General features: G+C 67.5%; 46 protein-coding genes and 2 pseudogenes (2 of these 48 cut by a window edge). 19 read left to right on the forward strand and 29 right to left on the reverse strand.

The features are described 5' to 3' along the window. The 3 genes from G1H11_RS22055 to G1H11_RS22065 all read left to right on the forward strand — a co-directional run. Window positions 1–949, forward strand: the 3' portion of a protein-coding gene (locus G1H11_RS22055; RefSeq protein WP_174257874.1) for a dipeptide/oligopeptide/nickel ABC transporter permease/ATP-binding protein. Its footprint begins 917 nt before the window's first position; the window shows 949 of its 1866 coding nt (coding positions 918–1866); its start codon lies off the left edge, out of view; the stop codon is at window positions 947–949. Then, entirely contained in the window at window positions 946–1758 is an 813-nt protein-coding gene (locus G1H11_RS22060) for an ABC transporter ATP-binding protein (protein WP_163820773.1), read from the forward strand. The genes G1H11_RS22055 and G1H11_RS22060 overlap by 4 nt, the downstream gene beginning before the upstream one ends. Before the next feature lie 335 nt (window positions 1759–2093). Next, the gene (locus tag G1H11_RS22065) at window positions 2094–2453 is read left to right on the forward strand and encodes a cupin domain-containing protein (protein WP_216844024.1); all 360 of its coding nucleotides are present in this window, start codon (window positions 2094–2096) and stop codon (window positions 2451–2453) included. 15 nt (window positions 2454–2468) lie between these two features. On the opposite strand, the gene G1H11_RS22070 is transcribed toward G1H11_RS22065, so the two are convergent. The 4 genes from G1H11_RS22070 to G1H11_RS22085 form a co-directional block, all read right to left on the reverse strand. Continuing rightward, complete coding sequence (locus tag G1H11_RS22070; RefSeq protein WP_163820774.1) at window positions 2469–4463, reverse strand: ABC transporter ATP-binding protein; 1995 nt, start codon at window positions 4461–4463, stop codon at window positions 2469–2471. Then, complete coding sequence (locus G1H11_RS22075) at window positions 4460–6193, reverse strand: ABC transporter ATP-binding protein (protein ID WP_163820775.1); 1734 nt, start codon at window positions 6191–6193, stop codon at window positions 4460–4462. Before G1H11_RS22075 ends, G1H11_RS22070 begins: the two co-directional genes overlap by 4 nt. A gap of 84 nt (window positions 6194–6277) precedes the next feature. After that, window positions 6278–7060 (reverse strand): TetR family transcriptional regulator, encoded by a 783-nt coding sequence (locus G1H11_RS22080; RefSeq protein WP_163820776.1) that lies wholly within the window; start codon window positions 7058–7060, stop codon window positions 6278–6280. A gap of 62 nt (window positions 7061–7122) precedes the next feature. Then, window positions 7123–7878: a TetR/AcrR family transcriptional regulator gene (locus G1H11_RS22085; RefSeq protein WP_216844025.1), complete on the reverse strand. Its 756-nt coding sequence runs from the start codon at window positions 7876–7878 to the stop codon at window positions 7123–7125. 99 nt (window positions 7879–7977) lie between these two features. Here G1H11_RS22085 and G1H11_RS22090 point away from each other — a divergent pair, with 99 nt between their 5' ends. After that, the gene (locus G1H11_RS22090; protein ID WP_163820777.1) at window positions 7978–8778 is read left to right on the forward strand and encodes an alpha/beta fold hydrolase; all 801 of its coding nucleotides are present in this window, start codon (window positions 7978–7980) and stop codon (window positions 8776–8778) included. A 234-nt stretch (window positions 8779–9012) separates the two neighbouring features. Beyond that, window positions 9013–10911: a chorismate-binding protein gene (locus G1H11_RS22095; protein WP_163820778.1), complete on the forward strand. Its 1899-nt coding sequence runs from the start codon at window positions 9013–9015 to the stop codon at window positions 10909–10911. 145 nt (window positions 10912–11056) lie between these two features. Here G1H11_RS22095 and G1H11_RS22100 read toward each other — a convergent pair whose 3' ends face one another. From G1H11_RS22100 to G1H11_RS22155, 12 genes and pseudogenes are all read right to left on the reverse strand, one after another. Beyond that, entirely contained in the window at window positions 11057–11692 is a 636-nt protein-coding gene (locus G1H11_RS22100; protein ID WP_163820779.1) for an alpha-ketoglutarate-dependent dioxygenase AlkB family protein, read from the reverse strand. 1536 nt (window positions 11693–13228) lie between these two features. Beyond that, window positions 13229–13588, reverse strand: a complete 360-nt coding sequence (locus G1H11_RS26115; RefSeq protein ID WP_246211702.1) for a hypothetical protein — start codon at window positions 13586–13588, stop codon at window positions 13229–13231. Window positions 13589–13835: 247 nt separating this feature from the next. Beyond that, a pseudogene (locus tag G1H11_RS27540) lies at window positions 13836–14639 on the reverse strand (DUF222 domain-containing protein); the annotation flags it as partial. 367 nt (window positions 14640–15006) lie between these two features. After that, complete coding sequence (locus G1H11_RS27265; RefSeq protein ID WP_216844026.1) at window positions 15007–16164, reverse strand: alpha/beta hydrolase family protein; 1158 nt, start codon at window positions 16162–16164, stop codon at window positions 15007–15009. A gap of 217 nt (window positions 16165–16381) precedes the next feature. Then, complete coding sequence (locus G1H11_RS25355) at window positions 16382–16888, reverse strand: DUF1707 domain-containing protein (protein ID WP_216844027.1); 507 nt, start codon at window positions 16886–16888, stop codon at window positions 16382–16384. 134 nt (window positions 16889–17022) lie between these two features. After that, a complete protein-coding gene (locus G1H11_RS22125; protein ID WP_163820781.1) occupies window positions 17023–17979 on the reverse strand; it encodes an inorganic phosphate transporter in 957 nt (318 codons plus the stop codon). Window positions 17980–18088: 109 nt separating this feature from the next. Further along, window positions 18089–18766: a DUF47 domain-containing protein gene (locus tag G1H11_RS22130; RefSeq protein WP_216844028.1), complete on the reverse strand. Its 678-nt coding sequence runs from the start codon at window positions 18764–18766 to the stop codon at window positions 18089–18091. A gap of 92 nt (window positions 18767–18858) precedes the next feature. Continuing rightward, the gene (locus G1H11_RS22135; RefSeq protein ID WP_163820782.1) at window positions 18859–19896 is read right to left on the reverse strand and encodes a 2-hydroxyacid dehydrogenase; all 1038 of its coding nucleotides are present in this window, start codon (window positions 19894–19896) and stop codon (window positions 18859–18861) included. Between the two features lie 19 nt (window positions 19897–19915). Further along, window positions 19916–21388, reverse strand: a complete 1473-nt coding sequence (locus G1H11_RS22140) for an FGGY-family carbohydrate kinase (RefSeq protein WP_163820783.1) — start codon at window positions 21386–21388, stop codon at window positions 19916–19918. A 91-nt stretch (window positions 21389–21479) separates the two neighbouring features. Further along, a complete protein-coding gene (locus G1H11_RS22145; protein WP_163820784.1) occupies window positions 21480–22298 on the reverse strand; it encodes a DeoR/GlpR family DNA-binding transcription regulator in 819 nt (272 codons plus the stop codon). After that, on the reverse strand, window positions 22282–22965 hold the full coding sequence (locus tag G1H11_RS22150) for a histidine phosphatase family protein (RefSeq protein WP_163820785.1): 684 nt from the start codon (window positions 22963–22965) through the stop codon (window positions 22282–22284). Before G1H11_RS22150 ends, G1H11_RS22145 begins: the two co-directional genes overlap by 17 nt. Continuing rightward, complete coding sequence (locus tag G1H11_RS22155; protein WP_163820786.1) at window positions 22962–24479, reverse strand: FGGY-family carbohydrate kinase; 1518 nt, start codon at window positions 24477–24479, stop codon at window positions 22962–22964. Before G1H11_RS22155 ends, G1H11_RS22150 begins: the two co-directional genes overlap by 4 nt. A 174-nt stretch (window positions 24480–24653) precedes the next feature. On the opposite strand from G1H11_RS22155, the gene G1H11_RS22160 reads away from it, so the two are divergent. The 11 genes from G1H11_RS22160 (at window position 24654) to G1H11_RS22210 (ending at window position 36960) form a co-directional block, all read left to right on the forward strand. Next, entirely contained in the window at window positions 24654–25460 is an 807-nt protein-coding gene (locus G1H11_RS22160) for a DeoR/GlpR family DNA-binding transcription regulator (RefSeq protein WP_163820787.1), read from the forward strand. A 351-nt stretch (window positions 25461–25811) separates the two neighbouring features. Continuing rightward, on the forward strand, window positions 25812–27161 hold the full coding sequence (locus tag G1H11_RS22165) for an ABC transporter substrate-binding protein (RefSeq protein ID WP_163820788.1): 1350 nt from the start codon (window positions 25812–25814) through the stop codon (window positions 27159–27161). A gap of 16 nt (window positions 27162–27177) precedes the next feature. Beyond that, window positions 27178–27849, forward strand: a complete 672-nt coding sequence (locus G1H11_RS22170; protein ID WP_163820789.1) for a glycerophosphodiester phosphodiesterase family protein — start codon at window positions 27178–27180, stop codon at window positions 27847–27849. Next, window positions 27846–28697 carry an inositol monophosphatase family protein gene (locus G1H11_RS22175; protein ID WP_163820790.1) on the forward strand — a complete coding sequence of 284 codons (852 nt, stop codon included), beginning with the start codon at window positions 27846–27848 and terminating at the stop codon, window positions 28695–28697. Before G1H11_RS22170 ends, G1H11_RS22175 begins: the two co-directional genes overlap by 4 nt. Continuing rightward, on the forward strand, window positions 28694–29650 hold the full coding sequence (locus G1H11_RS22180) for a carbohydrate ABC transporter permease (RefSeq protein WP_163820791.1): 957 nt from the start codon (window positions 28694–28696) through the stop codon (window positions 29648–29650). Before G1H11_RS22175 ends, G1H11_RS22180 begins: the two co-directional genes overlap by 4 nt. Next, window positions 29647–30489 (forward strand): carbohydrate ABC transporter permease, encoded by an 843-nt coding sequence (locus G1H11_RS22185; RefSeq protein WP_163820792.1) that lies wholly within the window; start codon window positions 29647–29649, stop codon window positions 30487–30489. Before G1H11_RS22180 ends, G1H11_RS22185 begins: the two co-directional genes overlap by 4 nt. A gap of 123 nt (window positions 30490–30612) precedes the next feature. Beyond that, window positions 30613–32277, forward strand: coding sequence for a right-handed parallel beta-helix repeat-containing protein (locus tag G1H11_RS22190; RefSeq protein ID WP_163820793.1), 1665 nt, complete (start codon window positions 30613–30615; stop codon window positions 32275–32277). Window positions 32278–32585: 308 nt separating this feature from the next. Continuing rightward, window positions 32586–33611, forward strand: coding sequence for a carbohydrate ABC transporter permease (locus tag G1H11_RS22195; protein WP_163820794.1), 1026 nt, complete (start codon window positions 32586–32588; stop codon window positions 33609–33611). Window positions 33612–33817: 206 nt separating this feature from the next. Next, on the forward strand, window positions 33818–34711 hold the full coding sequence (locus G1H11_RS26130; protein ID WP_216844029.1) for a carbohydrate ABC transporter permease: 894 nt from the start codon (window positions 33818–33820) through the stop codon (window positions 34709–34711). Between the two features lie 48 nt (window positions 34712–34759). After that, window positions 34760–36154, forward strand: a complete 1395-nt coding sequence (locus G1H11_RS22205) for an ABC transporter substrate-binding protein (protein WP_163820796.1) — start codon at window positions 34760–34762, stop codon at window positions 36152–36154. 95 nt (window positions 36155–36249) lie between these two features. Then, on the forward strand, window positions 36250–36960 hold the full coding sequence (locus tag G1H11_RS22210; RefSeq protein ID WP_163820797.1) for a glycerophosphodiester phosphodiesterase: 711 nt from the start codon (window positions 36250–36252) through the stop codon (window positions 36958–36960). Here the strand turns inward: G1H11_RS22210 and G1H11_RS22215 are convergent. After that, entirely contained in the window at window positions 36950–38515 is a 1566-nt protein-coding gene (locus G1H11_RS22215) for a metallophosphoesterase family protein (RefSeq protein ID WP_163820798.1), read from the reverse strand. The genes G1H11_RS22210 and G1H11_RS22215 overlap by 11 nt on opposite strands. A gap of 405 nt (window positions 38516–38920) precedes the next feature. Next, complete coding sequence (locus tag G1H11_RS22220) at window positions 38921–41104, reverse strand: alpha-galactosidase (protein WP_163820799.1); 2184 nt, start codon at window positions 41102–41104, stop codon at window positions 38921–38923. A gap of 193 nt (window positions 41105–41297) precedes the next feature. Here G1H11_RS22220 and G1H11_RS22225 point away from each other — a divergent pair, with 193 nt between their 5' ends. Then, entirely contained in the window at window positions 41298–42449 is a 1152-nt protein-coding gene (locus tag G1H11_RS22225; protein WP_163820800.1) for an ROK family transcriptional regulator, read from the forward strand. Between the two features lie 94 nt (window positions 42450–42543). On the opposite strand, the gene G1H11_RS22230 is transcribed toward G1H11_RS22225, so the two are convergent. From G1H11_RS22230 to G1H11_RS22250, 5 genes are all read right to left on the reverse strand, one after another. Next, a complete protein-coding gene (locus tag G1H11_RS22230; RefSeq protein ID WP_163820801.1) occupies window positions 42544–43686 on the reverse strand; it encodes a phage baseplate protein in 1143 nt (380 codons plus the stop codon). A gap of 176 nt (window positions 43687–43862) precedes the next feature. Beyond that, on the reverse strand, window positions 43863–44966 hold the full coding sequence (locus G1H11_RS22235) for a Gfo/Idh/MocA family protein (RefSeq protein WP_163820802.1): 1104 nt from the start codon (window positions 44964–44966) through the stop codon (window positions 43863–43865). Then, window positions 44966–45724: a sugar phosphate isomerase/epimerase family protein gene (locus G1H11_RS22240; RefSeq protein WP_163820803.1), complete on the reverse strand. Its 759-nt coding sequence runs from the start codon at window positions 45722–45724 to the stop codon at window positions 44966–44968. The genes G1H11_RS22235 and G1H11_RS22240 overlap by 1 nt, the downstream gene beginning before the upstream one ends. A gap of 66 nt (window positions 45725–45790) precedes the next feature. Next, a complete protein-coding gene (locus G1H11_RS22245) occupies window positions 45791–46798 on the reverse strand; it encodes a sugar phosphate isomerase/epimerase family protein (RefSeq protein WP_163820804.1) in 1008 nt (335 codons plus the stop codon). A 75-nt stretch (window positions 46799–46873) separates the two neighbouring features. After that, complete coding sequence (locus tag G1H11_RS22250; RefSeq protein WP_216844030.1) at window positions 46874–47965, reverse strand: Gfo/Idh/MocA family protein; 1092 nt, start codon at window positions 47963–47965, stop codon at window positions 46874–46876. Between the two features lie 219 nt (window positions 47966–48184). On the opposite strand from G1H11_RS22250, the gene G1H11_RS22255 reads away from it, so the two are divergent. Then, window positions 48185–49459: an ROK family transcriptional regulator gene (locus tag G1H11_RS22255; protein ID WP_163820805.1), complete on the forward strand. Its 1275-nt coding sequence runs from the start codon at window positions 48185–48187 to the stop codon at window positions 49457–49459. Window positions 49460–49540: 81 nt separating this feature from the next. On the opposite strand, the gene G1H11_RS22260 is transcribed toward G1H11_RS22255, so the two are convergent. From G1H11_RS22260 to G1H11_RS22285, 6 genes and pseudogenes are all read right to left on the reverse strand, one after another. Further along, window positions 49541–50332, reverse strand: coding sequence for a methyltransferase domain-containing protein (locus G1H11_RS22260; RefSeq protein WP_163820806.1), 792 nt, complete (start codon window positions 50330–50332; stop codon window positions 49541–49543). 128 nt (window positions 50333–50460) lie between these two features. Next, window positions 50461–50892, reverse strand: a complete 432-nt coding sequence (locus G1H11_RS22265; RefSeq protein ID WP_163820807.1) for a VOC family protein — start codon at window positions 50890–50892, stop codon at window positions 50461–50463. A 75-nt stretch (window positions 50893–50967) separates the two neighbouring features. Continuing rightward, the gene (locus tag G1H11_RS22270) at window positions 50968–51798 is read right to left on the reverse strand and encodes a helix-turn-helix domain-containing protein (RefSeq protein WP_163820808.1); all 831 of its coding nucleotides are present in this window, start codon (window positions 51796–51798) and stop codon (window positions 50968–50970) included. A 40-nt stretch (window positions 51799–51838) separates the two neighbouring features. Next, window positions 51839–52855 carry a ketol-acid reductoisomerase gene (gene ilvC / locus G1H11_RS22275; protein ID WP_163820843.1) on the reverse strand — a complete coding sequence of 339 codons (1017 nt, stop codon included), beginning with the start codon at window positions 52853–52855 and terminating at the stop codon, window positions 51839–51841. 143 nt (window positions 52856–52998) lie between these two features. After that, window positions 52999–53532, reverse strand: a complete 534-nt coding sequence (gene ilvN / locus G1H11_RS22280; protein WP_163820809.1) for an acetolactate synthase small subunit — start codon at window positions 53530–53532, stop codon at window positions 52999–53001. Between the two features lie 288 nt (window positions 53533–53820). After that, a pseudogene (locus G1H11_RS22285) lies at window positions 53821–55629 on the reverse strand (acetolactate synthase large subunit); the annotation flags it as partial. A gap of 324 nt (window positions 55630–55953) precedes the next feature. On the opposite strand from G1H11_RS22285, the gene G1H11_RS22290 reads away from it, so the two are divergent. Next, window positions 55954–57671, forward strand: partial view of a protein kinase domain-containing protein gene (locus G1H11_RS22290; protein WP_163820811.1) — the 5' portion only. 82 nt of this gene lie beyond the right edge of the window; 1718 of the gene's 1800 nt are visible here — the first part of the coding sequence; it begins with the start codon at window positions 55954–55956; its stop codon lies off the right edge, out of view.

Raw genomic sequence — 57671 nt, forward strand, 5'->3', positions numbered from 1 at the left:
TGCCGGCTCCGGCAGCGCAGAGGAGGTCGCCGGCGCGAGTACCTCAGCAGGCGGCCGCATCGGTGAGTCGGCTCTGACCGATTCAGGCGACGATCTCGACACCGCTCCAGCGGCGATCCGGCACAACCCCGTGGCCGGCGAACCGGTGATCGAGGTGCGCGACCTGAACGTGGAATATCCGACCGAGCACGGCGTCGTCCATGCCGTACAGGATGTCTCGGTCACCCTGCACCGCGGCGAGATCCTCGGCTTGGCCGGCGAGTCGGGAAGCGGCAAGAGCACGCTCACCAACACGATCACCCGGTTGCTGCGCAGCCCGGCTCGGGTGACCGGCGGTTCGGTGCTGTACCACCGCCATGCCGGACGTGAGCCGATCGACGTGCTCACGCTTTCGGCGCCGGCCCTGCGGGCGTTCCGCTGGGCGGAGATCTCCGTGGTCTTCCAGAGCGCCATGAATGCCCTCAACCCGGTGCTCACGGTCTATGCCCAGTTCGACGACGTCCTGCGGGTGCACCGGCCACGCATGTCCGCCCGCGAGCGGATGGCGCTGGCCCGCACCATGCTGGAGAAGGTCGGCATCGACCCGGACCGGGTCCGCTCCTACCCGCACGAGCTCTCCGGCGGGATGAAACAGCGGGTGGCCATCGCCATCGCCCTCGTGCTCGATCCGGACATCATCATCATGGACGAGCCCACCACCGCCCTCGACCTGCTGGTCCAGCGTGAGGTGCTCGACCAGATCATGTCGCTGCGGGACGAGTTCGGGTTCGCGATCATCTTCACCACACACGACCTCGCTTTACTGCTGGAGATCGCCGATTCCGTCGCGGTGATGAGATCCGGGCGCCTGGTCGAGTACGGACCCGCGCTCGACGTCTACCGGGCTCCAGGCCACCCGTACACGCGGATGCTCCTGCAGTCGCTGGCGGACTTGGGAGCGAAGCTATGAACGACGACGTGATCCTCGAGGCCAGGAACCTCGTGAAGGAGTTCCGCACGGGCACCGGCGTCGGGCCACGCGGGGCGGCCAGGACCTTCCGAGCCGTGGACGACGTATCACTCGAGCTGCGACCAGGCAAGGTCACCGCGCTGGTAGGGCAGAGCGGCTCCGGGAAGAGCACCGTGGCCAGACTGATGGCGCAGCTATACCCGCTCACGTCCGGGGAGATCCGCCTGGACGGGCAGCCCACGGCAGCGACCCGCGGCCGGGCCTTCACCCGGTACTGCGGATCGGTGCAGATGATCCTGCAGGATCCGTTCTCTTCCCTGAACCCGTTGCACCGCGTGAGCCACGTTCTCGGGCGGGCGCTGCGCATCCACGGGAACGCGGGCGCCGACGTCACAGAGGCCAGCCTGCGGCTGCTGGAACGGGTCAACCTCACCCCGCCCGAGCGCTATCTCGACCGGTTCCCGCACGAGCTGTCCGGCGGTGAGCGCCAGCGGGTGTCGTTCGCCCGGGCACTGGCCGCCACTCCGCGGGTGCTGCTCGCCGACGAGCCGGTGTCCATGCTCGACGTCACCATCCGCAAGGAGATGCTGGACCTGCTGGACCGGCTCCGGCGCGAGTCCCAGCTGGCCGTCCTGTACATCACCCATGACCTGGGCAGCGCCGAGGCGTACTCGGACGAGACACTCGTGATGTACCGCGGCAAGGTGGTGGAGCGCGGATCGTCCCGGGCCCTGATCTCCGACCCGCAGCACGAGTACACCCAGCGGCTCCTCGCCGCTGCTCCCGACCCCCGCCGCCGCCTCCCCTGACCACCTTTGGCCACCTGGTCCCTTGGTCACCTGATCGTCGATATGTCGTCTGATCGCCCGCTCGGGGATGATCAGATGGACAAACTGGGGCCAGGGGTGCAGGTTTGCCCTCTGGTCGCATCCCACGATGTGGGCGCTTCTGGATCAGATGGCATACCTGCAGCTGACACTGCGGTTGCGTCATCTGATCCGTACGCGTCCGCATGCTGTGACGACGTGATCAGATGACACATCGACGATCAGGTGGCAAACATGCGCGGCGGCCGCGTGCCTATTCCATCCCGGGCCGCGGAGGCCTATGCTGAAACGAGAGATTCAGCCTAGCTTGGGGGGCAATGATGGCAAATCTCGAGAGGAAGTCATTCGACCAGCCCGATGAGTCGCGCACTCCGGAGAAGACCAAGGTCGACGTGATTCGCCTCGGCGGCACGAGCGTCGCCCGAATCACCTTCCAGCCGGGCTGGAGATGGGACGAGTGCATCAAACCGGTCGCAGGCACCGACTCCTGTGAGGCCCGGCATGTGGGTGCGCTCATCTCCGGCCAGCTACACGTGGTCCACGACGACGGCTCCGAAGCCGATCTTGGACCCGGAGAAGCCTACGTGATCGAGCCGGGACACAACGCCTGGGTCGTCGGAGACCAGGAGGCCGTCGGTCTCGAGTTCGAGAGCGCCGAATCCTACGCCCGGGACTGAGCCTTTTCCCAGGGCTCATGATTCGGATTCCTCCACAGCGGGTGCGGTGAACTGGCTGGCGTACAGCTCGTAGTACGCCCCGCGCGCGCTGAGGAGTTCGCTGTGCGTGCCCTGCTCCACGATGCTGCCCTCCTGCATCACGAGGATCACGTCAGCGTCGCGGATGGTGGACAGCCGGTGCGCGATCACGAAGCTGGTCCGGTTGCTGCGCAACGCCGACATGGCCTTCTGCACGAGGAGCTCGGTGCGGGTGTCGACGGAGCTGGTCGCCTCGTCGAGAATGAGGATCTCCCGGTCCGCTAGGAACGCCCGCGCGATGGTGATCAGCTGTTTCTCGCCCGCGCTGACGTTGTCGCCCTCCTCGTCGATCACCGTGTCGTAGCCGTCGGGCAGCGAATGCACGAACCGGTCGACGTACGACGCCCGGGCGGCGGCGAGGATCTCCTCCTCAGAGGCGGCCGGGTCGCCGTAGGCGATGTTGTCCCGGATGGTGCCTCCGAACAGCCAACTGTCCTGCAGGACCATGCCGATGCGGGATCGCAGGTCGGCTCGGCTCAGGGCGGTGACGTCCACTCCGTCCAGCGTGATCCGCCCGCCCTGCAGTTCGTAGAAGCGCATGATCAGGTTGACCAGTGTGGTCTTGCCGGCGCCGGTGGGTCCCACGATCGCCACCGTGGTGCCGGGCTCGGCCACCAGCGACAGGCCCTCGATCAACGACTTCTCCGGGTCGTAGCTGAAGGAGACGTCCTCGAACTCGACGCGGCCGCGCGGCACGGTGATCTCGGCCGCATCCGCTGGGTCGGGCACCTCCTCCGGTGCGTCCAGCAGCTCGAACACACGCTCCGCCGACGCCACACCGGACTGCAGCAGGTTCGCCATCGCCGCGAGCTGCGTCAGCGGCTGAGTGAACTGCTGGGAATACTGGATGAACGCCTGCACCTCGCCGAGGCTCATCGAACCGGACGCCACGCGCAGGCCGCCCACCACGGCGATCGCCACGTAGTTGAGGCTGCCGAGGAACATCATGACCGGGCGGATCAACCCGGAGATGAACTGCGCTTTGAAGCTGGCCTCGTACAGCTCGTCGTTCTTGTCCCGGAACGCGGCCTCGGCCTCGTCCTGCCGGCCGAACACCTTGACCAGGGCATGACCGGTGTAGGCCTCCTCGACCTGGGCGTTGAGCCCGCCGGTGTGCGTCCACTGGGCGACGAACTGCTTCTGCGAACGCTTCGCGATCACCGCGGTGACGAGGACTGACACCGGCACCGTCACCAGCGCGATCACGGCGAGAATCGGGGAGATGACCACCATCATGGTCAGCACACCCACCACTGTCAGGAGCGAGGTGAGCATCTGGCTCATCGTCTGCGTCATCGTCTGCGAGACGTTGTCGATGTCATTGGTGACCCGGCTGAGCACGTCACCACGTGGACTGGCGTCGAAATGCCGCAGCGGCAACCGGTTGAGCTTGGTCTCCACGTCGGCACGCAACCGCAGCATGGTGCGCTGCACGATCTCGTTGAGCACGTACGCCTGAAGCCACGCGAACAGCGACGCCCCCACGTACAGCGCCAGCACCCCGAGCAACACCCATTTCAGCGCTTCGAGGTCGACGCCCTGACCAGGGGTGAGATCCATGCTGGCGACCATGTCCGCGAACGTGCCCTGGCCGGCGTCGCGCAGCTGCTCGACCGCCTCCGATTTGGAGGCTCCCTCGGGCAGCTGACGTCCGATCACACCGGAGAAGATCAGGTCAGTCCCGTACCCCAGAATCCGGGGCCCGAGGACGTTCAGCGCGACACTCACGACGCCCACCACGACGACGAGCAGCACTCCGCGACGCTCGGGGCGCAGCCGTCCCAGAAGCCGCTTCGCGGACGGCCCGAAATTCATCGGCTTCCGCGGCGGAGCACCCATGCCACCGAACCCCGGCCCGCCCGGTCCGCGTCCGCCGGGCATCGGGCTCGCAGGCCGCGCCGTCGCGGCTGCCGTGCTGGACCCGGTGCTCATGCGGCCTCCTCGGCGGTGAGTTGCGACTCGACGATCTCGGCATAGGCCGCGCAACTCGCGAGCAGCTCGTCGTGCGAACCACGGCCGACGACGGCACCGTCGTCGAGCACCAGGATCTGGTCCGCGTCGATGATCGTGGCGATCCGCTGGGCGACGATCACCACCGCGGCGTTCGACGTGTGCGGGCGCAGTGCGGCCCGCAGCCGCGCGTCGGTCGCCACGTCCAGTGCGGAGAACGAGTCGTCGAACAGATAGACGTCGGGTTTGCGGACCAGGGCGCGGGCGATCGCGAGCCGTTGCCGCTGCCCGCCCGAGACGTTGGTACCGCCCTGCGAGATCGGCGAGTTCAGCCCGTCGGGCATCGCTTCCACGAAGTCACGAGCCTGAGCGATCTCCAGCGCACGCCAGAGCTCGTCGTCGGTGGCTTCGGGGTTGCCGTAGCGCAGGTTGGTGGCGACGGTGCCGGAGAACAGATACGCCTTCTGCGGCACCAGTCCCATCCTGCGGCGCATCAGAGCGGGCTCGATGTCCCGGACGTCGACGCCGCCGAACCGGACCACACCGGATGTCGTATCGATGAGCCGGGGAATGAGACTGATCAGGGTGGTCTTGCCGGCGCCGGTGCTGCCGACGACGGCGAGGGTCTGCCCCGGCTCCACCCGCAGGTTCACGTCCCTGAGCACGGGCTCCTCGGCCCCGGGAAAGGCGAAACTCGCGCCGTCGAACTCCAACACCGCGTGGGCTGGCAGCTCCGTCACCGGATCGGCCGGGCTCACGACCGACGACTCGGTATCGAGGACGCCCGCGATGCGCTCTGCCGACACCGCCGCCCGCGGCACCATGACGACCATGAACATCGCCATCATCACCGACATCAAGATCTGCATGAGGTAGGTGAGGAAGGCGGTCAGCGCACCGACCTGCATGGAGCCGTTGTCGACGCGCATACCGCCGAACCACAGGACCGCGACGCTGGACGCGTTGAGCACCAGCATCACGAACGGGAACATCAGCGCCATCAACCGGCCCGCGCGAAGCGCTGTGTCCGTCAACGCCGTGTTGGCGCCGGCGAACCGCTCCGTCTCGAACGGTTCGCGCACGAACGCGCGCACCACCCTGATGCCCGTGATCTGCTCGCGCAACACCCGGTTCACCCCGTCGATGCGGTCCTGCATGGCGCGGAACTGCGGCACCATCCGCCGGGCGATCAGCAACACGCCGACCAGCAGGACCGGCACGCTGACGGCCATCAGCCAAGACAGCTCCACATCCTGGCGGAGCGCCATGATCACGCCGCCCACGCCCATGATCGGCGCCATCACCAGCATGGTGGTGGACATCATCACAAGCATCTGGACCTGCTGGACGTCGTTGGTGCTGCGGGTGATCAGCGACGGAGCACCGATCTGACCGACCTCCCGGGCCGAGAACATGCCCACCTGGTGGAAGACGGCGCCGCGCACGTCCCGGCCGAACGCCATCGCCGCGCGGGCGCCGTAATAGACGGCCGCGACGATGGTCACCACCTGGACGAGGGTCACGACGAGCATCCGCGCGCCCGTGGACATGATGTACGACGTGTTCCCCTGGGCGATGCCGTGATCGATGATGTCGGCATTCAAGCTCGGCAGGTACAAGGCCGCCAACGTGCCAATGAGCTGCAAGACCACCACAGTTACAAGCCATGGCCGATACGGGCGGAGATAGGTCCGCAGAAGACGGATCAACATGAATGGCTCCTGTGAGCGATGCGGATCGAGCTGTGCCGAAGATGCAGTGGCGAGCCTGGTGATACCACCGGCGCCCGATCGGGGTCAGGGTGACGGGTCGTCGCTGTGCTGGGATGGATCACCGGCCAGGCGGCGCAGAACGTCGTCGACGACGTGTGTGGTGCCGGTGCCCTTCGGCGTGTCGGCGCTTTCTGGGGTATTGGGGTCCTCCGGAGTGCCGGAGCGCTGCGTGCGGCCCTCCCACCCCGGTGCGTCGTCGTGGATTCGGATCCCGTTCAGCAGAAGGTCGACGATCTCCGCGGGCGTCAGGAGTGGACCGTCGGCGAGCCGCGGATGCGAACCGCCGAAGGCGATGATGCGCAATAGGCGAGCCGCATGGTCCGGCTCGACGCGAAGCTTGTCCCGATCCGGTTCGAAGATCTTGACGAGGAGCTGGTGGAGACGCTCGTGCTGCTCCCGCTGTTCGGCGGACTGTCCTCTGGGGAAGCTCGCCGGACCGACCACCGAGGCGAGCTCGACGAGGCCGGCCATCCGCCTCTGGAGCAGCTTCGCGGCCCATTCCAGCCGGGTGGGCAACGGTGACGTGAGATCGATGACCAGCAGCTTCTGCTCCATGTCACCGGGGTCCAGGGCGGCCTGCACGGCCTGAGTGAGCAACTCTTCCTTGGTGTCGAACGCGCGGAAGATGGTGCCCTCGGCGATGCCCGCCGCGTCGGCGATCTGCCGGGTGCTGACATCGAAGCCATGGCTGCGGACGAGCGGGACGGTGGCGGCGATGATCGCCCGCCGCCGCTCCTCAGGAGACATCGGCGACGCACGTCGACGCCGGTCGCCGCTGCCCGTACGGCGGTCGGGTATCGGGGTCACGACGACCACTCTAAATGAGTGAGGGCTCACTCACAAGCTCGCCCGGTCAACCCACAGCACAGCTACGCGCCGTAGGCCGCCAGGAAGACGCGCACCGCCTCGTCGGCGTAGCGCTCGAGCTCGTCGGTGCTGAACTGCACGTCCGGGCGGAACATCGTCCGGTTCATCGGGATCGACAAGATCAACCAGTTGAAGAGCTCGGCCGCGAGCAGCGGCTCGGGCACCACCAGAAGCCCACGGGCAGCAAGTCTCTCGAACCGCCGGGCCAGCGTCGCGTGAGCACGCTCCGGGCCGCGCGCATACCAGTGCCGGGCCAACTCCGGAAATCGGTCTGCCTCGCCGATGATGATGCGCCGCATCTGGACCAGGTGCGGCTGCATGACGACGACGACGTGCTGACGGGCGAACTGCCGGAGGTCGTTCTCCAGGTCCTCGGCGTCGGGCAACGCATCGACGAGCTCTTCGGAACGCTCCTCCGCTTCGGTGATCGAGCCGGCGATGATCTCGGCGAACAGGCGTTCCTTGTCGGCGAAGTTCTTGTAGACGGTCTGCTTCGACACCTTGGCTAGAGCCGCGATCTGATCCATGCTGGCGCCCCCGTAGCCTTCGCGCATGAACACGGTTCGGGCGGCCTCGATGATCGCTTGACGCTTACGCGCTGATCGGGCCGGCGCCGCGGCTTGTCCGTCCTGGGCCGGCCCGCCGCGTCGATCGCCGTGCTCGCGGCTCCCCACGCCGCGCTCGAGGCTCCCAAGGCCACGCTCCGGATTGCCATCGCCACGTCCGTGCATCTCGTGCTCAGTAGACATCTCGTCCATCCACACTCCCTCGAGTTCGCCTCGATAGTACTAGACGGTTCAGTACCAGAATGAGTACTGTACCGTCTAGTACTAGTCGCCGAGAGAAGGACACCCTCCATGAACAACACATCGCAGGTGACGTCGAGAGACGGTACGGCTGTCGAGTTCTACCGGTCAGGCAACGGGCCGGCGGTCATCCTTGTGGACGGCGCACTATGCCATCGGGGCTTCGGCCCGGCGGCCGAACTGGCGCAAGAGCTCTCGCCGTACTTCACCGTCTACGCGTACGACCGTCGCGGACGCGGCCGGAGCGGAGACACGACCCCCTACGCCGTGGACCGCGAAATCGAGGACATCGACGCACTCATGACCGAGGCAGGCGGATCGGCACACGTCTACGGGATCTCGTCGGGCGCGATTCTCGCGCTGCGCGCAGCGGCCAGCGGGCTGGCGATCACCAGGCTCGCGCTCTTCGAGCCGCCGTGCACCGCTGAGTTCGGCGATCCGCAGGAGGTGAAGGACGAGCACTCCCGGATCGATGAGCTGCTCGCCGCCGGTCGCCGAGGTGACGTGGTGGAGATCTTCCTCTCCTATGTCATGCCTCCAGACGTGATCGCCGGGATGAAGGGCTCACCGGCGTGGCCGGCGCTCGAGGCTGTCGCACCGACCATCGCTTACGACAACGCCGTGATGGGCGACGGCACCGTGCCGCGGGACGTGGCCGGCAAGGTGAAGGTGCCGACCCTGGTCCTCGCCGGAACCGAGAGTCCCGAGATCCTGCGCCAGTCAGCCCGCGCTCTCGCCGACGCGACCCCCCGCGCGGTCTACCGGACGCTGGACAACCAGACCCACACCAGTGCTCCGCAACCGCATGCTCCGATCTTGCGCGAATTCTTCTCCGCCCCTGACCTGAGGTGATCAGGAGCGCGGGCGAAACACGCGCGGACCGCGCCCCGCGCTGCTGGCGCTAGGGCAGGCGAGCCGCTATGGTTGCCGCCATGTACGCATCCGCTCTGGGTTCCTGGTGGCACGCCATATAGGCGGCGCCCCCTCTCGCGTACTTCCACACCTAGCGACCGCCTCGTCCCGGGCGGTCGTCGTCGTGTTGCGGCTCCCCAGGTCGAGGCTCTCTCTGACCTGAAAGGGACCACCGTGGCACACCGCCTCGTCAGCCTCCTCACCGATCCCGCACCCCCTCCGTTCGCCATCCTCAAGCGCGCCGGAGGGCCCGGAATCGAGCTCCTGCTGGGCGACGTCGTCGACGTCGAAACACTCTCCGACCTGCCGCTGCCGGCACCCACTGGAGACGGCACCCGGCCGCACCTGCTCGCATTGGTCCCGTACCGGCAGATGCGCGAACGAGGTTTCGCGTGCCACGACGACGACACACCTCTGCGCAGTCTCGTGGTCCGGGAACAGGTGGTACTCACCGACGACGACGCCCTCGCCAGCCTTCCGGATGATCCATTGGAGGTGAAGGGTACCGGTTTCGATGTCGACGACGACACGTACGCGGACATCGTCGGCACGGTCATCCGGGACGAGATCGGCCGTGGGGAAGGTGCGAACTTCGTCATCCGCCGCGACTATCTGGCTCATACCGATGAGAACCCCGCCCATGCGGCGCTGCTGCTGTTCCGCCGCCTGCTGCGCAACGAGCCGAACGCGTACTGGACCTTCGCCGTTCACGCCGGAGATGTCACGATGGTCGGCGCCACACCGGAGCGACATGTAAGCGCCACCGGCGGCAACGTCGTCATGAATCCGATAAGCGGCACCTACCGGTACCCGGCCGAAGGAGTCTCCCGAGCGGGCGTGCTCCGGTTCCTCGCTGATCCCAAGGAGACAGAAGAGCTGTACATGGTGGTCGACGAAGAGCTCAAGATGATGAGCGCGGTCTGTGAGCACGGTGGGCGGGTGCTCGGTCCCTACCTAAAGGAGTTGGGTCACCTCGCGCACACGGAGTACCTGCTGGACGGCCATAGCACCCTCGACGTGCGAGATGTGCTGCGGGAAACGATGTTCGCCCCGACCGTGACCGGCTCCCCCGTCGAGAACGCCGCCCGGGTGATCACCCGGTACGAAGGGTCTGGCCGCGGCTACTACGCGGGCGTCGCAGCCCTGATCGGTCAGGATGACGACGGCCGGCGCACGCTGGATGCACCGATCCTGATCCGCACCGCCTACATCGACGCCTCCGGCCGGATCCGGGTACCCGTCGGAGCAACGCTCGTGCGTCACTCGGTCTCCACGTCAGAAGTCGCCGAGACGTACGCCAAAGCCGCGGGGATCATGGGCGCTCTTGGACTCGATACGGATTCGAGCCGGCCGGTTCGCGCGTCCGGGGAGGCGCTTGCCGACCATCCAGAGGTGGCCGACGCGCTCAGCGCGCGCAACGTGACGCTGGCCCCGTTCTGGTTACGTGACCAGAGCGGACATGAACGCGGCCAGCTGGCCGGGCGTTCCGCGGTCATCGTGGATGCGGAAGATGCCTGGACGACAATGCTGGCGCACCTGTTGCGCCGGCTCGGCATGACCGCGGTGGTGGTGCCGTGGACGACGTCGAGTCATGACGCCCGTCTCCGGGATCCCGACCTGGTGATCGCAGGCCCCGGGCCTGGCGATCCGCGCGATTCCACCGATCCCAGGATCCGGAGTCTTCGGCGGCTGGTGACCAAGCGACTCGTGGACGGCCGGCCACTGCTGGCCGTCTGCCTGAGTCATCAAGCTCTCGCTGATCTCCTCGGCTTTCCCGTGACGCCACTGAGCCACCCATACCAGGGCACCCAGCGTGAGATCGACTTTTACGGGCGGCGGACCAGGGCCGGGTTCTACAACACGTTCACCGCCCGGATGCCGCGAGGATCGCGTGCTACGTACCCTGACGTGGAGGTCGCCGCGGACTCCGCCACCGGCGAGATCCATGCACTGCGAGGACCTGGGTTCGCCTCCGTCCAGTTCCACCTGGAGTCGATCCTGACCACCGACGGCATCGAACTGCTGGCCGACCTCGTGTGCGAACTGCTCGTCCCCGCGCGCGCCACGCGCTGAGCCTTGTCTACGACCAGTGCCCTGCGTCGGAACCGGCCGTCTGCCGACAACGAGGCCAGAGTGTCGAGACGGGGGCCGCGCGCGCCTTGCCGACGCCACGGGCGAAGGCCGCGCGGCCCGCGCACGACGGCTCAAACACGCTTGCTCAGGCGACCCCGCGTGGCCGGAATTGGACGCTGATCCGGGGGCCGACCGCACGTGCCGTCTTCGGCACGGCGTGTTCCCAGGTGCGTTGACAGGAGCCGCCCATCACCAACAGATCGCCGTGACCCAGCTGGAAACGCCGCGACGCCTCCCCACCGCCGCGGGGCCTGAGCAACAGATTCCGCGGCTCACCGAGCGACAGAATAGCCACCATCGTGTCTTCGGTCTTGCTGCGTCCAATAGTGTCCCCGTGCCACGCGACGCTGTCCTTGCCGTCCCGGTAAAAGCACAAGCCGGCGGTCCGGAAAGGCTCGCCGAGCTCAGCCCGATAATGGGCGCTCAATGCGTCTCTCGCCTCCTCGAGGATGCGATCGGGCAACGGTGAATTCTCCCCGTACCAGCACACCAGCCGTGGGACGTCGACCATACGCTCATACATCTGACGCTGCTCGGCGCGCCACGGAACGTCGGTGGCGAGCGTGGAGAACAGCGCGTCGGAGCCGGCGACCCATCCCGGACGCACGTCTACCCATGCGCCCTCCGACAACAGTGTCCGCTCGACCGTCTCCCCGAGCTCCCCCAGAGCCGGCGCCACGGCAGGACTGTCGAACAAGGAGGGCTGCATCGCGATCGACATAGCTCTACCATACACGGAAGCCGAACATACGTTCCATAACTTTCACCCGCCCACCGGACCAGCTCGCTGCCTACGTGGACAAGTACGGCCATGCCATGGCCCGGCTCAGCGGTAGTGTCGAGGCGTTCGCATCGACGTATTCCGCGCCGATCCGGATCCACATCACTCGAGTGCGTGGCTTCTAGCGGGTGGCATCGGGAACCCTGCGTCTGCTCTTGGCAACGATGTGCGATACAGGAAGCTAGGGGCGCGTGGCCGCCACTCAGAACGGCGGCACGTCTTCCTGGAAGTCAGCATCCTGAACGTCGCCCTGCCGATTCTCGCTGTAGTGACGATCGCCATTCTGCACGTCACCACGCGTACGGCCGCCACGGCACAAGTCGGCCAACCTCGTCCTCATGTCTTCGGGTGCGCGCATGCCGTGACGCGGGGCGGATGGCATGGTGGGCATACGGCATCGGCACGTCCCCAGGCACCCGCATTGCCTCGTCTTCGGTGAGACAGGGCGTAGCCGATTCGTGGCCGACATCCAGGCGTCGTTCCCGGCCACCGACTCACTCCGGTCGTGTGCCTCTGCCCGCGGCCGCGGCTGGACATGGGGAGGCATGACAGGTGGCGCCCGGTTGATGTACCTGTGACCCAGGGGGCTAATCCACGCCGTGGTGTCCGGCCCAAGCCTGTATACGCGCCACCCGCCCTCGTGCTTGAGCCGATGATCGTGACGACAGCAACACGCCAAGTTTCCGTCGACAGTAAGACCACCCTGAGCATGGTCACGGATGTGGTCCAGATCGGTGCGTGTAGCCGGGCGCCGGCATGCCGGGTGCGTGCAGCACCGGTCCCGCACCTGTACCGCCCGCCGCAGCCGGGTACCCGCGAAACGCCGCAGCACGTCCACATCGTCTTCACCGGCGAACATGTCGCCATCGAGCCCGGCGCCGTCGATACGACGAGAGTCGGCACCATGGGAGTCGACACCATGGGAGTCGGCACCATGGGAGTCGAGACGATGGAAATGGCGCGCGGCGTGAAACTTGTAGGCGATGTCGGCGACCACTCGATCCCAGCCCCGGCTCTTACCACTGAGCGCGGCACGAGCCAGCCGGTCCAGGTCCGCGGTCCGGACTTGCAACTCGACGACCCCACCCCGACATGCAGCGGGCTGCCTACGGTGCTGCATGCGCACGGCCGGACCATCGGAAGGCAGAATGGGGCGCCGGCTGGTGATACCACATTCGAGCGGACGGCCATGTCGATCACACATCACCCATCGCCATTCGGCGGATCGCATCGTGTCGATCACTTGGCGCGCGACCGAGGCGGTAACGAAGCCCCATCCCACGATCTCGCCCGGATGTTCGTCCATGTGAAGCAGCGTCGACACCTGCACACGCAGCTCTCGCACGGACCAGGCGGTGCCGGCGTGTCCCACACTCGGAGAGGGGTCCCCTGAGGTGGCGCCCCCGGGGGAGAAACTGTCTCCCGGGCGCGGGTCGATTGCTGGGTCGCGGTCGACTGCTGAGCCGCGGTCGCCTCCTACTGTGGCCGCGTCAGACGCGCCCGCACTACCGGCGTTTCCTCCCCCGGCGGAAGCAGCCGGCCGCCCCGACACCGCGGCGCCGTGATCATCTTGGCGAAATCCACCGTGGAAACTCGCAGATCCACCACCTGCAGGCCCACCATCACCATTCGCAAGCCCGTCGCTGCCTGAGGGACCACCGCCGCCCGAGGGACCACCGCCGTCAGTTCCTCCACCACCTGCAGGCCCACCATCACCATCAGCGAGCCCATCGCCGCCCGAACCACCGTCACCCGAGGAGCCACCGTCGCCCGAGGGAGCACCGCCGTCAGTTCCTCCACCACCTGCAGGTCCGTCGTGGACAACCATGCCGGCACTGTTGTGATCGTGGCTCGCACCGGCTCCGGCGGAAGTGGCCTGTGCTTCATCCTCGTGGGCGAGAAAGGGATGCGCGACGACGTACTCCACGATCTGCTTGTCATTGAGCCCTACCAGGGCGCCGTCCAGCAGACCCAGATAGATGTCGGCACGGATGTGATCGATACGCCGCCTGTCTCCAGCCCGCTTGCAGCACATCGCGAGGGTGTCGATGCGATCACACCCCGCTGCCGCACGCTCCACCGGCAAGTCCAAACCGTTGATGTTTGCCGTACCGTCGTCGTTTCGTGTGCCGACAACGCGCCGGCCCTTGACAGCCCTCTTGTACCGCTTTTCCGCCCACTGCGGGTCGATTCCCAACGCCGCGCGCTTGATCGCGTCGATCAGTTCGCCGACCAGCATCCCGGGCGCACGGGGAAGAAGGTCGGCACATACCTGCGCGGCTTGATCATCGGTGAGATCCGTGGTCCATTGGCACAACGCCGCAGCCCGCGGCTCATCCAGGTTCCCGGCATACAGGGCTTCGGCCACCATCGGTAACCGCATGTGTATGTCCCACGAGAACTCGAACGCCGTCTCCGCCCTACGCCGAGACCAGATCAACTCCGCGCGGACGTGCTCAGCGGCGAACTCGCCCGGCTGCTCGACCCGGGAAACCGAGTCCCATGACTGCGGCTGTCGCATTCCGGACTCGAGCACGGCACGCAGGAACACGGTGCGATAGTGATTGGACAGCCGGTACGCCGCTTTCATGACGTCGATCACGTCGTGGCCGGAAACCTGGCCTACCGAGATCTCAGCCAGCTGCGCCGCCAGCTCTGCTCCAGGAGGCATCTGCGCCAACCCGTCGGGGATCGGCTCCGTTGCCACGCCAGTGGCGTCGCGGCCCTCATTACCGAACCGGTGGTTACGGCCGGACCCATACCGGCCACCAGCGCCGTTGTTTCCGCCCGAGCCGCCGTGGCGTCCGCCCGAATCACCCTGGCGTCCGGAGCGCGTGAGCTCGGCACGCGGACCGCCACGCCCGGGATCCTTACGCCTGGGACGCATCACGGCACCTCCTTCGCGACCACGGAGCGGACAGCAACGAACCGACGACCTCAGCACGGGGAAGACCGCCAGCAGGGCTCTGGCATGACGAATGCTCCGTATCCACGAGCCGTCACGGCCACAAGCGACGTGGCGCCAATCCTTTCCGACTTAAGATCATCATAGATCAAACACACGTTCGGATCAAGCTCTTCTATCTGCCCGAAGAAGTTTCAACTCCATCGGTGACGATCGCCGACGATGGTACGGCCCCACGGTCCGCACTACGTGATGACTCAGGTCACCGCACTGCTGCCAGCCCAGACGCCCCCACCCGGTCGTCGTCAGCCCAGGTGCCGGTCGTCATCAGCCCAGGTGCCGGTCGTCATCAGCCCAGGTGCCGGTCGAAGAACTCCGCGGTCGTCTCGATGGACGCCTGCCACTGTGGCTCGAACGCGTGCTGTTCCCCTTCGTACACCTCAAGGGTCACATCCGCTCCCGCATCCGCCAGCGCGTCTCTGGTGTCATGAGCCCATTCGATCGGGCAAGTGTCGTCTGCCGTCCCGTGGTGCATCAGGACCGGCTCCGTCACCTGGTCGAAAAACGTGACCGGGGAAACGTCCTGCCAGAACCCCGGCGCGTCCTCGGGCGGACCGTAGGCATCGATGATCTCCTCGGTCAGCTCGGCCGCCTCGGGGTTTCCTCTCGTCCACCGGTCGAAGTTGTCCACCGCGTCAGAGCTGACCGACGCGTACACGACGGCCGCATCCACCAGGCCCGGCTGGACGACGAGGGCGTTGAGCGTTACCCCGCCTCCCATCGACCGGCCGAGCAAGCCGACCCGGTCGCCGTCGAGGAACGGCAGCGACGAATCGCGGATCGCGAGCACGGCGTTCACCACATCTTCGGTGTATCCCAGGCGCAGTCGCACCTCGTTCTCCGGGTCGTCGTCGGACTGGGCGTGGTTGCGGTAGTCGGTATGCAGGACGGCGTACCCCTCCCGGGCAAGATAGTCCTGCTCACGCGCGAGGCCGCGCCCGGTCGTGTAGATCTCCGGATCGATGTAGCCATGGGCGAGCACGAGTACGGGATGTGGACCGTCGCCCTCGGGGACGTTCATGATCCCCGAGACCGTCAGATCCCCGCTTCGGTACGTGACCGCGTATCGGATGTAACTGCCGGCATCTTCAAGGACATCCCCGAGCTCCAGATCACCGCCATCGAACTCCTGCTCCATGAGTGCGGGTAGGGAGACCGGGTGCGGTGGCTCCGTCACCGGCGCCGAGGGTGAGGACGCCGTGTCCTCGCCCGCCGCGGGCGCTTCCGTCGGGGCGTCGGCCTCGGCGGGATCGGTCTCTGTCGAGTCCGTTTCGATGGGCTCGGGCGTACTCGGCGCGGGTCCCGTAGCGGGCTGCGTGGCGGACCCGGCCGCACCGTCGGCGCGACCGTCCGGGGCGCCGTCGTCGCCAGCAGAGCACGCCACCACACCGGTCATCGTCACGGCGACGAGCATCGCGGCCCACGAGTGCACTCGATCGGCTCTCACACGCTCCATCATGCAGCCAGAACGGCGCCGAACGCGAGGCACAGCCTCACCAGCCGGCGCAATCTCACCAGCCCGCGCGACCTCACCAGCCTCGCGCCGCATCAGCGCACAGCGCCGCATCAGCCTTCTGCCGACACCCAGCCCCTCGCCGCCGCATCAGGCCTTGTCGAGACATGGGTGTTCGTCGACGTGCCAAGGAGAAACACAAACGACGACGTCACGTCCAGTCGCGCAACGTCCTGCCCTGCTCGTCGCGGAACGAGCCGGTGGCGAGCACGATGAGGTCGATGAAGGCCCACACGCCGGACGCGACTCCGAACGTGCAGATGGCGAGCACGATCATGGCCGCGCCCGAGCCGTTCTTGCCCACGTAGAACCGGTGCGCGCCGAAGACACCGAGGAACAGGCACAGCAGGAAGCCCGGCATGATGGTTCGCGGGCTGGTATCGGGCGCCCGGTCCGGCAGCGGCGCAGGGCGAACCGGAGCCGGCGGCGCAGGGCGCATTGGCACGATGTCGGCCACGATCTTGGCGAGGTCTCCGTGAGTCTTCGCGGCGTACACGTGGCCCAGCCGGTCGTCGAGTTCGACAAGGTCCAGCCGGCCGTCTCCAGCGGCTGCCCTCACCATGGCCGCCACCTCGTCCCGCTGAGCATCCGTACTGCGAATGTGGCTGGGGTGTTCTTGCGGGTGATATGGCGGTACAGGTGCACCCGTGGTACTCACAGCATCATGATATGTCGTGATCAACCAGCGCCCAACGGCATGTGACCCCACGGCCAGCGGCGACACGGCCGGCATGGCACACCCGGCCAGGCGCGCGATACGTCCGGCGTGGCACGCCCATCGGAGCGGAACGCTCACGACAACGCCGCGGCCACCAGACCGGCCACCGCGGCGGCGCCGAAGCTGACCGGGAGGGTCACCACCCACGCCAGGGCAAGATTGCGGACGACGCGCCAGCGCACCCGCCGATAGCTCTCGTGAACCCCAGCGCCGAGCAGTCCACCGGCGATCGACTGGGTCATGCTGACCGGCGCGCCTACCGCGGCACTGCCGAGAACGGCCGCGGCCGCGGAGAATTCGGCCGTCACCGCGTGCGTGGGACGGGTGCTGAGGATGCCGTTGCCCACCGTGCGCGCGATCTTGGGCAATCCGAGCACCGCACCCACGCCGAACCCTGCGACGATGACCAGGTACGCCCACCACGGCACAGCCCGCCCGCCGTTGCCCGCGGCCGTCGCGGCCATGAAAAGCACCAGCATCTTCTGACCGTCGTTCGCCCCGTATGCCACGCATTGGGCGACGAAGGCCGCCATGTGCGAACGCCGGACGGTGGAAAGGTACGAGGCATCGCGCGCGGCACGCCAAATCCAGGAACCCGCCAGCGCCAGCAGCATTCCGACGATGGGTGCGGCCATCCCGATGCTCAGCACCCGGATCACCGAGTTCCAACCTACGGCGAGATCCATGCCAAGTCCCGCGCCGGCGATCGCCCCGATCACGGCCAGCGTCAAGCTTGTCGGCAAGCCGGCCCACGCGAGGCTCATCACCACGACGATCGCCACCAGGAAGCCGATGGCCAGAGCCGTGGGCGCGTCGTCGTCGTTCGAAACGATCGCACCGGCCATCGTGTCGGCGACAGCGGTGCTCACCAGGAGGGGAAGGGCGACGACGGCGGTGGTGAGGATGGCTAGACTGACCGGTACCGACAGCGCCGGTACCCGCAGCCCCGGCGCGATCAGCGCACCCCCGTCGTTCATACCGGTCACCACCACGAACGCGACCGCTAGAGCGATCAGCAACTCCGGTGCCACAGTCCTCCCTTGTCATACCGGCACCGTCGTGGCCGGTCCTCGGTCAGGTCCGACGTCGCAGCCCCCTTGACGGCCTGCCTGGAACCTGGGTTCCTGCACCGCAGGACCACTAGTAACCGCGCTTGAGCGCTCCGTCGGTGAGGACGTCGGCGGCATCATTGATCCGGACGCCGACCCAGTCAAGTCGTTTGATCAGCTCGCGGTGCTTGAGGGCATGCGGAGAGAGCTCGCCGCCGACGATCTTGGCGAACTCCTCTTGGTACGCGCGGTTGACCGCGCGTGCGGCCTTCTTCGCGTCGAGAGACTTCATCGGCACCCGCTGCGGTTTGCTCCACAGCGACTCGACCGCCTCCTCCAGCGACTCGATCGCGGCGACGACGGCGTCGACAAAGGGCCGGTATGTCTTGCGGTTCTCGATCTGATAGAGGTCGGCTTCCCGGACGAAGTCGCGGATGGTGTCGAGAACGTCGTCGATGGAACGGGAGAGCCGGAACAGGTCTTCGCGGTCCAGCGGAGCCACAAGGGTCTTGGACAGCCGCTCGACCAGTTCGGCGCGCATCTCGTCACCGCGGTGCTCGACGTCGGCGATCTGCTCCCGCGCCTCGGCTGGAGTGACCTTCTTGTTGACCATGGCCTGGGCCAAAGCGGCGCCCTCCAGTGCGGCATGCACCTGGCCGGTCAGGGCTCGGGACAGGTCAGCATCACTGCCCCCGCGCCACGACGACCTCCATCGTCGTAGTCGTCGCCAGGGCGACTTCACCGTCGGCATCTCCTCTTGGGTTTTCATTCATCTCCCGTTCAACTTCCGTTCACGTAATGTTCAGTATCGCATGAGTCGTAGTTGAACCCTTTGCCTGTCATTACCCAATCGGGGCGAGTTCAGGGTTTGACGACCCCTGGCAACGCCCTGCCGTCGAGATATGCGGCCACCACGCCCGCGCCCAGCTCCGCAGCGCGATGTGCGGTCTGCCGGGTAGCTCCGGCCAGGTGAGGAGTCATGACGACCTTCTCCGAGCGCAGAAGCGGCCACCCGTCCGCAATGGGCTCGGACGGGTACACGTCCAGGCCCGCGCCCGCGAGATGACCGGCGTCGAGCGCTTCGGTGAGGGCGTCGTAGTCGACCAGGCCACCTCGCGCCGTGTTCACCAGATAGCTTCCCGGCCGCATCGCGGCCAGCGTCTCCCGATTGATCATACCGGCGGTCTCCGGCGTCATGCGAGCATGCAAGCTCACCACGTCGCTGCGGTTCAGGAGCTCGTCCAAATCCACCAGCTCGACACCCGGCAGGACGTCGGCGGGGCCGATGAACGGATCGTGGACCAGAACGTCGGCCTCGAATGCCAGAAGGATCTTCGCCACTCGCCGCCCGATCGCTCCGTACCCGACCAGACCGACCGTGGAGCCACCGAGCTCGAGCCCGCACTCGTCGTACGCGTAGAGGTCGCTGCGCCACTGACCGGCCGCTACACCGGCGTGGATGCGCGGGATCGACCGCAGCGTGCTCAGCATCAGGGTCACGGCATGCTCGGCCGCGGCCACCGCGTTCCGGCCGGGAGTGTTGCAGACGACGACGCCACGCTCGGCCGCCGCGGGGACGTTGACGTTGACCGGTCCGCCTCGGGTGCACACGATGAGCTTGAGCTGCGGCGCGGCGTCGAGCACGCGGGCGGTGAACGGAGCCATCTGGGTCACGGCGATCTCCGCGCCGGCGATGAGCTCGACCATCTCGTCCTCGACGTCGGAGGCCTCGTCGACCTCGCCGACCGAACCGAAGGGGATGAGAGGCCACGGAAGATCCAGGCGCGTGACGTCGAGAACGTGCCGCGGATGCTCCACGACCCGGCGCAGGCGGTCCTCCAGTAGATCATTGCCGACGAAGTGGTCTCCCGCCAGAAGCACCCGGCGTGCGGTGTTCATCAGTCTCTCTTCCTCTCGGTCACAGAGCCCGCCACGATTCGCGGGCACTCGTCACGCGGTTCAGGTAGTCGGCGAATGCGTCGTCGTACAGCTGCCGATTGCCTTCGCCCGGTTCCACGACGTGCCGCGGGACCGGCCAGTCCGGCGCCTGGCCCTGCGCCTCCAGCGCCGAGAGCACGGCGCCGTAGGCTCCGGCCTGGGCGATGTCGACCACCTCCAGGGGGCGGCCGAGCACGTCGGCGAAGAGCTGGGTCCACTCGGCGCTCTGTGCACCGCCGCCGCAGACAGCGAGCCGCCCCGTCAGCCCGGCGGCGTCGAAGCAGTGCCGCGCGGCGAAGGCTAGCCCTTCGCACAGCCCGCGGACCAGGTCGGATCGCGATGTGCCCAGGTGTAGCCCGTCGAAGCGCCCGCGCGCCGACGAGTCCACGAAAGGCGCCCGTTCCCCCGACGCCGACCAGTACGGCAGTACCCGCACCCCGCGCGCGCCGGGCGGCGAGGCGTCGAGGAACCCCCCGAGCTCGTCCACCGACGACCCGATGGCATCCAGCAGCCATCCCAGCGAGGCCGTACCCACCATGGCCGGCATCGCGCGCATCCACAGCGCGTCGTCCCACATCCCGAGCAGCAGCCCGGCGCGTAACAGCGCGTTCTCCTCCACACTGGGATCCGTGTCCACGATGGGCGAGGGATCGTCCGTGATCACCTGACAGCTCAGCGTCGTGCCGACGATCAGCAGGCCGTCCCCGGGGGCGACGACGCCACTACCCCGTGCCGAGGCCAAGAGGTCGTACGGCCCCGCGGACACCGGGGTACCGGCCGGGACGCCCAGCGACTCCGCCGCACCGGCCGTCAGTTCTGCCACCGGGCCGCCCGCTGCCGTGACCGGGGGCAGGAGGTCGCGGCGATGCTCCAGACCGCAGGCCCGAACGATCGCCTCGTCGTAGTCGCGACGACGAGGATCGAGGAACGGGTACGACGCGTCGGACACGTCGATCTCACGCGCACCAGTCAGCCTATGGAACACCACACCGAGGCAGTGCGTCGCCGTGGATGCCCGGTCCAGCACCGCGGGTTCGTCCCGGTCGAGGGCGGCGAGAATGGCGGCGGACGCTCCGGGGAAGACCATGCCTCCGTTGCGGCTCAGGATGAGATCGGCCGTGCCGTCGTCGTCCCACCTCCGCACGATGTCCGAGGCCCGCGCGTCCAGCCAGGACACCGCGGGCCGGACCGCTCGTCCTTGCTCGTCGTGCAGCCAGCAGCCGTCTCCCTGCCCGGTCAGGGCCAGCAGCGCGGGCGGTGAGGGCAGTTCTGCCGACACGGCCCGGACCACGTCGGCGACGGACTCGACGACGGCGTCGATGTCCTGTTCGACCTGGCCCTCGGCGGGATACGCCAGCTGCGTGGGCACACTGTGCACCGCCACCTGATCTCCCCCGGGGCCATAGGCGACCGCCTTGGTCAGCGACGTCCCGATATCGACTCCGATATACATACCGGCCTCCCTTGGGCTTCAGGACTACTACTCGTATTGGTCCCGGACACGACTCCCTTTCGGCGCTTGAGCGAGGGACGCTCGCTCAAGATCAACCGGCGGCCGGGTTCGGATCGACCTCCGCGATATGCACGTTCACGCGCCGGTCGCGCAGCGCGCGGACCACGTCGGACGGCGCTCCGCCGTCCACCACGACGTCGTCGAAGTCGGTCAGTGGCGCCAGCTGGTGCAGCGCCGTCCCACTCAGCTTGGTGTGGTCGATCAGCAGCACTTTCCTCGCGGCGGACCTCATCATCGCCCGCTTCACCAGGACGATCTCTTGCTCCTGATGGAACGCATGCGTGGGCGACACGGCCGAGGTAGAGGTGAACAGAACGTCCGCGCGCAGCGATTCGATCGCCTCGATGCAGGGCACACCCAGAAATGAGTCGTGCGTCGGGTAGTACTCCCCGCCCAGCGAGATCAGCCGGATGCCCGGCATCTGACTCACTGTCTTGATCACTTCCAGGAAGTTCGTGATCACCGTGAGCGGTGCCGCGTCGTCGAGGAGGTACGCCACCTGCAGCGTGGTGGTGGAATCGTCGAGCATGACCGCCATGCCCGGCTCCACGAGCGTCCGGGCGTGCTGGGCGATGGCGGCCTTCTCCGCCTGGGCCGAGCGCAGCCGATATGCGACGTTGCTTTCGAAAACGCTGGACGGCTGGGCGCTGACTCCGCCGCGGAACTTGCGGACGACGCCCTGCCGCTCCAGCTCATCGAGGTCCCGGTGCACGGTCATCAGACTGACGTCGAACAGGTCAGCCAGCTGGCTGGCGGACACCGAGCCCTCCCGCAGGACGTACTCGGCGATCTTGTTCTGCCGGTCCCCACGGGAGTTCCGGCTCACCGCGGGTTCAAAGGACCTGGCCATGTGGCGCCCCTCCGGCGTGTTCCTGTGCTTGCGTATGCGATTCGACGTGGTCAGACGGCGTGCGGTTGTAATATTCGAGCGTCACGGTGCCGCCGGCGCGCACCGACAGCTGTGTCGTGGCCGTGGGCGCCATCCCCCGCAGCGCCGTGCGGTAGGCGCTCAGCGGGACGCCCAGGTACCGGCAGACGATCAACCGAATGAGCGTGTTGTGGCAGATCACGAGGACATCCTGCCCCGGATGCCGGCCCGCGATCTCGGTGAGCGCCGACGTCGCTCGCGTCGCGGCGTCCTCCGGGTGCTCACCTCCCGGTAGGTGGTGTGCGGAAGGGTCCTGGAGGAACAGTTCGACCGCCCGCGGATGAGTGACCCGCAGCTCGTCGAGCGTGTGCCCTTCCGCCTCGCCGAAGTCCAGTTCGCACAGGCGGGCGTCGGTGGTGACGTCCAGCCCGAGGGTCTCGCCCACCGGCTGCGCGGTCTGTCTGGCCCGCAGCATCGTCGACGCGTACACGTGATGGGGCTTGGCGTCCGCGGCCCAGATCGCGAGGGCGCGCGCCTGCTGCTGCCCGACGTCGTCGATGCCGATGTCGGAGGAGCCCGTGTAGCGGTTGCCTTCGTGCCACGGCGTGCGGCCGTGCCGGGCGAGGGTGAGCGTGGTCGGCGAGGTCATGACGTACTCCGGGAAAGATCGACGGTGAAACTCTCGTTGATGTACCCGCGGCGCACAAGTTCGGCCGCCAGCGTGGCGTAGCCGGCGCTGAAACGTTCATGCGCGTGCGGTCGGGGTTCCACGATGGCCTTGGTGGTCACCATCCGGCCGGCACGCGCGGTAACGCTCTCCTCGCGCGACGACGCCAGTACCGCCATCCCGAATGACGGCTCCGGGCTCTCGGGCAGGACGAGCGGTCGGCCGAGGACGTCGGCGCGCAGCTGGTTCCAATACGCGCTGCGGGTGGCGCCGCCGGTCACGCTGATGTGGCCCGAGACGTCGGCGCCGATGGCCGCCAGATGCTCGAAGCACAGCCGCTCGACGAAGGCCACACCCTGGATCATCGCCGCGTACTTCTCCTCGGGAGCACTCACGTCTCCCAGCTGGAAGCCCGTGGCGTCGGGCCGGACGAAGGGAAACCGCTCCCCCCGGGCGCTCAGCGGATAGATCACCGCACCAGCCGGCTCGAAACGGCTCGCAGCGTCGCTGAGCCGGTCCAGGTCATGGGTGCCGAACTCCTCGGTGATGACGCCGGCCCCCACGTTCGATGCCCCGCCGGGGAGCCAGCCGCCGTCTGGATGCAGGTGGCTGTAGACCGCGCCGTCCGGATCCGCGATGAGTTCCGACGAGACGCCCTTCAGCACCAGGGTCGTGCCCAGCACCGAGTTCCACGTGCCCGGTGCGAGTGATCCCGCGGCGATCTGCGCGGCGCAGCCGTCGGTCATGCCGGCCACCACGGGCGTTCCGGCGGGAATACCGGTGTGTGTGGCGGCGTGGGCGGTCACCGTACCCAGTGTGGTCCCCGGCCTGACGACCTCCGGAAGAACGGCCAGGTCCACGCCCGCGGCATCGGCGAGCGCATGGTTCCATCCACCCTTCACCACGTCGTATCCCGACTTGAGCGCGTGACTCGTGTCCGTGTGCGTGCGGTGCCCCACCAGGTTGGCGGCGATCACGTCCGCGCTGTGCGCCACCCATCTGCCAGGTGGCGCGGCTCGGTTCCCCGCACCGGTACCCGCACGATGGCGCATCAGCCACCCGAGCTTGGGCAGCGCCCAGGACAACTGGACGTCCGCGCTCTGCGGGACGACGTCGCTCAGGGCGTGGATTCGGGCCAGCTCGTCGCCGGCACGGGCGTCGTCGTACATCAACGCCGGCGTCAGCGGCGCGCCGCGCTCATCGGTCAGCAGCACGGTGCCGGAGGTGCTGCAGATGGCCACGCCGCCGATGTGACCGGGGACGACATCGGATGACAGCGCAGCGAACGCGCTCCGGGAGGCCTCCCCGACGGCATCCCACCACTGATGGGGGTCCTGCTCGTGCTGACGGCTGCCTTCCACGGTGCGCCGCCGGCTGGCCAACGGTGCGGATCCCAGCGACAGCACGGAGCCGTGATCATCCACGATCGCCGCTCGTACGCTCTGGGTCCCAAGATCGATCCCGACCCAGGCGACGTCCGTCGCGGGCGCCTCCATCCAAACCTCCACTATGCGCCGACCTGAAACTTAACGTTCAAGCTCCACATTGATAACAGTGGAGGATGTTAAGATACACCATGTTCCGATAGAGATCGGGCCGAAATGGGGAAGAGTTTCAATGACGCAGCGCGGTGCCGCGCACAACGCACGTCGGTAGGACAGACTTGTCACATGGCAGCCACGCACGGCGGAAAGGGTCCACTGTCTAAGCGCACGCAGGCACGCGAGGTGCGTCAGCAGACGATCGTCGACCACGTGGTGGCCAACGGCGTGGCGACGGCGGCGGAGCTCACCGACCTCACCGGCGCCAGCCTGATGACCGTGCACCGCGATCTTGACGAGCTCGCCCGCCGCGGTGTCGTCCGCAAGTTCCACGGCGGGGTGTCGGCACAGCCGTCCACGGTCTTCGAGAGCAGCTCGGAGTACCGGCTGCGGGTTCAAGTGCGGGAGAAGGAGGCCTTGGCCGGCGCGGCCCTGGATGTGATCGAACCGGGGATGTCGATGATGCTTGACACCTCGACCACGAACCTCTTCCTCGCCCGCCGCCTCAGCGAGCTCGACCACGGGCCCCTCACCGTCGTGACCAACTACCTGCCGATCATGCAGACCTTGCGGACCGTACCCGACGTCCACCTGATCGGCATCGGTGGCGACTACAACTCCACTCACGACGCCTTCCTCGGCATGGGCGCGATCGAGGCAATCAGCGCCCTCAGTGTTGACCTGGCCTTCCTCAGCACATCGGCGATGACGCCGGAGACCGCCTACCACCAGGAGCCCGAGATCGTCATGGTCAAACGGGCCATGATGGAATCCGGGCGGCGACGCGTCCTGCTGATGGACCACACCAAGCTGGGCAAGACCGCACTGCATCGGCTGGGACCCGTCTCGGAGTTCCATCAGCTGATCGTCGACGCCGCCGCCGACGACGCCCTCCTTCGCGAGGTCGGCGAACACCTGCACGTCCGGCGCGCCTGATACGGCTGCTCCAGCGAATCTTCGCACCGCACGTCCGGGGTGACGGTCACCGAGCTCGGACATCCCGGATCCCTCCGCGATCACAGCTACCTGCACGCGGTGCGTCCCCGCTGGGCGGGCGATCACCTGACGCAACGCAGGGGCGGAGGGTGCGATGGACATCAGATCACCTACCTTCCAATGAGCCTGCGTTGGCCGTCCGTTCATAACGTATTCAAGTTAACTCTATCGTTCTTTACGTTAATACTGTTAGAGTTTTGCCACGAAAGTTCGCCGACGGTCCCATTCCGGCGGCTCACCGCACCGGTTTCACACCATCGCCCGGCCCCACAACTCGGAAGGACCCCAGCGATGAGACAACGGCTCGTGGCAGCGGCCGCCATCATGGCCGCACTCACACTCACCACCGCTTGCAACACCGGCGACGGCGGAGATGAAGGAGACGGAGGAAGCGCCGGCGACTTCGACGGGACGATCAGCTTCTGGTACGCCATGGCCGGCCGCAACGGCGAGGCCATCATCGAGCTCGTCGACCGCTACAACGAGCAGAACGACATGGACGTACAGGTCGAGGCGATCTACCAGGGCAACTACAACGACACACTCACCAAGTTGCGAGCCTCCGCGCAGTCCGGGGATCTGCCCAGCATGGTGCAGGTCAACGAGCTGAGCACGCGATTCATGTTCGACTCCGGCCTGGCGACCCCGGTACAGGAACTGGCCGACCGGGCCGGCTACTCCTTCGACGATCTCAACCAGAAGCTCGTCGACTACTACACGGTGGACGGCGTGGTGCAGTCGATGCCGTTCAACGTGTCGGCTCCGACTCTGTACTACAACAAGGACGCCTTCGCGGAGGCAGGACTGGATCCGGAGGACCCGCCGCAGACACTAGAGGCGATTCGGGATGCTGCCGGGCAGCTCGCCGGCGGCAGCACCGAGCACGGCTTCGTAGCCTCGATCGACGGCTATCTGATCGAGCAGTACCTCGCTATGGCCGACGCCCCCTACTGCGACGCGGGCAATGGCCGCGACGGCCTCGCCACCCAGGTGGAGTGGGACAACGACGTCACCGAGTACATCGTCGACTGGTGGGCCGGCATGGTCGAGGATGATCTGGCGGTCAACGTCGGCAGGAACAACAACAACGCCTCCGCCGCGTTCCAGTCCGGCAACGCCGCCATGATGACGTTCACCTCGGCAAACCTGCGCGACATCATCGATGGCTCGGACTTCGAGGTCGGCCTCGCACCCTTCCCGAAGCCGCGCGAGGGCGACGCCGGCGGGCCACTGCTCGGCGGCGGATCGCTCTGGGCTCTGGCGGGCCAGTCCGACGAGGCCAAGGACGCCGTCTTCGATTTCATGGCCTTCATGATGTCCCCGGAGAGCCAGGCGATGTGGTCCACTCAGACCGGCTACGTTCCAGTCAATGAGCGTGCCACCGAGTTGCCTGAGTACACCGAGGTCCTGGCCAACTACCCGGACCTCGAGCTCGCGGGTGAGCAGCTCGCCGGCACCCCGGAGGGCGCGAATACCACGGGTTGCCTGATGGGGGTCATGCCGCAGGCGCGGGACCGGATGAACGACGCCGTCGAGGCGGCGCTGCTCGGCGTGAAGGAACCGAGGCAAGCGCTGCAGGACGCCGCGGCATCACTGACGTCGGCGATCGAGCAGTACAACGATTCGGTCGGCACCAACTAGGAGGCGAAGGACACTCGTGCTCACCTTGATCGGACACCGCGGAACCCCTTCCGAGTTCACCGAGAACACGGTCACGTCGCTGCGAAACGCGGAGGCGCTGGGCGCCGACGGCGTCGAGTTCGACGTCCGGCTCACCCGGGACGGGGTTCCCGTACTCCTCCACGACGCTGATCTGAACCGGATCTGGGGCAGGCCCGACCAGCTGGCCGACGTCGACTTCGGCGATGTCAGCGACATCCTGCCGTCGTTGGCCGACGTGCTCGACGCGGTCTCGATCCAGCTCGTCGTCGACTGCAAGGGTTCTGGGACCGTCCAGCGAGCGATTCCGGTGCTACGGGACGGTGCGGCGCTGGACCGGTCCGTGTTCATCGGTCAGCACGAGGTTCTTCGCGAGGTACGAGCGGAGCTGCCCGATGCTCGGCTCGCACTGTCCTGGGCCGGCGACAGTACGCCGCCGGCCCAGGTCGTGGAGGCGTTGCAGCCGGAGATCATGAACGTGCGCTGGCGCGACCTCGATCCGTCCGTCTTGGGCTGGTACCGAAGCGTCGGACTCACCACCTGGTGGACATACACGATCGACGACGCCAATGCGCTCCGCCAAGCGGTAGACCTCGGCTTCACCGGACTCATCACCAACGATCTGCCCGGTGTCTCCGCGGCCGCGACGAAGACCGGGGTGGCGGGATGACTCAGGACACTCGCACCGAGCGCGACCTCGGCGGGGCGCACGACGTCGCCATCGAGCTCACCAGGTGGGCGCAGGCCCGGATCTCCGGCAGCAGACCGGGCAACGACGACGCGCAGGAGAAGGCCGGACCGGGCGACTGGGTGACCTCGGTGGACCGTGCCGTCGAGGAGCACATCCGGGCGGAGTTGCTCAGCCGGTTCCCGGGGGACGTCGTCGTGGGCGAAGAGGCCGGAACATCCTCCTCGCACCCGGACGACTCCGGCCGTGACTCGTTGACCTGGTACATCGACCCGATCGATGGCACCACCAACTTCGTCCACGGCCTGCCCGGTGTGAGTGTGAGCGTCGCCGCCGTGGACCCGCGAGGCACCGCCGTCGGCGTCGTGCACGACGTCTACCGGAACGAGGTGTTCAGCGCGATCCGGAACGGCGGAGCGAGGCTCGACGGCCGGCCCATCACCCCGGCCGTCGACCGTGCCGGCCTGCGCGGAGGGCTACTGCTCACCGAGTGGTCCGGTATCTCACCATGGACCGGCATGCAGGGCCTCATCGAGAGCCTGCAGGGTGAGTACACCGCCACCCGGATCCTCGGGTCCTGCGCGCTCAGCCTGGCCTCCGTGGGCGCGGGCCGCGCCACAGCCGCGGTGCTCGGCGGGCACTACAACCCGTGGGACGTCCTCGCCGGGGCTCTGATCGCCGTCGAGGCCGGCTGCGTGATGTTCGACGTCGACGGCGCCGTCGACGCAGTGCCGATGACAGGCCTCGGGGTCGCACAGCCAGACGTCGCGGAGACAGTTCAGCGCAGATGGAAGGCAGCCGCTGCCGAAAGCTCCGGAGGCCCGTCATGAGCCAGCCCGCGGCGACGAAGACACGTATCTCCGGCACCGCGCCGCCGTCTGTTCCAGTGGGGAAACGGCCCAAGTACAACCGCCGCGAACTCCTGACCGCGGCGTTGCTTCTGTTGCCGTCGATGGCCATCTTCGCCGTCTTCAACTTCTATCCGCTGTTCCAGTCCATCTATCTGAGCCTCCACGCCAACGACATTCTCGGCCTGCCCACCCGGTTCGTCGGGATGGATCAGTACATCGAGTTCTTCTCCAACCCGGAGCTGCGCCGGATCACCGTGGTCACAGCGGTCTTCGTCGTCATGACCGCACTGCCGAGCGTGGTCATCGGGATCTTCCTGGCGTTGACACTGCAGGCACGGATCCGTGGCGTCAACGTCTTCCGCACGTTGATGTCGACGCCGTTCGGTTTCTCCGCCGCGGCGACGGCGGTGGTGTTCGCGGTCTTCTTCAATCCGGCCGTCGGAGTCTTCAACGGCATCCTGCGCATGATGGGGATGGACAGCGTCGGCTGGCTCACCAACCCGACCTTCGCATTACCCAGCCTCGCCATGGTCTGCGTCTGGGGGAACATCGGCTACACGCTGCTGGTGGCGTCCGCTGGTCTGCAGAACATCCCCGACGAGCTGTACGAGGCCGCGCGCCTCGACGGCGCTGGTCGATGGACGGTGATCCGCCAGGTCGTCCTGCCTCTGCTCACACCCACCATCTTCTTCCTGATCGTGATCATGACGATCAACTCGCTGCAGACCTTCGGCGAGATTCACATCCTCACCGGCGGCGGTCCCAACGGCGCGACCACCACCCTCGTCTACGGCATCTACCAGACGGCGTTCGCCTACGGCGGCAGCAACTACGGCCTGGCCTCGGTCCAGGCGGTGGTACTGCTCGTGGTGGTGACCGCGGCCACCTGGCTCCAGTTCCGAGTCCTCCAGCGCAAGGTGTTCTACGGATGAGCACACAAACAGGCCTGTTCAGACCGAGCACACTTCGATCCCTGCCCGCCTACGCCGGGCTCACCGTCCTCACCGCGGTCATCGTCTTCCCGCTCTACTACGCCGTCGCCGGCTCAGTGATGACCGACCGGGAGCTGACGTCGTTCCCGCCCGCCCTGTTCCCCAGCGAATTCACGCTACGCAACTATGCCGACGTGCTGGACGCCATACCCCTGATCCGGCAGTACTTCAACAGCATCTTCGTGGCCCTCGTGGTGGTGGGCGGAGCCGTCCTCACGTCGTTGCTGGCCGCGTACGCGTTCGTATTCCTCAGATTCCCACTGAAGAACACCCTGTTCGCCCTGTTCCTCGTCACCATCATGGTCCCCGGGGAATCGCTGATCATCCCTAACTACCTGACCATCTCCAACCTCGGCCTCCTCGACACCTTCCCGGCGCTGACGCTGCCGTTCCTGGCCATGGGGTTCGGCACATTCCTGCTGCGCCAGTTCTTCGCGTCGTTCCCCAAGGAGATCTACGAGGCGGCCCGGATGGACGGGTGCAGTCACATGCGGTTCATGTTCTCGATCCTGACCCCCCTGTCCCGGCCCGCGCTTGCGGCGCTGGCCATCTACGCCTTCATCACCACCTACAACAAGTACTTCTGGCCGCTTCTGGTCACCAGGACGCCGGAGATGCAGACGTTGCAGATCGGACTGAGTCAGCTGCGGTCCCTGGAGGCGCGCGACCCCGGCCTGATCCTGGCCGGCGTGACCTTGGCCATCATCCCCATGCTGATCCTCATCTACTTCTTCCAGCGCAACATCATCCGAGGGCTGACCAGCGGATCCGTCAAGTAGAGGCCACCACGCCAGGCGTTTGCGCCGCATGGGCGGTGCGGTACCGAGGCCGAAGCGACCTCAGACCGTCTGCCCAGCACGAGTGATCGAGTCCCATCCCCCACCCCCGAAGGAGAAAGACCCGTGACCCGTCAACCTGACCATCCCACATCCCCCGCTCGCAGGAATCTGTTCCGCCTCGCGACGGCCGGTGCCATGTCCACGGCCGCGGCGGTAGCGGTCTCCGGCTCCGCCTGGGCGCGGCCGGGGGTTCCGGCCAGCCCGTCCGGAACCCCCTTCGTGGAGAAGGACACCCTCGTCGTCAACGTCCTGGACCACGGAGCCACCGGCGACGGCAGCACCGACGACACCCAAGCCCTCCAGGCCGCGCTCGACGCCGGCCGCGGCCGGACCGTCTACATACCGCCAGGCGTGTACCTGGTGTCCACCATGCTCAGCGTCTTCTCCGGAACGACGGTCCTGGCCACGGCCACCAGCGTGGTGCGGCGAACCGACGGGCCGAGCATCCTCGGCAACGGTGTGCTCGGCGACATGACCGCCACCAAGTTCGACGGCGAGTCCAACATCGTCATCCAAGGCGGCGTGTGGGACGTCAACGCGAGGAATGTGGCGCGGAACGCGAACGCGTTCTCGTTCAGCCACGGCCGCAACATCCGGGTCTACGACGTGCGCGTGCTCGACGTACAGGGCTGGCATGCGATGGAGCTCAACGCCGTGGAGACCGTGCGAGTGGCGAACAGCAGGTTCGAAGGCTTCTCCGACCCGGCGGGCAACCGCCAGTACTCCGAGGCTGTACACATGGACTATGCCGGCGGCGCGGGACACTTCACCCTCTTCGGGGCGCCCGACTTCTACGGCTGCAAGGACATCGAGGTCATTGGATGCTACTCCGGGCCATCTGCCGATTTCCCGTCCTATCCGCGGCTGGTCGGCTCGCACGGCGGCCCGGACGGCCACCAGCACACCGGCCTCCGTGTCATCAGCAACTACGCTGACCAGTGCAGCGAGTGGGCGATCAGGCTCTACGACTGGCTGGACGGGGTGGTCGAGGGAAACCAGATCGCCGACGGCGGCGGCGGAATCCAGATCGGACCTGCAGGGGTGCAGACCGGAGGCAACATCGTCGTGCGCGGCAATACGCTCCGCAAGCTCACGGGGGTCCAAGAGGCCGACGGCCGGCCGCCGGACGCCGCCATCTGCATCGGCCGTCTCAACAACTCGCGCACGCACCGGCTCACTGTCACCGGCAACATCGTCGAGGACGTCGACATGGAGGGCATCGCCGTGTACCGCACTGACGGCGCAGTGGTGTCGGCCAACGTCGTCGAGGACTGCGCCGGCGTCGGAATCCGGGTGAACGACGCGCCTCGCGCCGTGGTCACGTCCAACAGCATCCGGCGAACCGGCCGCGAGGGTGTCGTCGTCCATGCCGGCAGTAACGGCGCGCTCGTTTCCGGGAATCTCACCGAGGACACGGGCGCGTACGGGATGAGCATCACCAACGCGGTCGAAGACGTCGTCGTACGGGACAACATCCTTCTCGGCAGCGGCACGGCCGACGGCACCGTGGCTGCCCTACGGGTGAGCAACAACGCCAACCGGGTGACCCTGGCCGGCAACACGGTCCGCCGACGCGACAGTGGTGCCCATGCGGAGTACGGCATCTCGATCACCAGCACGTGTACAGGTACCTGGTACACCGGCAACGACCTCCGCGACTCCGGAGCGACGGCCGCCGTGTCCGACCAGGGCAGCGACTCGTCGACCGATCCGGCGGGACTCTCGTGAGGCAATCCCGTCCGGATACACCTTGATAACAGTCATCGTGGTGCTTGACTACCAAACCGGCATCTCCGGGTCAGGGTTCACCGCTGGCGCCGGTTCCGTCATGGAAAGCATCTGACCGGCCGATCACGGCTTTGACCAGGCCATTTGAGACCACGTACCTCGTGTCGCCACCCTCGCTCCGGATGCCGTTCAGGGTCCGGGGCGGGGCGTGGACACTTCCACGACACTCACATTTCGCGCTTCGTTTCTAGTTACATCTATCGTCAGCGATGTTAAATCTGTTACTGTCGGCTCGATCGTTCACGTGAATGACGGTCAGCCAGACAGTACAGACCAGTACCACGCCCCTGGAAGGCACTTCGTTGACGTCTCACTCCACGGCATCGCCGCCCTCGTCCATCGGCGGCGACGCCGGTGCGCGCGGCGCAGCTGACCGTACCGTGACGCGGCGCCGGCGACGCCGCCACAGCCGCGAGTACCTCCTGTTCCTTGTCCTCGTCTCCCCGAACCTGCTGCTGATCGGCACGTTCGAGTACTGGCCGGTGATCTACAACGCTTACCTGAGCCTGACTCGCTGGAACATGTTGTCAGGTGTGCCGGTCTGGGTGGGCCTGGACAACTACCAGAGCCTGTTGACCAGTTCGAGCTTCCACACGGTCATGTACAACACGCTGCTGTTCACCGGCACCGTCGTGATCGGGAGCGTCGTGATCGGGTTGGCCCTCGCGGTGTTGTTCAACCAGAAGGTACGCGGCCGCGGATTCGTCCGCACGGTCGCCTTCGCCCCGCACATCGTGAGCGGCGCGGCGGTCGCCACCCTCTGGCTGTTCATCTTCAACCCGGACTACGGACTGTCCCGCTTCGTGCTCAATCAGGTGGGGCTCTCTTCGCCGCGGTGGGTCTCGGACAGCGACTGGGCGCTGGCGAGCCTGATCATCGTGTTCCTCTGGAAGGGCATCGGGTTCGTCGCGATCGTCTACCTCGCCGGGCTGCAAAGCCTGCCGGAGGACGTCTACGAGGCGGCCAAGCTCGACGGCGCCCGGGCATGGACCACATTCCGGCGGATCACTCTCCCGCTGTTGTCTCCGGTGACGTTCTTCGTGCTGGTCATCACCATCATCGGCACGTTCCAGGCGTACGACATGATCGCCGTGATGACCGGCGGCGGTCCGGGGAACGCCACGACCACCCTCTCCTGGTACATCTACGAACAGGGGTTCCAGGCTTCTGACGCCGGCCGCGCGGCCGCGAGCGCCATGATCCTCTTCGTCATCCTGCTCATCGTCACCGGTCTGCAGACGAAGTATGCGCAGCGCAAGGTCCACTACCAATGAGCGGCGAGACGAGGAGCGAGCGTAGTGGACGGTCCGACGAAGGAGGTCCGGCCGCGGAGCAAGCGACGAACCGAGCGCGACCACAGGCAATGAGCGGCGAGACGAGGAGCGAGCGTAGTGGACGGTCCGACGAAGGAGGTCCGGCCGCGGAGCAAGCGACGAACCGAGCGCGACCAGAGGCAATGAGGAACGAGAGGAGCGAAGGGGTGGCCATCGACGAGCGGACCACGTCCCAGGAGGCCCAGCGACGGCGCACAGGCCCCAACACCCGGGACGGCGAGACCGTGGTCCGCAAAGTTCTTCTCTATGCCGCCCTGGTGGCGGTGGCTCTCCTGTTCATCGGCCCGCTGTACTGGCTGTTCTCGTCCGCGCTGAAAGAGCCCGGCGACATCTACCAGTACCCTCCGCATTGGGTGCCGCTGCGACCACACGTGGAGAATTTCGCCAACGCCTGGCAGGCCGCGCCGTTCGGCAACTTCTTCATGAACTCACTGATCGTGACGGCAGGTGGCGCAGCGATCAAGCTGGTCAACGCCACGCTCACCGCGTACGCGTTCGTCTTCCTGCGGTTCCCGTTCAAGAACGTGCTCTTCCTGGTGATGCTCGGCGCGCTGATGGTGCCGAACAACGTCACCTTGATCGTCAACTACATCACGGTGTCCAACCTGGGCTGGATCAACACGTACCTGGGCCTGATCATCCCGAGTGCCGGTTCCATCTTCGGCATGTTCCTCCTGCGCCAGTACATGATGACGCTGCCGAGGGACATCATCGAAGCAGCCAAGGTGGACGGTGCCGGCCACATACGCACGTTGTGGCAAGTGGTCCTGCCCATGTGCAAGCCGATGCTCGTCACGGTCGCCATCATCGCCATCGTCGACATGTGGAACGACTTCATCTGGCCACTGATCGTCACCAACACGGTGGAGATGCGGACTCTGCCCATCGGCCTGCTCTACCTGCGCACCACCGAGGGCTACTCCAACTGGGGAGCGATCATGGCAGGCACGGTCATGGTGGCGCTCCCGATGCTGATCCTCTTCCTGTTTGCCCAGCGGCACATCGTCCGCGGTCTGACCGGCGGCGCCGTCAAGGGCTAGCCCGGCTCGTGTATCACTCGACGTTCGATTGAAAGGACGCGTACCACCATGAGTAACAGACTTCCCCGTCACAGTTCCCTCCGCCGGCCGAGCCGCCGGTCCTTCCTCGGCATGACCGCTGCCGGCCTGAGCGTGCCGATCCTGGGCTCGTGCGCAGGTGGCGTCAGTTCCAGCGACGACGGCGAGGGTGGCGGGAACGAACTCGGCCAGGTCGACATCAGCCCGCCCAGCAAGTACCGCGGACGTGACGTGAACGTCGTCATGTGGAGCGCCATGGGCGGTGTCAACGGCGAGGCCCTCGACGCGCTGGTCGAGAAGTTCAACGAGTCGCAGGATTCCATCTACGCCGAGGTCCAATTCCAGGGCAACTACCACGAGTCGTCGCCCAAGCTGACCGCGGCGTTGCGCGCCGGTGCCGTGCCGGACATCATGATGCTCGCCGACACATTCTGGGGCAGGTTCCTGCTCAACGACGTTTTGGAGCCGCTGAACGGCTACTTGACCGACGACTTCAACCGCGACAACTATGTCGAGGCTCTGTTCGACGAAGGGCTCGTCGGTGATGAGCTGTACTGGCTGTCCTACGGCCGCAGCACGCCGCTGTTCTACTACAACAAGGACGCGTTCGCTGAGATCGGCCTACCCGACCGCGGGCCGGAGACGTGGACCGAGCTGCGCGAGTGGGGCGCGGAGCTGTCCAAGCTGACTGTGCAGGGCCAGCCGCTGAAGGTGCACGCCTTCACCGGGGATGACGACTGGCAGTTCATGTCCGCTGCCTGGCAGTTCGGCGGCAGCCTCTCCGACGGTCTCGATGTCACCATCAACACCGGCGGTGCCGTCGACGCGGCCGCATGGCAGCAGCGGTTCATCTTCGAGGACCAGATGGGCTACATGGCGGAGAGCTCCGCGGTCGACTTCGGCACCGGCGTCGTCGCCACCACCATCACCTCCACCGGTGCGCTGCGCGGCATTTACGAGAACGCTGAGTTCGAGGTGGGCACCGCGTTCCTGCCGGCAGAGGTCACCACCGGCGTCCCCACCGGCGGCATGGGCTTCTCCCTGCTGCGCGACGTGCCGCAGGAGCGCAAGGACGCCGCCTTCGAGGTATTGAAGTTCCTCGGCCAGCCGGACAACGCGGCGGAATGGAGCCTTGCGTCCGGATACCTGCCGATCGTCAAAGCAGCGGTCGATGAGCCTGAGCTCGCCGAACAGATCGCGGAGGACCCGAACCGCAGCACGGCGGTGGAGCAGCTGCCGATGGCTCAAGGTAGCGACGCGATCCGCTCCTACCTGCCCAACGGCACGGACATCATCATCAGCGGACTGCAGGAGATCTTCAGCAGTGGTAGCGCGGACGTCCAGAGCGTCTTCGACCGCGTAGCAGGCGAGCTGGAGGAAGGCGTCGAGCGCATCCGGGACGACTACGACCGCTACTTCGGCTAGAGGGCCCGGCCGCGAGGCAAGTACCGCGTTGCGTCCTGCAGGGCGAGCGCTCGAGGGCTCGCCCTGCAGGACGCAACATGAAACATGGAGTATGAATGAACTTCATCAACTGCGGCCATCGGGGCGCGATGAGCACGGCACCGGAGAACACCCTGTCCTCCTTCGCCGCCGCGGTCGAACAAGGCGCCAACGAGATCGAGCTGGACCTACGGTTGTCGAAGGACGGCACCATCGTCGTCATTCACGACGCCACGGTCGACCGCACGACGGACGGCTCCGGGGCGGTCTCGACGCTGACACTGGACGAGCTGCGCACCTTCGACGCCGGCGACAGTGAACGCATACCCACGTTCGACGAGGTCCTGGACGCCACAGATGTGGCGCTGCAGATCGAGATCAAGGACCCAGCCGTCATCGAGCCGCTGTCGGCTCTGCTGGCGGACCGCGCCGATCACCTTGACCGGCTCTCTCCCACCAGTTTCGACGAGGATGTCGTCGGCGACGTCGCCCGCAGGCTGCCGTCCACTCTGGTGGGTTTGATCTCCAAGACCGCCTCCTACGAGCTGCTCGACAGAGCAGAGGCGCTCGGGGCCCGCCGGGTCCTGGTGGGATGGGAAGGTACCGACCGTCCGCTGGTCCGAACGGCGCAGGACCGCGGCTTCCACGTCAACGTCTGGCCGGTCAATTCCGCCGAACAGCTGCGCACCGCGGCCGAGCTCGGTGTCGACGGCTTCACCACCGACTATCCCGGCCTACTGTTCGAGCACGGCTACGACCTACGCGACGGCCGGCTCGTCAGCCGCTGAGCGGAACCATGAGGTGGACGTTGCGGTCCACCGGCGTGCCGCCCAGCCCGTATCGGGCGCCGCCACGCCAGACATCGTTCGCGGCGAGCTGGCGGTGTAGAGAGGCCAGCTCGGCCACGTCCGTCGGCTCCGGACCGGGGTCGAGCGGCGCCCCGTGGTCGACGATGGTGGACGTGATCCGGAGCACCCCGTCGTCCTGCTGGATCAGCTCCAGGACCCTCGCCTGCGTGGGATAGTCGGTCATGGACGCGGTGGTGACTTCGAACAGACCGCCCCCACCTCGGCGGTGGTGTGCCACGATGCGGTTGGCGTGGTGGTGGCCGTTGAGCCACAGAACCACGTTGGGGCAGGACAGCGCCACCTCCAGCAACTCCGCGGCGTACGCGACGCCCGCCGGTGAGTCTGGGCAGATGCCGTAGCCGTTGCCCATGGACGGCGTGCCGTGATGGGAGGCGAGGATGACGACCGGCTGGTCCGGCCCGGTCAGTGCCCGAAGCTCGTCGGCCAGCCACGACAACTGTTCCCGGTCGATGCTGCCGTCCCACATCCCCTCGCGATGGTTCGTGTCCAGAACGAGGATGCACACGCCTGGAGCAGGGTCGTGACGGAAATAGCCCGTGCCCGTGTCCTGGTTGGACTCGGTGAACCCATGGCCGGCCGGGCCGGGACCGCCTTCGCGGGCACGGTGAGCGGCCACGTAGCCGGCTGTATCCACCAGGTGCCGTTCTGGGTCGGGACTCACCTCGCGCGCCGGACCGGAGAAGATCGCCGACGGCCGCGCGAGAAAGGTGGTGAGTTCCTCTCCGGCGACGATGCCGTCCGGCAACGCCACCGGCTTGCTGTCTCCGGTGGCGATCAAGCTGAGGTCCCTTGAAGGGGCTGTGGTGCCGCCGACCAGGGCGTCGTGATTGCCCAGGCATGCCAGCCAGGGAGCGCCGACGCCCGGCGAATCGAACGGCTTGGAGGCGGCCGGAATCACCTGCGGCAACGTCGGGTACCCCCACAGTCGCTGGTATCGGCTGTCCCCCGTCTCCGGCACCCAGTACCACGGATCACCCCAGCCGGGACTCTGCGGGCCGTGATAGACGCCCCCGGCCGAGACGGGACGCACGACGCCGCCGTCCATCACCGACAGATACACCTCGACCTCGTTGAACTGGGCGTTGTCGACGCTGTCCCCGGTCAGGACGGCGACATCGAGCTCGAGACGGGACAGGGTCTCCACCATCGCCGCTACAGCGTGACTGGTCAGGAGCTCGTTGGCCCGGAACGCGTAGGTCGCGGCGCCTCCCCAGCCGGGCCGCTCAATGGCGGTCTTGGCGGCGAAGTCCAGTCGCAGCGGTGACTGTGTATCAGCGATGTGGAGGTCGGTGAGGTGCGCGGATCGCAGAAGAGGCCGTCCTGGCCCCACCACCGCGCCAGGGACCAGATCTGCTCGCACCCCGTGCGCTTCGCCCGGTGCCTCGTCGAATCCGAAGTACGGGTGCTCAAGGCCGTACCGGATTGGACGTCCGATGACCAGGGTTCGCTCCGTGGTGCTTCCGTGCTCACGCATCTCGCACTCCCATCACCGATGGCGCCGCGCGCGACGCGGAAGGCGCAGCGCGTCGATACGTCCGACGCGCCGCGCTTCCGCACAGGCACACACAGCATTGCTGATGAGAAACTAGCGGCAGTTCACGATAATCTCAATCCCCTCAGACCGCCCACGGTGGGACGAACCGGCGACCTCCGCCAGTGAGGGATGATGGTCTCTTCGATCAAGAAGTGGATGTGACCAGGTCTTTTGATGCAAAGGATGGTGCGACCATGACGACGAGCGGAGCGGGAGGAGTTCATAACATATTTTCTGTTAATTCTTCTCGACTTGGCCCAGAAGATCGGCGGCCGGTCCACCTACCGCCCGGCAGTCCGTCCGGCGGCTCCTGCCCGGATACCGTGTGTGCGCGCTCGTGGCGGATCAGCTCCCCGCTGCGGCCAGGTCCTGGCCGGCGTCGACGCGGACCGCCTCGATCAGTGCGAGCCGTTCCGGATAGAGCGTCGGCGCCTGCACCCCGGCCTCGGAGGCGAACTGGCCGGTGACCACGGCGCCGTCCTCCCACCATCCCAGTGGTGAGCGGGTGGGACCGTCGATGCGATCGCCCGGAGGCAGCGGCGCGATCCGGTAGCGCGAGCGGGGGTCCAGGCCTGGGAGCCTGATCAGGCCGGTAGGCGCCTGCGCGCTGGTGGCCAGCTGTACCACCGCGAAGATCGCCCGGGATCGATCCGCAGCGACGACGCCGTGCACAAGAACCGCCGGGTCGGGATGATCGCCTCGCACTACGTCTCCGGTGTGCAGCAGCTCACGGATCCGCTTGTACAAGGCCACCCAGCCGCCCAGTTCCCGGCGTTCCTCCGGGGTGGCCGTGGTGAGGTCCCATTCGATGCCGAAGTGGCCGAACAGGGCCGTCCCCGCCCGGAAGCCGAGAGTGTGTCTGCGTCCCGTGGTGTGCGACACGGTGGCACCTACGTGCGCTCCGATCATGTCGAGCGGCACCAGGAGGCTGGTCCAGAGCTGTATCTGCTGGCGTTCCAGGGCATCGATGCAGTCCGAGGCCCAGATCCGGTCGGTGCGCTCGAGGATGCCGAGATCCACCCGGCCGCCGCCCGACGAGCACGACTCGATCTCCACCTGCGGATGCCGGACCTTCAGCTCGTCGATCAGCCGGTATGTGGCCAGCGTCTGCCGGTGCACCGCCGCCGAGCCGCCATCGCCCCGGTGACCCGCGTCCACGAGATCCCGATTGTGGTCCCACTTGAGATACCCGATGGGATACTCGCTGAGCAGGGCGTCGAGCCGCTCCAGGATGTAGGCGTACGCGCCCGGATGGCCGAGATTGAGTACCTGCTGATGCCGGGCCTCCGGAGGCAACCGGTCACCGGCGGCCATGATCCACTCCGGGTGGGCTCTCGCCAAGCGGGAGTCCGGATTGATCATCTCCGGTTCCACCCACAAGCCGAACTGCATGTCCAGCTTGGCAACGTGGTCGATCAACGGGTGCAGCCCGTCGGGCCAGACGTCGGTGTCCACGTACCAGTCGCCGAGCCCGGCGCGGTCGTCGCGTCGGCCGCTGAACCACCCGTCGTCGAGCACGAACCGCTCCACGCCCACGTCGGCCGCCAGGTCGGCGAGCTGGCTGAGCCGGCCCAGGTCGTGGTCGAAGTAGACCGCTTCCCACGTGTTCAGCGTGACCGGCCGAGGCGAGCGGGCGTGTCCGGGACGGTGGCGAAGATGCTGGTGGAAGCGGCGCGAGACCTCGTCCAGCCCGTCGCCGTGTGAGCCGTAGATCCAGGGACTGGTGTAACGCTCCCCCGGGGCGAGACGGACCTCGCCGGGCAGAAGCAACTCGCCGCCGGCCAGGACGGCAACACCACGCGGCGTACGCTCAGCCAGGACGCGGTGGTTGCCGCTCCAGGCGACGTGCATCGCCCACACCGCGCCGGACCGGAATCCGAAGCCGCTCTCACCCGCCGCGAGCAGCAGGGTCGCGTCGAGTCCGGTGCGCCCGCGGCGGTTCTCCCGCAGATACGTGCCGGCGGTGAACCGCGACCGCTGCGGGCTGCGCTCCCGCAAGTGTCGGCCCGTCATGTCGAGGAGCTCAGTCGCGACGGCCGGGACCGGCAGCGCCAGGTTCAGCCCGTCGACAACGTAGGTGTCCTCGCCCGTGTTCTCGACGCTCGCCCGCATCCGTACGAGTCCGGCGCCCGTCACGCCGATCTCCAGGATCAGCCGGAGGCGCGCGGCCGCGTCCTCCGCCGTGATCGTCACGTTCCTGCCGCCATCGGCCACGGCATCGGCTCGGCCAGCGACGGCGAACAGTGCCGAGAACGCCGGGCCACCGCGGTGTCCCGAGAGCCCGGGAGTGCCGGTCCATCCGTAGGCGGGTTCAGGAAGCAGCCCGACCGGAACATCCCGGTCGATGCTGTTGTACACCTGCTGCGGGCGCCGGGTCAGCGCCACGGCGGCCAGCTCGTCGTCGCTGAGCTCGCCCAGGTCGCGTCCCCAGTACACGACATGTGGCAGCTGGCTCCCCCGGCACTCAATCAGCAGGCTCGTTCCGCCCGCCCGGCAATGTATGAGCTCGTGGGCTTCGTCAGAGGTCATGGAGTCTCCCAGCACGGCGATCAGGTGCTGATTAGTTTTGTGTCAGAACTTATGATTGTCAACAGCCCGCAAGAACGTCACCTTCGCCGTGATCACCGGGCGAGGACCGACGTGCCTCCCGCTAATATTTGTCGTTGCCGAATTAATCCAGATGGCTAGACTGACGTCCCCAGACATGGTGTGAGGGGGTTCGATGGGCGTGGCACGGCCGCTGTGGAACGGACTCACCGACCCCGCGCGCTCGGTCGCACTGGAGGTGCTCCATCACGGTCCCCTGTCCCGCGCGGAGCTCGCGCGGCGGCTGTCGCTGTCGGCCGGTAGCCTCACCAGGCTGTCCAAGCCGCTGCTGGATATCGGGGTTCTCACGGAGATCGGGACCGACGCCGAGAGGCGCATCGGCCGTCCGGCCGTTCTGCTCGACGTCGTGCCGTCATCGCGCCATTTCATCGGGGTCAAGCTGACCGGCGACGAAGCTCACGCGGTCCTGACCACACTCCGCGCCGAGGTGGTCGCCAGCGAGCGGGCGCCGCTGACCAGTCATCGCCCGGAAGACGTCGTCGCCATCGTGACCCGTCTTGTCCAGGACCTCTCGGACCACGTGGACGGCGTCGCCGCGCTCGGAGTGAGCTTCGGCGGAACTTCCCTGGACAGCGCGACCGTCGCGAGCGCCTTCTATCTCGAGTGGACCGATGTCCCGCTGGCCAGGATGCTCGCCGACGCCACCGGCATTCCCGCCGTCATCGAGAACGACGTCGTGGCGGTCACCGAGGCTGAGCACTGGTTCGGCGCGGGACGGCAATGCGAGCGGTTCGCCGTCATCACCATCGGCGTGGGCATCGGATACGGGCTAGTCGTCCACGACCGGCTCGTCACCAGCCTGGACGTCGGGATCGGGCTGATCGGTCACGTGCCGCTCGATCCGCTCGGGCCGCGATGCCCCTTGGGCCACCGCGGGTGTGCCTACGCCATGCTCTCCATTCCCGCTATCCGCTCGTCGGTCTCCGTGGCGCACGGGCGAGACGTCTCCTACGACGAGTGCCTAGATCTCGCGGTGGCAGGCGACCCCCCGGCCCGGCGGGTGATCGACGACGCCGGTGGGGCGCTCGGGCAACTGGTTGCTCTGGTGGCCAATCTGACCATGCCGCACAAGGTCATGGTCGCTGGTGACGGCGTGCGATTGGCGCACGTCGCGCGGCCTGCGGTACTCCGCCGCATCCGCGATCAGCGCGACCCGAGAGCTGCGCCGGTCGATCTGGACGTCCAGGAGTTCGGCTTCCTGGAGTGGGCTCGCGGGGCAGCCGTGATCGCCATTCAAAAATACGTCCTGGACGAGCTGTCCCAGTGACGATCAGATGGCCGGCGCGGCGTGATCTCGTCGTACCGGCCATCTGATCTGTGCGCCCATCTGACCTGTCTCGCCCGGTGACGCAAACCCCGCGTCAGCGGCGCGGCGCGTCCTTGTACAGGATGGTGCAGAGCCGGTCGTCGGCCGGGTCGGCCGTCACGCTGGTGCCGAAGGCGAAGCCCAGGCGAGCGCTCTTGAGCTGACCAGGTGCGGACAGCCACACACCCATGCCTTCCGGCTCACGCCGGTGCAGTTCGTGGAAGTCGGTGACCCAGACCCGCTGCTCGACCTCACCGGTCCGCCAGTTGACCCTGGTCAAGTGGGTGTTTCCACGTCCCTCGGGCGGGTTGGAATCGTTGTAGATCTGACCGTCGAGGAGGTAGAGGTACTGTCCGAAGGTCGCGTAGCCCTGGAAGGTGGTGCCGATGAGCACGTCGGGCTGCGCGACGTCCGCGATCGGTTCGTAACTGTCACGTTCGTCGCGCACGTGGTCGAGCCGGAACAGCCCGTACCGGAAGCTGCCGTCCCTCCGGTACCGCATCACCAGGGTGCGGTACGCCGGGTCCACGTTGCAGGTGGTGCGGTCGACTCCCGGGACGAGCACCCGCCGCTGGAGGCCGGTGTCGCGTTCGGCATCGATGACGGCCCCGTCCTCGAACGGGAACCGGAGCAGGCGCGTTCCCCAGCCGCTGGCTCCCTCGGTGACGGCGTCGACCTCAGTCCAGAGATGCACGGACTGCCCGGTGCGCTCCACACCGATCGCCACGCCGTGTCCGAACCGCTTGAGGTACATGTGCCCGAGCATGTTTCCAGCCAGGTCGAGCTTCGTCATGGTCAGATCGCCGCGCGCGTTGCGGCGGGCATACTCTTCGTCGCCGGGCTCGTCGCCGGGCAGAGTGGTGCCGGCCTGGGTGAGCTGCACAACGTAGACGTGGCCACCGACGCTGTCCACCGCGAACGACTGCATGATGGTGCGCTGGTCCTTCAGACCGGCGTTGACGAACTGGGCACTGGTGGGACCCTCCAGATCGAACCAGGCCGAGACCGGAACCCGCCGCTGAGATGTGGCCGCCGCGGTACCGCCCGGGCCAGTAGCCCACGCCGGTATGCCGGCACCGGCGGCGCCCGCGGCGAGGGTAGTGGCAGCCGCGGCTCCCAGCCCGAAGAGCCGCCGCCGGCTCATCGAGGTGCCACGGGGCATGGGGTCGCCATTGCCAGTCCTGCTCCGCTCCGCCATGTTCTCCTCCTCCACGCGCCGTGCGGCGCTAATTCTCACGGATGGAGGTAACGCTAACGTTGAAAGACGTTAATAACAAGATTTTTATCTCAAACATACGGTAACTTCTCACCGGCCCGCTCGACGACGATGCCGGTCACCGTGGAGCCGCCACGTATCCAGCGGACAGCTGCGGATCAGACCAGGGTCGCCGCGAGGGGGTCCCAATCGCCGGAGAGCGGATCCGGTCGGTCGGCACCGGTCTTCAGAGTCACGAACCGGCCGCTTTCGGCCGACTCGGCGATGCCCGCCATCAGCTCCAGCACGTGCAGGGCGATCTCGGCGGAGGCCCGGTGCGACTGTCCGGCACGGATCGCGCGGGCCATCTCCACCACGCCGATACCCCGGCCCAGAGTGGCTCCGCTGACCGGCAGGCGCTCCCAGTCTTCCGCCCCGGGACGCAGCACCTCGAGTGAGCCCTCGAACCGATTGGGATCCGGCACCGACAGGGTGCCCTCCGTGCCGGCGATCTCGATCATGGTCCGGCGCACCACCGAGTCGAAGCTGAAGGTCGACGACGCCGTGGGACCGCCGTCGAAGTCCACCAGTGCGTTCACGTGCGTGGGCACTTCTACGCTGAACCGGGTGCCGGCTTTCGGACCGGACCCGATCACCCGCTCAGCCCGCCCGGTGCGCGCGGTGGCGGCGACCCGGTGCGCGGAGCCGAACAGCGTCACCAACGTGGTGAGGTAGTACGGCCCGAGATCGAACAACGGGCCGGCGCCGGACTGGAAGAGGAACTCCGGGCTGGGGTGCCAGATCTCCGGCCCGAACGACTGGACGGCTGTGGTCGCCGCGATCGGTGTTCCGATCACGCCTGCCGAGATCGCCCGCGCGGTCGACTGGATGCCGGATCCGAGCACAGTGTCCGGTGCGCACCCTATCCGCAGGCCCTTCTCGGCGGCCTCCGCGAGGAGCTTCTCGCCCTCGGTCACGTCGAGTACGAGGGGCTTCTCCCCGAACACGTGCTTCCCGGCAGCCAGCGCGGCCCGGGCCACCGTGGCGTGCGCCGCGGGGACGGTCAGGTTCACGACGAGCTCGACGTCGTCACGCACCAGGATCGTCGCGACGTCCCCTGCCACCGGAACCTCGTGCTCGGCCGCGACCGCCGAGGCACGATCCACGTCGAGGTCGGCCACGGCTACCACGGAGACATCGGGGCACCTGGTCAGGTTGGCAAGATACTGCTTGCTGATCACGCCGGCGCCGACGACCGCGACACCAACCGGTCCGCTGTTCATCATGCGCCTTCTCCGGATCGATCCAGCGTGGCCAAGTACCGGTAACTCGCCTCGAGCGCGTCGAGCACGTCCGTCGCGCAGGTGTCGAACTCCACCACTCGCCACGCGTCCGGCGCCGCCGCCAGGTAGTCCTCGACCGGGATCTCGCCCTCACCCACCGCGACGTTCGGCTCGCCGCGCACCACCGGGCCGTCCTTCACGTGCAGGAGACGGACCCGGTCACCGTGCCGGCGCAGCAGATCCGGCACGTCGGCCCCGCCGACCGCCGCCCAATAGGTGTCGATCTCCAGGAAGATCTCCGGCGCCAGCAGGTCGGCCAGCACGTCCAGCGCGTGCCGGCCGTCCACGATGTATTCGAGTTCGTGGTCGTGGTTGTGGTAGCCGAATCGCAACCCCCGAGCCCGTGCCTGATCTGCTATCCCGTTGAGACGGTCCGCGATCCGGGCCAGTCCGTCCGCCGTCGCGAACTCCTCCCGCGGGATACCTCCGGGGACGATCACCAGCTCTGTGCCGAGCGTGTGCACGGCGTCGAAGATCTCCGCGGCGTCCTCACCTCGCATCAGGCCGGTGGCGTGGGTGGCGCACACCGCCAGTCCCAGGTCGTCGGCGATGCGGCGGAACCCCGCCGGGTCGTCGGTCGGAGCGAAAGGCTCCACTGCCGCGTACCCGATCTCCGCCAGGCGGCGAAGCACGCCCGCGCGGTCGTCGGCCAGTCGGTCACGGGCCGAGTACAGCTGGACGGCCAGGGGCGTGCTCATAGGGTGACGTCTCCTTCGAAGTGCCGGCTTTCACTCGCGTCGGTCATGAAGAGTTGTGGGACTGGGTCACGAGTCGGAGCTGAACGCGGCGTCGAACGACGCCGTCGGCGCGTCGAAGAGCTGCGTGCGGATGTACTCGATGGCTTCGGCCGCTCCGCGTAGCCGGTCCATGCCGGCGTCCTCCCATTCGATGGAGATGGGTCCGTCGTAGCCGATCGTGTTGAGCATCCGGAACGCGGCCTCCCACGGCACGTCGCCGTGACCGGTGGAGACGAAGTCCCAGCCGCGCCGCGGATCCGCCCAAGCCAGGTGGGAGCCCAGCCGGCCGTTGCGGCCATTGCCGACCTGGCGCTTGGTGTCCTTGCAGTCCACGTGGTAGATCCGGTCCTTGAAGTCCCACAGGAAGCTCACCGGGTCGATGTCCTGCCACACCATGTGGCTGGGGTCCCAGTTGAGACCGAAGGCCTCGCGATGACCGATCGCCTCCAGCGTGCGCACGGTGGTCCAGTAGTCGTAGGCGATCTCGGACGGATGCACCTCGTGCGCGAACCGGACACCCACCTCGTCGAACACGTCGAGAATCGGATTCCAGCGGTCCGCGAAGTCCTGGTAACCGGCGTCGATGACGTCCTGTGACACCGGGGGGAACATCGCGACGTACTTCCAGATGGCCGAGCCGGTGAATCCCACGACCGTGTCGACGCCGAGCTTCGCCGCCGCCCGGGCGGTGTTCTTCATCTCCTCCGCGGCTCGCCGGCGCACACCTTCGGCTTCGCCGTCGCCCCAGATCCGGTCCGGCAGGATTCCCCGGTGCCGGATGTCGATGGGGTCGTCGCACACGGCCTGGCCGCCGAGGTGATTGGAGATGGCCCATACCTTCAGGCCGTTCTTCTCCAGGATGTCCAGCCGGGACTGGGCGTACGCGTCGTCCTCGGCCGCGCGCGCCACGTCGAGATGATCGCCCCAGCAGGCGACCTCGAGCCCGTCGTACCCCCACTCGGATGCCAGGCGCGCGACCTCCTCGAACGGCAGATCGGCCCACTGACCGGTGAACAATGTGATTGGACGGCTCATGGTCACACTCCTTTGTCAGACCTGCGGGCGGTCATTGACGAACCTCTACCCGATGATGTGCGTGAGCGTCAACGATCATGGTGCGACGTCCACCCAGCTCTGCTTCTGAGCCGACTCCATCACCGCGTCCGCCACGAGCGCGGCGCGCAGTCCGTCGTCGAACGTCGGCAGGCCATCCGGTGCGGCGCCGTCGATGGCCGCGTAGGTGTCGGCGACGAAATGGTCGAAGCAGTCTTGATAGCCCTGTGGGTGACCGGCCGGCACCCGGGCATAGCGTGCCGCGGCCGGAGAGAGTGTCTCCGGGTCCCGGACCAGCACGCTGCTGCGCTCACGGCCGCCATGCCAGAGCAGCTCCGGGTTCTCCTGATCGAAGGTGAACGTGCCCTCGGTGCCCGAGATCTCCAGGAGCAACCGGTTCTTCCGCCCGGCCGACATCTGGCTGATCACCGCCGAGCCGATCGCGCCCGCGGCAGTGGCGAACTGCAGCGTGACGACGTCCTCGGTGTCGACCGGCCGGTTGTGATCGCCCCGGCTGGCGTGCACCGTGCTCGACTGGGCGGAGACCCGGTCGATCCGATCGCCGGTGACGAACTCCAGGAGGTCGCACCAATGCGAGCCGATGTCGCCGAAGGCCCGCAACGGCCCGCCGAGCGAGGGATCGACCCGCCAGTTGTCGTCGGTGCGCCGCAGCAGCCAGTCCTGCAGGTAGCTCCCGTGCGACAGGACGACCGTCCCGATGTCCCCACGCCGGACCCGCTCTCGCGCCTCGCGCACCATCGGGTGGAATCGGTAGATGAACGGCACCGTCGCCACGCGGCCGGCGTCGGCCGCGGCGCGCGTCATGGCGCCGGCGGTCGCACCGTCGAGGCTCAGCGGCTTCTCGCACACCACGTGCTTGCCGGCGGCCAGCGCGGCGAACGTGATCTCGGCGTGCAGGTGATTGGGTGTGCAGACGTGCACGACGTCGACGTCGACCGCGGCGATCAGTTCCTCGAGCGAGCCGAACGCCCGATCAGCTCGAAGACTTGGCCTGGCGGTCTCGGCCCGCTCCGCCGTGGAGCCAACCACACCGACGACCCGGCCGCCGGCCACCTCGACAGCACGGGCGTGCACCCGTCCCATGAAGCCGGTGCCGATGATCGCCGCCGGCCGTTTCGCGTCTGACACGTTGAGTCCTTTCGGGCGGGCAGCAACCGGCCGCGGCCGACACTGGCTCACGTCGCGCCACCGCTGCCCGGTGGGTGCTTTGAGTGCCGCCACGCCGACGACATCCCATCGCCTGAACGCTATCCAGACTTCTGTTTGCGAGTCAACCAAAAGTTGCCACTTCGGCGACACACCTGTGCATTCGGGACAGTCATAAGGGTTCCATGCTTGACTGTGAACATGCGTGGACGTGCCGAACACCCCGCGGCCAGACACGGCCTGCCCGGGGCTGCCGCCCACGATCCGGGTTTCGGCGTGGGCGCCCTCTTTCAGCTGCTGAGAGACGGGCGGCCGCGCACTCGCGCCGAGCTGGCCACCGAGACAGGTCTGGCGCGCTCCACCATCACCCAGCGTGTGGACGTGCTGCTCGCGGCCAATCTGATCGGAGCGGCGGACAGGGCCGCGTCGAGCGGTGGGCGTCCGCCCACCCGGTTCGCCTTCAATCCAGCCGCTCGCCGGGTGCTGGCTGCGGACGTGGGCGCCTCGCACGCCCGAATCGCCGTCACCGATCTGGCCGGGCAGCTCATCTCGGCCGCGGGCGTGGAGATCTCCATCGCCGATGGACCGGAACAGGTGCTCACCTGGATCGTCGAGAACGCCCGGAAACTTCTGCACGACACCGGTGGCCCACCGTCGGAGCTGGCGGGCATCGGTGTGGGCCTGCCAGGCCCGGTCGAGCATTCCACCGGCAGGCCGGTCAGCCCGCCCATCATGCCCGGCTGGGACGGGTTCGACGTGACCGGCTTCCTCAGCGACCGGCTGGACACCCGGGTACTGGTCGACAACGACGTCAATATCATGGCGCTCGGCGAGCACTTCACCCATTGGCGCGACGCCGCACACCTGATGTTCGTGAAGGTCGCCACCGGGATCGGCAGCGGCCTGATCAGCGATGGTCGCCTGCATCGTGGGGCGCAGGGCGCGGCCGGTGATCTGGGGCACGTCCAGGTTCCGCGCAGCATCGACGGCGCGGGCTCACCGGCCGCGCCGGGTCCCGGGCCTGTCGCGCCGCGCGCCGACGTCGTGTGCCGCTGCGGCAACATCGGGTGCCTGGAAGCCGTCGCCAGCGGGGCCGCCATCGCGGCGGCGTTACGCGAACGCGGCCTCACGGCCTCCAGCAGCGGCGACGTCGTGGCCCTGGCACGATCCGGATCCCTCGACGCGTTGCAGCTGATCCGGCAGGCGGGCCGGGACATCGGCGACGTCCTGGCAGCCGCGGTCAGCTTGTTCAACCCGTCGGTGATCGTCGTCGGCGGATCACTCTCGCAGGTGGGCGAGCACCTGATCGCCGGAGTGCGCGAAGTGGTCTACCGGCGCTCGCTGCCCCTCGCCACGCAGCACCTGCGGATCGTGCAGTCGAAGATGGGCGACCGGGCGGGCGTCATCGGCGCGGCCGTGATGGTCATCGATCACGCCTTGTCGCCGGACCAGATCAACGCGCTCGCCCGCGCGTGAGCGGGCGAGTATGTCCAGGTACGAGCGGGCGAGTATGTCCAGGCCACCAGAACGCCGGTTCCCACGCTGATGCGGACCCCTCTACGGGCGCGTCGTCGTGTGGGCGACCCGGAGCTCATACAAATAAGCCTTGGTGATCTCGCCGCCGTACTCGTCGTCGATCAGCCGGGCGACGCACTCGAACAGGCCTTGGCGGCGCGCGGGATCCAGTGCCCTGTGCCCCGAGTACGTCGCAAGGGTGTTCAGGTAGGTCGCGGTGGTGTACGTGATGTTCTGCCGGTAGCGGCGGCGAATGGCGGGCTCGAACAGCTCGGAGCGGTCCACCTCGTCGAGCGCGGGCGGGATGTCGTCGTCGGAAAGCAACCGGACATCAGGAGGTGTGGCCGGATCCCAGCGCTCATAGCATTCCTGCACCTTGCTGAAGAACGCCTCCGAACCCCCTAGCACATGAAACGTCGTGACCGTGGCCAGCGCACCCCCGGGGCGCAATATGGCAGCGGCCTTCGCGGCTCGGACAGCCGGATCCAACCAGTGCCAGGCGGTGAAGGCGGCGAAAGTGTCGAAGGGCTCGATCGGCGGCGGCCAGTCCTCGAAGGTGGACACGACGACGTCGACCGGCATTCCCGCGACCTTGCGCTGGAGCACGCGCGCCAGGTGGGCTCCCAACTCGACCGCCACGACGTGGCTCCCCCGCGCGGCGAGTGGCTGCGTGGCCTGGCCGGTACCTGGGCCGATCTCGACAACCCGCGCACCGGGTCCGATCTTCGCCAACGAACCGAGAGCGTCGAACAAGGCAGTGGGGTAGCCCGGTCTGGCTCGGTCGTACAGGTCCGCGTCTTCGTCGAACGTCGCCCGCAGGTGCTTGTCCGCCACGCGGCAATCCTCGCAGACGTCTCATCGGGCTTCCCAGACGCGTCATCGGTCCAGAGCTGGAGACCGTGCCGCCGTCCCGAGATGTGGGGTTCCGGGGGTTCCCACCCGTGGGAACTCCCGAAACGGCTTCACTCCGACCAGGAGTCAAGGCGTTCCTGCACTTGGTCCGCCGTCAGATCCTCGGTGCGCTGGGAGATGATCCACTGGTAGCCGAACGGGTCACGCACGCGGCCCTGCCGGTATCCGTAGGGCATGTCGCCCACCTCGAAGATCGTCGTCGCGCCCGCAGCGAGCATGGCGTCGGCGGTCGCCGAGGCGTCGTCGACGTTGAGCGTGAGGATGACCGCCGAGCCACCGAGCGAGGTGGCCGCCTTGTCGGTGCCGTCCTCGTCCTTGACGTTGATCGTCGCCTCGCCGATGCGCAGCTCGGAGAAGACGACGGACCCGTCGGGCGCGGCGTAGCGGACGGTGAGTTCGGCGCCGAGCGCGTTCTGATAGAACTCGATCGCCCGATCCGCGCCGGCCACGACGAGCTTCGGTACCACTGTCGAAATACTCATGAGTCCAGCATGGCGCAGCGAACACCGGCCGGGATTGGAAATTCTTGCAGCCGTGCGCCGCTATCCACGGGGACTCTATCCGCCGATCGGGATGTGGTTCTGCTCCCCGGGCGAACGCGGGCGATACCGAGCCGGCGTGACACCGGTGAGTGCCCGGAACTCGTTGATCAGGTGCGACTGGTCGAAGTAGCCGGCGTCGGCGGCCGCGGCGGCCCAGTCGGACCGGTCCCCGTCGATGGTGCGCAGGAGCCTCTGCAGCCGCTGAACGCGCGCGAACGGCTTCGGGTTGACGCCGACGACGGAACGGAACCGCCGGTTGAAGGTCGAGGGCGTCAGGCCTGCCTGGTCGGCAACGTGGCGAACCGCCGCTCCAGAGCTCAGCGCGGCGGTGGCGTGCTCGATCATGGGATCCGGCCGGCCGGACGACAACGCGTGTCTTGTGTCCGCGCGGATGACCCGCTCGAGCAGTGCCCGTTCCAGGGTCCGCAGCGTGGTTTCCGGCGACGGCTGCTCGAGCAGTCGCTCACGCAGCACCGCACCGGCACGCCCCCACAGCGAATCCAGACCGATCACCGGCTCGCACAAGGCATCCGCCGGCGGGTGGAAGAAGGGCACCGCTCCACCCGGCCGGAAGCTGGCTCCGACGCACCATGCCTGGTCGGCGGCGTCGATCCCGATAGGGCGGGCGATCGATCCGCACAGACCGCTGCCGGTGACAGTGTGCGCCTCGGTGAAGCCTTCAGCGTCGAGCCACCGAAGGCCGTCCCGGCGCAGATTGACGACGAGCTGCATGGTGCCGGTGGGTATCGCACGCTCGAGCCCAACCAGCGTGGGCTCGTCGATGTACCAGACGGCGTCGACGAACGACGCCAGAGCCGGCACCGGCCTGCGCAGCACGCTCACCATGAGTCTCGAGCGTACCCCGTGGCCGGCGCCGGAACCCGCGTCAGCGAGCCGCGGTGCCCTCGATGTAGTCGTCCTCGGACTTCACCCAGCTCATGAGCTTGCGCAGCTCACGGCCGGTGGTCTCGATCGGGTGCGACTCGCCCTCGGCCCGCAGCCGCTTGAACTCCGGTGCGCCGGCGTCCTGGTCGGCGATGAATCCGGCTGCCCACGAGCCGTCCTGGATCGCGGTCAGGGCATCACGCATGCGCTGCTTGACCGACTCGTCGATCACCTTCGGACCGGTGGTGTAGTCACCGTACTCCGCGGTGTCGGAGACCGACCAGCGCTGCTTGGCGATGCCACCCTCGTACATGAGGTCGACGATCAGCTTGAGCTCATGCAGCACCTCGAAGTAGGCGACCTCCGGCTGGTAGCCCGCCTCGGTCATGACCTCGAAACCGCTCTGGATCAGCCGTGAGACGCCACCGCAGAGAACCGTCTGCTCACCGAACAGGTCGGTCTCGGTCTCCTCAGTGAACGTCGTCTTGATGCCGCCGGCACGCAGGCCGCCGATGCCCTTGGCGTAGGCGAGCGCCAGCGGCCAGGCGCCGCCCGTGGCGTCCTGCTCCACCGCCACGAGCACCGGCACGCCACGGCCGTCGACGTACTCTCGTCGTACCAGGTGGCCGGGGCCCTTCGGAGCGACCATCGCGACGTCGACACCGGCCGGGGGCTTGATGTAGCCGAAGCGGATGTTGAAGCCGTGGCCGAAGAAGAGCGCGTCGCCGTCCTGCAGGTTCGGCTCGATGTCCTCGGTGTAGATGTGCCGCTGGACGTGGTCCGGGGCGAGGATCATGATCAGGTCGGCCTCGGCGGCCGCCTCGGCCGGCGTCACAACACGAAGGCCCTCGTCCTCGGCCTTGGCACGGCTCTTCGAGCCTTCCTTCAGCCCAACCCGGACGTCAACGCCGGAGTCGCGCAAGCTGAGCGCGTGGGCGTGACCCTGGCTTCCGTAGCCGATGACGGCGACGACGCGCCCTTGGATCACGGACAGGTCGGCGTCGTTGTCGTAAAACATGTCAGCCACTTTGGGCTTCTCCTTCACTCTGGTGTTCCAATTTCCAAATGATCATGTAAACCAGGTTTTCTCGTGCTTTACCATGCCTGCAGGCCTGGTGAAGCACGGAAAGGCATGGTTAACATGATCATTTAGGTGCGCGGTCAGGCAGTTCGGTCGAGACGGTCGAGCGGTCGCAGCGTGCGGTCGGTGATGGAGCGCGAGCCGCGGCCGACAGCCACCACGCCGGATTGTACGAGCTCACGGATCCCGTACGGTTCCAGGACCCGGAGGAATGCTTCCAGCTTGTCGGTCGAGCCGGTCGCCTCGATCGTCACGGCATCGGCCGCCACATCGATCACTTTGGCCCGGAACAGTTCCACGGTCTGCAGAATGTGCGGGCGGGTGTCGTTGTCGGTCCGGACCTTGAGCAACAGCAGTTCACGTTGTACCGACTGCGTGGGCTCGAGCTCCACGATCTTGATGACGTTGACCAGCTTGTTGAGCTGCTTCGTCACCTGCTCCAGCGGCGAGTCCTCCACGTCGACGACGACGGTCATCCGGGAGACGGCCGGATACTCGGTGGGTCCCACCGCCAGGGAGTCGATGTTGAACCCACGCCGGGAGAACAGGGCCGCGATCCGGGCCAGCACGCCGGGCTTGTTCTCCACCAGCACCGACAACGTATGTTTACTCATCCTCTTGTCCTCACTGTTTCACTGTGGATCGCACGACGACGGACTGAATCGGGTGGGGCTGCCGCAGTGCGGGCCGGATGGCGTTCCACCCGGCGAGGGTCCCGCACGGCGAGGGTGATGGTCGCAGGCTTCCGGCAGCCGACCTCAAGGCGACGGATGTGGCATGCTTCATCGCCACGTCCGTCGACAGTCGGCAGAGGAAGTCTGCGACCATCACCCACCCAAGCCGGGCGCGACGCCCGCGGAGCACCAGCCGGGCTGCCGCCACCCAACAGGCCGCCCCACGCCTCACTCATCGCTGCGGTCCCAGTCCGGTGCCATGCCCTTGGCGATCTGGATCTCGTCGTTGCTGGTGCCGGCCGCCACCATCGGCCACACCATCGCGTCGCGATGGACGCCGAAGTCGACGACGACGGGCTGGTCGTCCACGGCCATCGCCTTCTCGATGGTGGCGTCGACGTCGTCGGCCTTGTCGCAGCGCAGACCCACGCACCCGTAGGCCTCGGCCAGCTTGGCGAAGTCGGGGATTCGCTGGCTGTGCAGGTCGGTGTTGGAGTACCGCTGGTTGTAGAACAGCGTCTGCCACTGCCGGACCATGCCGAGGCTGGCGTTGTTGATGACCGCCACCTTGATCGGGATGCCCTCGATGGCGCAGGTGGCCAGTTCCTGGTTGGTCATCTGGAAGCAGCCGTCGCCGTCGATGGCCCACACTGTGGAGTCCGGCTTGCCGACCTGTGCCCCCATCGCGGCGGGCACGGCGAATCCCATGGTGCCGAGTCCGCCGGAGTTGAGCCACGTGCCGGGCTTCTCGTAGGAGACGAACTGCGAGGCCCACATCTGGTGCTGCCCGACGCCCGCGACGTACAACGCGTCCGGTCCGGCGATCTTGCCGATCCGCTCGATGACGTACTGCGGCGCGAGCTCGCCGCCGTCGGAGGTGGTGTAGCCGAGCGGGTAGCGCTCGCGCCACTGGTTCAGCTGGCTCCACCATCCGGCGTAGTCGCCGTGCCGCCCGGCGGCGTGCTCGGCCTGGACGGCAGCGGTCAGCTCTGCGATGACCTCCTTGCAGTCACCGACAATCGGGACGTCCGCCGTCCGGTTCTTGGAGATCTCGGCCGGGTCGATGTCCGCGTGGACGATCGTGGCTCCGGGCGCGAACGACGAGAGCTTGCCGGTGACCCGGTCGTCGAACCGGGCGCCGAGCGCGACGATGAGGTCGGACTTCTGCAGTGCGGTGACGGCGGAGACGGTGCCGTGCATGCCCGGCATACCGAGATGCAGAGGGTGACTGTCCGGGAATGCGCCCCTGGCCGTCAGCGTGGTGACGACGGGCAGGCCGGCGAGCTCGGCCAGCTGCCGCAGCTCCGTCCACGCGCGGGCCCGCAGGACGCCGCCGCCCACGTAGAGGACCGGGCGCCGCGCGCCGACGACGAGCCGGGCGGCTTCCCTGATCTGCTTCGCGTGCGGCTTGGTTGTGGGGTGGTACCCCGGCAAGTCGAGCGAGGTGGGCCAGACGAACTCCGTCTGCGCCTGCATCGCATCCTTGGCGACGTCGACGAGCACCGGACCGGGCCGGCCGGTGGAGGCGATGTGGAACGCCTCGGCGATGGTTCGGGGAATCTCCGCCGGGTCGGTGACCAGGTAGTTGTGCTTGGTGATCGGCATGGTGATGCCGCGGATGTCGGCCTCCTGGAAGGCGTCGGTGCCGATGGCGGCGCTGGCGACCTGACCGGTCACGGCCACCATCGGGATGGAGTCCATGTGGGCGTCGGCGATCGGTGTCACCAGATTCGTGGCGCCGGGGCCCGACGTCGCCATGCAGACTCCCACGCGGCCGGTGGCCAGCGCATACCCTTCAGCGGCGTGCCCGGCCCCCTGCTCGTGACGGACCAGGATGTGCCTGATCTTCTCGGAATCGAACATCGGGTCGTAGGCAGGAAGGATGGCACCACCGGGAATGCCGAATACGGTGTCGACGCCGGCCTCTTCGAGCGAGCGGATCAGGCTCTCCGCACCGGTCATCGTCGTCGATTCGTCGCTGTGTCCCTGCACCATCGTCCGGCCTCTTCTGCTCGGTCTGCGTGTCTTGCTCGGCTGGTGTACGTCGTGTGGTCCGAAACTCTCCTAGCAACAAAAAACCCCTCGGCCCGAAGGCTCACGAGGGGTAGCGCGTGGGCGGATCTCCGCCGACGCGCTAGTGAAGTACGAGAATGCCGAAACGCACGGTGTCACCTTAGACTCAAGCCGTCGACTTCCGTCAAGGCCAGCGACGGATCGTCTCGCCATCCGGACTTGCCGTCCAGATGGCGGGCGTCGCACATGTGGCCGCGAGACCGAGGGGCGTCCGTTCTGTGGCGACGATGATCGCCCCGGAGCTGAACGTGGCACTATGAGCCGACGGATGAACAGAGGGGAATCACCATGTCCGGGGCGCAACGCGCAGGCGGGGGGACATCCAGCGACGCCTGGGCACCGCAGCCGGGAACTACCGCCGCAGGGACGCCGGGTGGCGGACCACCCGAGACGTTCCGGTTGGCCGGCTACCACGGCTTCACCGAGGTGGCCCGGGGCGGCGACAGCATCGTGTACCGCGCCCGCCAGGACGGACTGGACCGCGACGTCGCGATCAAGGCGGTGGCCATCGAGGATCCCGCCAACCGGGCGCGGTTCGAGCGTGAGCTCGACATCACCGTCCGGCTCGGCCGCCAGCACCCGCACATCATCACCGTGCTCGACACCGGCACCAGCTCGGCCGGGCACGCCTGCATCGTCATGGACTTCTTCGACCTCGGCTCCCTGCACGACCGGCTCGCCGCCCACGGTCCTCTGCCCGGCGACGAGGTGGTCACGGCGGGCACGGTGGTGGCCGACGCCCTCGACTTCGCCCACGCGCACGGCGTCCTGCACCGCGACATCAAGCCGCAGAACATCCTGGTGCTGCCCACGTCGTATGTGCTGGCCGACTTCGGGATCGCCCGGATGGCCGACGCCGGGCACACCGCCTCCCTGGAGCGGTTCAGCTACCGGCATGCCTCGCCGCAGGTCCTGGACGGGGAGCCGCCCACCGCCGCGGACGACGTGTGGTCGCTGGGATCCACCTTGTTCACCCTGCTCGACGGCCGTCCGCCTTTCGCCGCCGACGATCCGGACGACGACACCGCGCTGGCGTATCTGCGACGCGTCCGAACCGCCGAGTCGCGGCCGCTGAATCGCCCGGACGTGGCCCCGGAGCTGGTCCGGATCGTCGAGCGATGCCTGAGCGCCCAGCGGGAAGACCGCTTCGCCGACGCGGCGACGCTCCGGGCGGCGCTCGGTGGCGTGCGCTCCGAGCACCGGGGCTGGGCACCGGACAGCCCCGGCACCCCGGTCCACCCTGCCGGCGATGGTCGGTCTTCGGCTGACCCACATCCCTCCGGCGACGAAGAACCCGGTGGTGACGCGGACCCCCCGGCCGCCCCCTCGTCCTCCACACCGGCGAGTTCCGATCCGTGGGCCGCCGTGCACGCCGTGCCGTCCCTGCCTCCCCCGCAGCCGACCACGCCCGGACCGGTCGCGCCGTCGGCGCTCGCCCACCTCTCCGATCCGGGTGCCGGTGCTCAGGCGCTGAGCCGGACCGCTCGCGCCGGCTCGGCGTTCGACGCCGACCTCGACGCCACCGGCCTGCGGCCGAGCGAGCCCGCCCATGCCGAGCCGGCGGTGCCCACCGAACCCGGCACCCCCGGCGAGCCGCGGCACGGCTCCCGCCGCTGGCTCACGATGGTCGGGTTCCTGGCCGGAGCCCTTCTGCTCGGCACACTCGGTGGCGCACTGATCGCCGTTCTCGGCTCCGGCGACGAGCCCGACCCGGCGGCTTCGCCGCCGCCCACCCTGGTCGCGGAAGCCGTCCCGACATCGACGTCCGCCCCGGTCGAGGACGACGCCTTGGACCCCGACCTCAGCGATCCGGCGATCGCGCCGCAGGACGTCCAGCTGATCGATCAGGGCACCAGCATCCGGGTCAGCTGGACCGACCCCACCGGCGGTAACGCGTTCTTCGTCGTCGTCGACGTCACCGACGAGGCCCAGCCGAACGCGCTGCGGCAGGTGAGCCAGGATCAGACCCAGCTCACCGTCGAGGGCATCGACCCCGGCCAGGCCCA

The organism is Phytoactinopolyspora alkaliphila (genome assembly GCF_010550695.1).
Taxonomy (GTDB): domain Bacteria; phylum Actinomycetota; class Actinomycetes; order Jiangellales; family Jiangellaceae; genus Phytoactinopolyspora; species Phytoactinopolyspora alkaliphila.

Bases quoted from the DNA above. Each gene is read 5' to 3' on its own strand.
- G1H11_RS22060 (WP_163820773.1), top strand. From the start codon at position 946: ATGAACGACGACGTGATCCTCGAGGCCAGGAACCTCGTGAAGGAGTTC.
- G1H11_RS22065 (WP_216844024.1), top strand. From the start codon at position 2,094: ATGATGGCAAATCTCGAGAGGAAGTCATTCGACCAGCCCGATGAGTCG.
- G1H11_RS22070 (WP_163820774.1), bottom strand. From the start codon at position 4,463: ATGAGCACCGGGTCCAGCACGGCAGCCGCGACGGCGCGGCCTGCGAGC.
- G1H11_RS22075 (WP_163820775.1), bottom strand. From the start codon at position 6,193: ATGTTGATCCGTCTTCTGCGGACCTATCTCCGCCCGTATCGGCCATGG.
- G1H11_RS22085 (WP_216844025.1), bottom strand. From the start codon at position 7,878: ATGGACGAGATGTCTACTGAGCACGAGATGCACGGACGTGGCGATGGC.
- G1H11_RS22090 (WP_163820777.1), top strand. From the start codon at position 7,978: ATGAACAACACATCGCAGGTGACGTCGAGAGACGGTACGGCTGTCGAG.
- G1H11_RS22100 (WP_163820779.1), bottom strand. From the start codon at position 11,692: ATGTCGATCGCGATGCAGCCCTCCTTGTTCGACAGTCCTGCCGTGGCG.
- G1H11_RS22130 (WP_216844028.1), bottom strand. From the start codon at position 18,766: ATGAAAACCCAAGAGGAGATGCCGACGGTGAAGTCGCCCTGGCGACGA.
- G1H11_RS22135 (WP_163820782.1), bottom strand. From the start codon at position 19,896: ATGAACACCGCACGCCGGGTGCTTCTGGCGGGAGACCACTTCGTCGGC.
- G1H11_RS22140 (WP_163820783.1), bottom strand. From the start codon at position 21,388: ATGTATATCGGAGTCGATATCGGGACGTCGCTGACCAAGGCGGTCGCC.
- G1H11_RS22145 (WP_163820784.1), bottom strand. From the start codon at position 22,298: ATGGCCAGGTCCTTTGAACCCGCGGTGAGCCGGAACTCCCGTGGGGAC.
- G1H11_RS22150 (WP_163820785.1), bottom strand. From the start codon at position 22,965: ATGACCTCGCCGACCACGCTCACCCTCGCCCGGCACGGCCGCACGCCG.
- G1H11_RS22155 (WP_163820786.1), bottom strand. From the start codon at position 24,479: ATGGAGGCGCCCGCGACGGACGTCGCCTGGGTCGGGATCGATCTTGGG.
- G1H11_RS22160 (WP_163820787.1), top strand. From the start codon at position 24,654: ATGGCAGCCACGCACGGCGGAAAGGGTCCACTGTCTAAGCGCACGCAG.
- G1H11_RS22165 (WP_163820788.1), top strand. From the start codon at position 25,812: ATGAGACAACGGCTCGTGGCAGCGGCCGCCATCATGGCCGCACTCACA.
- G1H11_RS22175 (WP_163820790.1), top strand. From the start codon at position 27,846: ATGACTCAGGACACTCGCACCGAGCGCGACCTCGGCGGGGCGCACGAC.
- G1H11_RS22180 (WP_163820791.1), top strand. From the start codon at position 28,694: ATGAGCCAGCCCGCGGCGACGAAGACACGTATCTCCGGCACCGCGCCG.
- G1H11_RS22185 (WP_163820792.1), top strand. From the start codon at position 29,647: ATGAGCACACAAACAGGCCTGTTCAGACCGAGCACACTTCGATCCCTG.
- G1H11_RS22195 (WP_163820794.1), top strand. From the start codon at position 32,586: ATGACGGTCAGCCAGACAGTACAGACCAGTACCACGCCCCTGGAAGGC.
- G1H11_RS22205 (WP_163820796.1), top strand. From the start codon at position 34,760: ATGAGTAACAGACTTCCCCGTCACAGTTCCCTCCGCCGGCCGAGCCGC.
- G1H11_RS22210 (WP_163820797.1), top strand. From the start codon at position 36,250: ATGAACTTCATCAACTGCGGCCATCGGGGCGCGATGAGCACGGCACCG.
- G1H11_RS22215 (WP_163820798.1), bottom strand. From the start codon at position 38,515: ATGCGTGAGCACGGAAGCACCACGGAGCGAACCCTGGTCATCGGACGT.
- G1H11_RS22220 (WP_163820799.1), bottom strand. From the start codon at position 41,104: ATGACCTCTGACGAAGCCCACGAGCTCATACATTGCCGGGCGGGCGGA.
- G1H11_RS22225 (WP_163820800.1), top strand. From the start codon at position 41,298: ATGGGCGTGGCACGGCCGCTGTGGAACGGACTCACCGACCCCGCGCGC.
- G1H11_RS22230 (WP_163820801.1), bottom strand. From the start codon at position 43,686: ATGGCGGAGCGGAGCAGGACTGGCAATGGCGACCCCATGCCCCGTGGC.
- G1H11_RS22235 (WP_163820802.1), bottom strand. From the start codon at position 44,966: ATGAACAGCGGACCGGTTGGTGTCGCGGTCGTCGGCGCCGGCGTGATC.
- G1H11_RS22240 (WP_163820803.1), bottom strand. From the start codon at position 45,724: ATGAGCACGCCCCTGGCCGTCCAGCTGTACTCGGCCCGTGACCGACTG.
- G1H11_RS22245 (WP_163820804.1), bottom strand. From the start codon at position 46,798: ATGAGCCGTCCAATCACATTGTTCACCGGTCAGTGGGCCGATCTGCCG.
- G1H11_RS22255 (WP_163820805.1), top strand. From the start codon at position 48,185: ATGCGTGGACGTGCCGAACACCCCGCGGCCAGACACGGCCTGCCCGGG.
- G1H11_RS22265 (WP_163820807.1), bottom strand. From the start codon at position 50,892: ATGAGTATTTCGACAGTGGTACCGAAGCTCGTCGTGGCCGGCGCGGAT.
- G1H11_RS22270 (WP_163820808.1), bottom strand. From the start codon at position 51,798: ATGGTGAGCGTGCTGCGCAGGCCGGTGCCGGCTCTGGCGTCGTTCGTC.
- ilvC (WP_163820843.1), bottom strand. From the start codon at position 52,855: ATGTTTTACGACAACGACGCCGACCTGTCCGTGATCCAAGGGCGCGTC.
- ilvN (WP_163820809.1), bottom strand. From the start codon at position 53,532: ATGAGTAAACATACGTTGTCGGTGCTGGTGGAGAACAAGCCCGGCGTG.